Raw genomic sequence first — 57671 nt, forward strand, 5'->3', positions numbered from 1 at the left:
TGCACATAGGACGCAAAGTACCGTTTAGATGCTATATCCAAGTTCCCCGTTGTCTGCTCCGATTTCATCCACGTACGTAAAGAATTACTCTTCGATATGTTATCTCCATTACGAAAGAGATCGGATTTGCTAGATAATATTTCACCGGATCCGTTCATTAGAACCAATTGGCTATCTTCACCTAGATTTATATCACTATAGGCCATCTGTGAAAAAATATTTTCGTCGATACCCACAATTAAATAGCCAAGAGTCCCTTCTGCCCCATCTAAATTCGGAATCCGCCTCATCAGTGCGAGGCAAGATTCACCGCCTATCGTAGTTCCGTAAGTCCACGTATCAATTTGACTATTATTTTGTGCGCTCTCTTTTAATCTGCCTATATCTTGATCTTTTAAGGTGTTATACCCAAAATCATACAAAACGCGGCCGTCAGCTAATTGTATTTGTAAACTCTTAATAGTTGATAGAATCCAAAAATTGTTACCTACAAAACTTTGATCGATATAGACTTGCAGGCTGCTTCTCTCAATCTCACTCATTTTATCGAAATTGACTAGCCCGCCCTGAACTTCTTTATTAAGCATAATTTGATCGGCAAATGATTCATAATTGCGTACTTCATCACTGATGTTATTTTTGAGCAACTGTAAAATTTGGGAGGAGTAATTACTCGTTTTGGAACTTATGGCCTGATTCGATTTGTTATACGCAATGATRCCCGTAATCCCAAGTGGTAGTATAGAAATCAACAGAAATGACACGATCAGCCTTGTATGTATGCCTGATTTCCTTGATAGCTGAACAAGTCTATGCCAATAATTCATCGAATACTCCTTCTTTTTACAGATTGCAAATTTTCTTATAGACTACTTTATCTAATTATCTTACATATTCAACTATTTTCCTAGCCCTTAACTGAACCAACAGTTATGCCAGCAACGATTTTTTTCGAGACAAGCACATACAGGATAAAGGTTGGGATAAACACGATCATCGATGCCGCAAAAATACCCGAATAATTACCTGAATTGGTAAATCCTTGCACGATAGATTGAAGCGCAAGTGCAATGGTGTGTCTCTTAGGATCATTAGCGAAAATGAGTGCGTAAAAATAATCATTCCATATGCCAATAAAGTTAAAAATCGAAAGTGTTATTAGGCCCGGTTGAGCGATAGGTATAATGATCTTCAAAAAAGCTTTAATGGGACCACATCCATCAATAGCAGCAGATTCTTCTAATTCTTTCGGAATGGAACCGAAGAAACCGCTGAGTAAAAACACACCAAAAGGAACGTTTGTAAAAATATAAATGAGAATTAAGGTAAATATGGAGCCTGTTAGTTTTAGTTCAACAAATAATGAAAACAAGGGAATTGCTATCAGTAAACTAGGGATCGAAAGTGCAGATAGGAACATCAAATTAACCAATTTTTTCCCTCTGAACTCGACTCTTCCCAAGATATAGGCAGCAGGCGATGCAACGATTACAATTCCGATACAGGCGACACTTGTATACATCACACTGTTAATAAAATATCGTGCCATATGTTGATCCTTAAACAAACTTATATAATTGGAGAAATGCACTCCGCTGCTAAACAACGTATTCGAAAATATTTCTCTTGTCGTGCTTAATGAGGCTAATATCGCATATCCAAATAGGACAACCGTAAATAAAAGCCATGCATAGAGCGGTATATAACGAAGTTTACTTGCCATACTGGAATCAGACCTCCCTTAGTATTCTAAAGTCTCTTTTTTGAAAAATCTGTTAATCACTGCAGATAACAAAAGAATAGAAAGTACAATAATTACGCCGACGGTTGCTCCAGAACCAACATTGAAACTATCTTTTACATAAATAGTTCCACCACCGCCAAACACCTTTAAATACATATAATAACCAGGGGTCATCGTTTGTGGTGCACTCAATCCGAAAGTTGCAGACCAAACAAAAAAGTTAATGGCTGTAATCGTCCATAGAACTAAGGTTGTACGAAAAACGTCTCGCAGCAGCGGCAAAGTGATTTGGAAAAACTTCTGGATAGCTGTTGCCCCCTCGAGTAAGGCGGCCTCATAATAATCAGATGGGATCCTGTCTATTCCTGCATTAAGAATGATCATGAAATAACCAATTGAACCGAAACAGAAAGCTAATAACATGGAAATGAACAAATGTTGATCATCCGTCCATTGAATACTTGCTAGTGTATTAAGACCAATTTTATGTAAAACGGTTGTCAGAAAGCCAAAACTTGAATTGTAGATATACTGCAGCCATACAACCGATAAAACAACTGCTGAAACCGTATTGGGTAGAAAGATGAGCGATCTCCAGAAACTTTTCCCACGAACGCCCGAGGAAAGGATGACAGCAAAGAGAAAAGCAAAGAAAAATATGATCATTCCACCAAAAATCCATATTTTCAGTACGTTCCAAACAGAAGTTAGAAAGTAAGAGTTATGGAGAAGATCGGTGTAATTATCGATACCAACAAAATTCCACGTATTCATCTTGCTAGAAATAGATTGTATATTGTAAAAACTCATCATCACTGCTCTTATGGTGGGATAAAGAAAAATAGCAAGATAAATGATGACTGCTGGCAGTAGAAAAAGAGCGATAATTCGTTTTTTGATAAGCATGTCATACACCCCCATGAAATAATCAAATCTAATGAAAAAATTAAATCTATGTGCAGCATTCCATCGAACGCTGCACATAGATAATAGCTTTAAGATATTTAATTATTTACCGGCGTAGAATTTTTTCGCTTCAGCGCTCATTTTTGTCACATATTCATCTGCTTTAATTTTCCCTGTAACCAATTCCATGAATACTGGGATAATCGTATTAGCTGAGAAATCACCAGCATTATCAATCCCGAAACCCCATGGCATGTTAACCTTTGCATTAGCGAAGGCAACAGAAGCATCATTTAATTGTGCAGGCCATTTGGAGTCGATTGTAGCTGGAATCGCTAATGCTTGCGTAGCCATTCCTTCTTGTGCTTTCTTCCCTGCTAAGTATTTAACAAGTTCGAACGCAGCAGGAACATTCTTGCTGTTTTTATTCATAAGAAGCGCTTGTGCACCAAAAGATAATCCTTGTTGCCCACCTTTTCCATTCCCATTAGCAATCGTAGGGAACTGGAATGAACCCCATTTGAAGTCTGGACCCGAAGTTGCAGAAACTTCATTCGGCAACCACGTTCCATTTAAATACGTGGCAGATTTTCCAAGAACAAGGTCTTGTTGTGCCGCAGGATATTTACTTCCAGCAATTGTGGCTGAGAAATAACCCTTATCCTTCATCGTCACGACATCTTTAGCGAATTGAGCAATAATTGGATCCTTCCACATTTCGCCCGTTTTATCTTTGACGAGTTGATCAACCCAATCGCTGCCCATTGCACTGCTTAGGTATCCGCCGATAAACTGATCTCTGTAGGCGTCATCAAATGTAATTGGGGCTACACCCGACTTTTTAATCAACTCACAAGCCGCCATGAATTCATCCCAAGTTTTAGGTGCTGAAGTGACTCCTGCTTTGTCATACACAGCCTTGTTGTAGAAAAATAACACGGCATACGGTTGCTGTGGAATTGCGTAGTAGCCCTCAGCGATTCCCGCTGTTTTGGATAGCGATTTTGTCCAATCCATTAAGCTAGGCAATAGGGAGTCTTTAAAAGATTTTCCCGCCATACCAACGGCTGGTTGTGTAAGCAGATCATCAAACTTAAATACGTGATCTTTCAGAGTAGCAATTAACCCAGCTGGATCTCCTTCATAAATATCGACTTGCTGTCCGCCATCCAGAGCTGGTTTAATTAGCTTACCGAGATCACGACCCGTAAATTTCAAATCTACATTCACCTTAGGATTGGCAGCTTTAAATTCATCAACCGTAGTCTGAATAACTTTTGCTTGCGGCTCTGAATCTTTCCACATGGACCAGAATACGACTTTACCTTCCAAGGCAGAAGGTGCCGCAGTAGCCGCTGCTGCTGTAGTAGCTGCAGCAGTTGCCTTAGCTGCTTCGGAGGGTGCTGGTGTACTTGTTGTTTCAGATCCACAGCCCGCTAATAACGACAAAGGTAAAGCAGCTGTGAGTAAGGATGGGATTAATTTTAATTTTTTCATGGATAAAGACCTCCTCTAAATGTATGTGCGACTTCCAGGAATTGGCCGTGCAACAAGGGTTAAGGCTTTGTCTGCCATAAGATAATTGCTGCCTTCGACTTCCTATGAGTTAAGTATACATTTGGTGAAATCTTGTTTACATGCATAATCTTGAACAAAACCTGCACTATATTGGCGTATATGAAACTGTATTTTTATCTATCTTTGAAATGTACTTTTTGTTAAAAAAGAGTTGAATTGACTTGATATCTGTCAATGAAATTGATAAAAGTAACGCAAAAAAAGGTGGAAGTGTCCACCTCGGGGTCGAATCAAATGAAACTGCTCACGGCATTACATTGTTCGGTGTAATAACAACCATTTCGTTCGCATTTAACGATAACGTAAGCTCACGATTAGACAGAGCCACATTTGTTTGGTTAGAAATATAGCCTTCATTAGTAACTGTATAGATATTTACTTGAGCTGCGCTCCAATGAAGCGGCATCGTCCACGTTCTGCTTTGATAGCCAGTTAGACTGTATGCGATAATTTTCGGTGTGTTGCTCCAAGCGGCAGGCACAAAAATATTATTGTCCTGACGGATTTGAAAGCCATCCTTAGTTATCGTTTTTGTCTCCAGCGTCGCCACCAATTGATCGGAATAGGTCGCGATCCGACTACTACCGCTTCCTTGCAGCGACAAACGCGCGAACTGGTTTTGATACGCCCACGGCACTGTCTGTGTCGCAAACTGATGAAGGAATTCTACATCCCAATTCGGAGTCGGACCGACGATTTCAGAACTTGTCAGTAAGTCTTCTCCCCACATACTTCTCCCGAAAAGTATTTCAACATTCTCCCTGTCGTCGCCATAAGTGATCTCATTGATTCCACAGCCCGTAACCAGAGAAGCCGGACGCGACATGTAATTAGCATTACTTTGATTAAAGTGCCATGTCATTGGCATGACACCGATCAGTCCAGTATCGCATCCGTCGTTATTTGTTTCGGATGACCCGTTCGTCGCATATAAAAATTCACTTGTCACATCGATACCGTTGTCATACCAATACCGCATCATTTTAAGACGTGCTTCTTGCTCTTGCAGCAACGTGCTTTGCTGACTCGCACGTGCGAAGAAAGCGTCCATATGAATGGTGCCAGCAATGCGAAGCAGCGGGAGCATTTGAAGAAGTTGGTCAACGCGCTGCTTGTACTTGCCGCTTTCCCATTCGTTTTTGTAATTTACCTGATAAGCCACTTCGCCATTATAATTGCCTATTTCCATCAGGCTGCCATCGCCATTTTTCGAGATCAGATTTCCTGCAAGATATTCATTCCATAATGGGCTGTCTACATAAGCATCGGTCGAGTTGATATGTAAGCTGACCCTGGAATTATACTGAATAGCTTCTTGCATCAGCCAGGACAAGCTTTCCTCCGCCGTCGCATGACTGCACGATGTACATGTCAATGCATCGTTCACAACTGCCCAAGACGGATATTTGTCGTCATGACCCGTGAATTGCCAGCCTACCAAATAAAAAATTTTTGGGATGCCCGCAGTCAGATTATCGACTTGCCTGATCAACTCCAACGCCTCATCAAACTTAAGCCTCACATTGGAGGTGCCATTCGTACCAGGACTTGCCATAAATAACTTCATAGTCAACGTTTTAGTGTAGTCGTTGAAATAAGGCCGTTCTGCTTTCTTGGTTACGTCACCCTCAGCGAAATGACCCGGGATGTTACTCCAATCTCCAACGCTCACTATAAACGAGCTTTCACCCGACTGATTCACAATCGTATACGTCACTGATTCGCTGAAATTGTTGATCGTTACGCCGCTTTGCTGCACTACGCCATTCACCTTCACAACATCACCAGGTTGCTTAGTGGTAAATACCGCCTTAAGCGCGGTGCGATCCGCATTTTCCGGAAGCGTAACATAAACATTACCGTTATATACGACTCCGATGCCATGAAGAGGACTGTCCGCCGGCATTTCAATATCGAATGAAGCAAATTTCACCAAACTCTGTGCCAAATCGCTCAAATAAACATCTGGACTACTCACACTGGCTGTAGGCACATTAAATCCTTTCGGCGGCAACATAGCGAACCTCCTACTTTTAAATTCAAAATCGGGAATGGGATCAAAATCTTGTCATTGGGATTCGACAAGATCCTCTAAATGTAGGTGCGACTACCAGCAAATTGCTGCTTCCGACTTCCTATGAGTAAAGTATACAGTACGGAGGACCTTGTTTAACAGGCATAATCTTGAACAAAACCTGCACTATATTAGCGTATATTAAACTGTTTTTTATCATTGAGCTGTCTTTTAGCTTATTAAAAAAGAGGCCACAAAAAGCATTTCTGCTTCTTATGGCCTCTTACTTAATTAAATTGTTTTACCACGCTTTAATTACCGTATTCGCATCGGTAGTAAGTACTTGCTTCGCAACATTGGAAATGTTGCTCTCCAGAGCTGCATTTTCCATATGCTTAAGGAAATTCTGCAAATGTTTAACCGCCTGATCCTTATGACCTTTGGCAAAATGGTTCAGCGCTTGAGTCAAGCTGTTGGAAAGCTGGACCTGTAGCGGTCCGGACACATCGCCCGATGCAGCGAATGCATTCAGAAGAAGCTGCATCGAATTGCCGCTTGTCGTTACGGTTAGGTTCCCAGTCCATTGTGTAGAATTACCCGCTTGATCGGTTACGGTTACTTGAATGACATGGTCCCCGAGCTGCCCCGCCCAATTCAGTGCTGTTCCTGGCTCATAAGGAATCCCATCCACTGTTACGGTTTGAGAAACAACGCCGGATAAGTTATCCCCGCTTTGCAAATCAAACGTAACCGCTTGGCTATCCTCGAACACGTCGCCGTCAACCAGCGGATTCTCGTTCGCCAATACCGTGAATGTAGGTGCCGTATTATCGGACTTAAACGTAATGGATTTGACGTCTTCTACATTCCCCGCTTGATCCGTCGAGCGGAATTGCACTTCATAAATTCCATTGCCAAGAACAATGGACGAAGTGTATGGAACGAAGCCGCTTGTCGATTGCGTGCCATATACGCTTTGCACAACTGTCAGCGCATATTCGGTCGAAGCAACGCCGGATACGTCATCCGAAGCTTGAAGTGAAACTGTTACATCCGAAGTATACCAATCGTTTGCTCCGGCTGTTCCTGTTACTGTTGCAGAGGTGACTGGTGAAGCGGTGTCTGGTTTCTCAATTAGACCTTCTCTAGCATAAAATAGACTGCTATTTGCTCCGCTTATCTGAGCCTCTGTTGCATCAGCATTCTCAAGCACTTGTAACGCAGTTGCGAGTGCTGCCGCAAAAGCATCCCAAGTCGCGTCTGTATAATGGCCTGTTACTAATATGCTGTCAGCATACAGACTCTGCAAAATAGACTTATCTGCTACCATGGGTGCATATACTTGAACTTCAGCAAGAGCCAGTGAATTTTGACCGGTAAGCTGAATTTTGACATACCTGCCGCTGGCGCCGCCCGCATTGACAGTTGTACTTGGATTCGGCTGTGTTGTCTGATGGTTCGTCCAAACTACATTTTGGTTCTGATCCAGTAGCAGCACATTATAATCACTCAATCGATTGCCGCAGCAATCTGTTCTGTTGAAAATGTTAATATTGCCTACATTGTAGGAGTTGCCCAAGTCTACCATCCACCAAGCCCCGAGTTCGTCATTCGTGGACGAAACAGAATTCGCAGGCCAAGCACCATTCGTATTACCGTCGACCGCTCGGCTTGCGACTTGAGGAGCTCCACTTTGCGTATATGTTGAGCTCTGAGTTGCCGTTTTGTTCTGAGCTAAGTTCGCATTCGCAACAGACACACTTACTGCTTGGTCTACTCCGAACAACTTAAACTCGCTAATTTTTGGAAGTGCAGTTGCAGAGACAATAACCAATCTCATTTTCTGAGTTTCCACCGTTGGGAAATTAACCTCTAGGGATTCTCCAATTGATGTTCCGCTAGCAATATCAATCCATTGCGTTCCTTTATAGTTCTGGATTTTATAGTCGGTTACTGCATTGCCCGTTTCCTGAATGACTGCTCTGTTTACCCTAGACGGTCGTGAAAAATCCATTTGTAACCAAGCGTTTGCCGTTTTGGTGGATTTCCAATAGGTCTCAATTGCCCCGTCATTTGCACTAGCGCCACGAACATCAACTCTATAATTGACATTAACGCCCTTATCATCCGGGATCACGACAGTTTCCGTAGTTCCGGAATCTGCAGATGCTGTTGCTGTCATAGAGAGGTTAGCATCTGAAAATACGCTAAACTCTTTGATTTGAGGATTATTTAACGATTTGGTTATATAAAGCCTAATCTTATTACTTCTGATATTAGGGAACAATAGCTGTTTATTATCTCCAATTGTTGTTCCAGCTTTAATATCTACCCAAGCATCTCCTTGCAAATACTGTAACTTATATCCTGTGATTTTTTTACCCTGCTCCAGGATTTCCACACGGTTTACATCGGTTTCATGGTTAAATGTTACTTCCAACCATGAGTCGTTTCCGCCATTTGCTGACCAAACCGTGGCATTATTGCCATCAACTGCATTGGCTGCTACATCAGTTGCCAATTCGCTTGAAGCTGCCGCAGTGCTTCCTTTTGCAGTGTTGGCTGGACCTTCTTCAATCACTTGTGTTTCTGCTGGGACAAGGATATAGGCTACTTTTGCAGGTGTATTCAAATGAACTTTTCCACCMGCTACATCGATTCTGTCGATATAGGACTTGCCTGACTCTGTAAGTTCATATCTGTCTACTTTGGTAACTCCTGCCCAAGATGTCGGAAGCACCCAATCTCTATTGCTTCCCCCTAAGCTGTACACATGAATCTTCTGAGCAGGCTCATTCAGATCAGGAATAAATCTGTCGTTACCGTCCGCAATCACGACATTCCCTTGCGTTACCATAAATTTATTGCCTTGCGTCTTATCAAGCTTAGCAATGATGTCGTTACCCCATCTAACAGCAACCATTTGAGCATTGTCGATATATTCCATTGCAGGCTGCTGTTGCAAAAAAGCATTCAAATACGTATAGGTGTAGAAATCATCGACAACAACATTTGCAAACATATTAAAGGTCTGACCTAAATTCCCGGAACGGCTTGCAATTAGTCCGCTAAATAATTGCGCTTGATTAGTTGAACCAATGTGATAGGACACATGGCCGGCAGTAAGGAAATCATCGATTTTGGAGTTTGCATTGTTTCTGTATTTATTGCTGAATTGACCATTTCTCAGATGGGCAGGCTGATATCCCTCAGTGGCGATATTGATTCCGTAATCGGCGTAGGTTTTAATAATATTTGCCACAGCCCATGATTCGTGTACGCCGTACACACCGTTATAGGGGCTTGTGTTATCCCACATCTGGTCATTATAAAGGATCTTAGGGGCCGGCATGCCTTGCGTAGTAAAGAAGTTATTCATCCGTGCTGGCGTGTTTCCGGCCACCCAATCCAAAAAGTAGGATTTATTATAGAACGTATGTTGACCAAAAACAGCGCTATACCCATTTAAACCCCCGCTGCCATTACGCGAAATCACTTTTGGATCGTAGGAATTCGCTTGGTCAAGGGTGAGTTCTTGATTTAAGTGATAGGATACTTCTCCCCCATAATTACTCATATCATCTTTTGCTTTGAGCATGGCCTGAAGACCGCCTGCACCTGGGTTTACCGGCTGTGCCCAGTCTCCCCATCTCCAGTCATGTCCGTGCTGCTGCCATCCGGCCACGGCGAATTCCGTAGGCGAACCTTCTGTTTGGTAATAAATTTGTCTCATTTGAGGCGCAAAAATAGCATACGGCGACCTTACTTCCGAGTTTGTCGGGTTGTCCGGGAAAGTGCCATGAACTTGCTGCCATGCTCCTCCTGCTGCATAAATATCCGACATGCCTTGTAATGGTTGTGGCAATTGCTCTCTTACCCAAAGGGCTCCGTCCTGCCAATCAACTACGCTATTGGTATTTGTATCGCCGCCAATATAAGTTTTACTTTCAAGCATACGCCCTGTTAATACGCTAGTTTCAGCACCTAGAGTGGCTCCAGCTGAAGTATTAGGTTTATAGGCAAAACGATAATAGTATTCTCTCTCGTACAAGCCGGCGTGCTTTACGTTATTAAATGTTTGTACCTTTACCTGCAAGGGTGTATCAAATAAATTGTTGTATACGGAACCTACAATCTTATCCGTATATGTAAATGCCCATGAACTCCAATCCGTACGATTGGTTAGCGCACTAACAGCAGATACGGTATCACCGTTGACTTCACCTTGGTAGTTATTATACTGATCTGGATCATCTTCATATTCGTATGCAATATTCGCATTCGCCTGATCGCCCCTCGCCCTAATGGTAGGAACATCAAGTTTGAGGGACATCAGAAAGGGTTCTCCAGGTCCGGTTATACTTGTTATTTTCTTTACAAGTTCATTGCCTTCGAGTGAAAACTCATAAGCAATATTAACTCCACCATGAAAATCAGGCATACTCAGTGTATAGTTAACTTTCTGAACTCCTGGAGTAAATGATGTAACATTTGCAGGGTATGATTTTCCAACTGGGTTTACACTATCTGTGATATAGGCAACATGGTCTGTATTTGGATATCCCCCATAGAGAGATCCTCCAGTTGATTTCAACTGATAATTAAGTGCTTGAGGGAAGGTCTTGTCTAAAGTAACCTTAATTTTATCATTCTCCAATGTATAGCTATCTGCAGGTGCATTATCATCCGGAGCAGGCGGATTATCTATGACCAAATCATATACTTTAAGATTATCGATGTAGTTTTYAGATTGTGACCAGAGCATAAAGCCTACTAGACCCGCATGCGTAGTTCTTGTGCCTGGGAAGTTGGCGTCAGTTATCAGCTGATCATCAACATATACTCGATAATTTTCATTGTAATATTCGATTCGCCACTTCTGCCAGGTAGCTGTTTTAATCTTGCCATTATGAGAGGGCGTATTGTCAGCCGCAGCAAATCCGGGAGGCTTGGATCTTATTCTCATTACGCTAGAATCCTGATTGGCCAACCAGGTATATGTAGAGGGTTCAACATTGGTTGCCGTATAATTTACTCCGAAAACATATCCGGATTTCTGCGCTCCATAAGTAGGAGATGGCACTATTTTCATATCGAATTCTGCAATCGCATTTTTAGGAGCTACGGTAGAATTCGAATCTACTACAAAAATATTTGCGGCATTATCGGGAGCTTCGTTTCCATAGACTTTGAGTGCTGTTCTTCCATCTATTGTCGCTGTTGAAAATCCACCATTAAGCGGAGTGCCAAAGTTKATCTGAACTAAGCCGTTTGTAGTATCCAGATCATTGCTATACTTTAGCTCGCCTTTCTTATATCGATCCCCGATGGCTGCATTTGCTGTATTGACAGTAAAGGGGATAAAGGACAGAAGGATGGATGCCGATAACATTAAACTCATGCTTTGCTTCAGAAGTTTGTTACGTGACTTGCTTCCCATATAATTACCTCCATTAGTAGTGATATCAGGCCAAGCATTTTAAGGACGAATTCACAGTCTCCTACTCCAGGTATCCTCTTTCCTTTTAGTTCGGAATCATGGCATCCCCCCTCCTTTAAGACTACTCAAAAACGCTACTTTACGTACATGGATTATTTTCTTCGATGCATGCAGTATCTTGACTTTTTATATTAGTACTATCGTTTATTCTGATTCACCGCCACGACGAACATTAGTTCTTGCATTTAATTAAGTGATTCCAATATCAACAACACAATCACCTTGAAAACTCCAATAGCCCTACGATTTCTCGTAAGGCCCAGAATCAAATTATGTTTATCTTCGGTTATTTATTTTGAGCACCTTTCGAGTGTACACCACAATTAAATAACAACCGATTGACCATTAAATAGATCGATCCTGACTTTCAGATCATCAAGTTCTCCCGCCAGTTCAATTTTCTCTACTGGGCATATTTCTCCCATTGGGGTTGGGAATAACAGCGTAGCCACGCAAACGGGCCCTTTTGCCGTCAAATCATAAACAACGGTTGGAGCTGGTTTATACTCACCTTGCTTGTTAATAGGCGTATTTTTCCACCCTTGCCACTCAGGCTCCATTTGCCCCTTCACGATTTTGCCTGCCAAATTCCCTGTTTGGCTCTTAATGATCGTCAGATTCGGGCCTTTATCGTTCAAGGTAAAACTTTTCAGACCTTGGGTATCTGCAGATTCGCTTGCCAGATGYCACAAAAATTCATAGGCGTGTAATTCTTCATCCTGCGGCGTCAGCTTGTCGATGACCAAGAAGCAGGGAGATAGCAGCGGATGGTTTTTCAAGAACAGTACACTCCGGTTGTGCGTTACTTTGATTTGCACCTGATCGCCGTATCCCTCGTCGTACGTTCCTTGCGCATAATCAGAGTCATCGGAGGAACGCCATTCTGCGCTCGCTGGTACGTCGATGTCTTCTTCTTTCCACTGGTAGGCGCTTCTCCGATTTTGATCTGACCCATCTACACGAACAGTATTGTGAGCACGGGTAGACAGCACATAACGCCGCATCTCAGACTCATCGTAAGCGTAGTTGCCTCCTTCAGTCAGCAATAGCTCGCCATAGGCATGAATTAAGAGACTTAATTTATCCTCGTGCTGATGGGATTTCCCGAACGGTCCTGCGTCGAGTAAAGCCCATACGGCTTCCCTGTCCCAAYTGTTTCGCATAATATAGAATCCGCTATAAGGGAGTGCAATGGACGTTTCCGCCGGAGGCTGCCCTTCTTGCCCATCCGTGTAGGACCAAAGAAAATCCTTGCGGTACGGGTACAGCCGGGTTGCCTCGGACATCGAAGAAAACTCCGATGCTCTCATCCAACGTCCATCGTTTAGATCCGGTATTAGACCGCCTGGCATCATTAACTTCACATGGATGGCGCACGCGTCCTCGAGTCCGGTAACCAGCTCGGGAGCAAACGGAATCCCATACGCATCGTACAGTTGGAAAACTTGAAAATAATTGATGATCAGCACTTCATGGTAATTCGTGCTCAATTCGAAATGGAAGCCGTCCGGGTATAGCTGTTTGCTCAATTCCTGGATTAGCATTTCTATGGCATACAGGCGCCAATTATTCGATTCTTGGAATTCAGGACAAAGCACCGCGATGTGGGACAGCCCGTTCATCTCCATGATGAGCCAGTTACCGCTTTCCCGATGCCGGGATCGGAGCCGGTTCGCATGTTCCCACATAGACTTATACCAATCTACCAGCACATCGTCGGTAAAATGAGGAGAACGGTAACAGGCATGCAGGGCAAATGGCCAGGCATTGGCCATGCGTATTCCGCATTCGATGGTGCGCCACCCGTAAGTCGAGCCTGCAGGCTCATCCTTCGGTGCGATTACTTGCTGAACCCAACTCGTAAACAGGTCAACGAGTCCCTCTGCATATCTTTCATCTCCCATTTCCCGGTAGCGACTCGCCAGCACTTCCCATTCCCAATGGCGATTTAACTGCCAGGTCCATTCTTTATATTGATTGAAGGTAGGATTGGCAGACCAGTCCACTTTCCCTGAGAATTGATGTGGCGTGCCGGTCGAGACCAGATTTAAGGACAATATGCGCTCGCCCATTTCTACCTTAGACTCATCAGGCAAATAATACACATTCTGCATTTCATGATTGGGGATACTAAAATACAAATCAGGGCGCAAAGATTTCCGCACATGCTCCGCGAAGAACCGGCGCGCATTCTCGAAATCTTCGCTTTCAACTGCCTTCTTGAAATCTTCAAGCCCTGGCAAGTTCATATCGATTGCACTGGTGAAAAAATCATAATCGCTGACAAGCGGGCCAGTCAGTTGTAACTGGTTTTCCATTGAGAAATACCTCCATTGCGGGCTATGTGTATATTTTCAAATTAGAACAATCGTTGCCCAGGGAACAAAGCATAGAGCCGCTCCAACTCCTGGCGTGGGAGTCCTACCCCATCACAATAACTCGCATTCAATTGCAAAGAACGAATGGAGGTCGTTCCCATTAACGTAACTGCAATGTCAGGACAAGTCAAGCTGAAACGAAGTGATGGTTCAACCAACCCTTTCGGATCACTTTTACGCAAAAACTGCAGCTTTTCCATTCTTCTCTCCGCTTCTTCCAGCACCACTGCTCGGTTCAGCAGGAAGGGGGCAGGCTTATCCGCGAGTATCCCCATGGCCAAAGGGCTGCCGTGAATAACACCGATGTTCTTTTCCTTGGCGAGCGGCAGCAACTCATCCTTGGCTGTATAATCAACCAATGTATATTTAGCGAATGTCTGAATCGTATCTACCAAGTCTTCTTTAAGAAAAGGCATTAGCAGCTCGAGTGCACTCGCATTTACCCCTATGGCTCTAATCTTACCCTGTTCCTTTAACTTGTGAAAGGCAGGCAGTACCTCATTCACAGCCTGTTCATACGTCGTAAATTCTAACTCATGCAACTGAATGAGATCAATATAATCCGTTTGAAGTCTTTTCAAGCTCTCTTCCACTGACTTCATCGTATTTTCATAGGAGTACGGGTCCCCGCGCATAACTGCCTTTGTTGCCAGAATCACTTGGTCTCGTTTGCCCTTTAACGCCTGCCCAATTCTTCGCTCACTCTCACCTCTGCCATATAATGGAGCCGTATCGATAAAGTTGATACCTACATCTAAAGCTCCATCAATCACACGAGTCACGTCTTCATCAGTTGTCTCTCCGAAATCTCCTCCAAGTGGAGCACCGCCTAGTCCTATCCGCGATACCCTATAGCCTGTTTTACCTAAAATGGCGTATTCCATTATTTCTGATGCTCCTTTTTGCTAGAATCGTATCCGGCTGTCTTAGAAATCCAATAAAGAAAACGACTCATACGCCTCTTTTTCAATCTTCTCAATGTCAATATCATGGGAAATGCCAGGTTTCTTCGAAACATGAACAAATCCATCCGAATCCACTTCTGAAACTTCATTAATTGGATTATCCCACAAGAAAGCTTCGTAGAACGACGTATTGCGGAACGCAGCAATCAAATGCATGTGAATGTCACCGGGACCATGTACTTCAGCTCTAAGATTGAACGACTCTGCCATATGCGCAATCTTCATCGCTCCTGTTATTCCGCCTTTGTGACTTGAACTAATACGGACCATATCACCTTTGCCAAAATGAACGAAATCGGCAGAATTATAGAAGCTGCCTTGTGAGGTCTCTGCTACTAGCAAAGGTACTCGTAACTTGTCCGCAAGCTTGCGATATGCGTAAATGCTATGTTCACGCATGGGCTCTTCGTACCAGTAATAATCCGCTTCTTCCAGCGCTTTGCCCAGGTAAAAAGCATCGTGGAAATCAAAGCCTGCTGAACCATCGTACATCAGATATATATCTTTACCCACCTTCGCTCTTAACGCCTGACAGAGCTCAGCATCTTTACGGGCATCTCCCCATGCATGCAGCTTAATGCCTTTATATCCTCTTGCTAAACACTGATCAGCAATATCCATAAATTCTTCCATCGTATTGTAAGTGGCGGTACTTGCGTAAGCCAACACTTTTTCGCGGAAACCGCCGAGCATTTGATAGAGCGGGATTTGCGCTTTTTTGGAAGCAATATCCCATAACGCTACGTCAACAACACCATAAAATTGCAGCGGAAAATGATCCATGCGATCAATCTCCCAAATTTTGTGATAAATTAGTTCTTTTTGAAGAGGATCCGCACCAATTAAGAGTTCTTTAAAGTACTTTTTTGCTATATAAGCCAAATAATCTGCATTGGCAAATGTTGCGTAGCCCTCAATACCTTCATCCGTAATAATCCGGAGGACGGCATTGCTTGTATTGCCATATACTTCAGGTCCCTTAAGTCCTTCTCTCCACTTGAATCTCCGACTATCCTTCTCGTGTTTACACAAGTACACTTTAACATCGATGATTTTCATTGTAATTTCTCCTCGAATTATAAGAGTTGTCTTTTCGATAATTTCATTATCAGGTTAAACCTGTTCTAATAACTACTGTAATAAATGAAAAACACTCTACTTTTCCCAAGTACACATGTCAACTTTCGTACCTGACCGCCAACTCGTCGGCAGAGCTTTATGTGATCTCAAAACAGAATTTACATTCGATTGTTTCACTCATTTCTTTACGGGTTAGCAGCAGACGATAAAACATTCTTTCTGTGGCAGGATGCGCAACTGTCAATTGTTCTTCCACTTCAACCTGCCACTCGCTTGCTTCAAACGTCATCAATACTGCACCAATCGAAATTTGGCCCGGTCCCTTCTGCTGCGGCTCGACACCGCAAATGAATACTTCTTGGAAAGAGGAAGTCGGTTCATTCATCGCCACTTGATCTGTCAGAATAAGCTGCGAGTTTTCGTTCATCGGGCGTCGCCACAGGAACTGGCGCGTAAATCGTTGTAACGAGGGACACTCGTAAGCTTTCGTTAGATCCAGCTCAAACAGCAGCTCGTCTTCGGTTATGTCTTGATTTACGATCTCTGCCCTGTACKTTTGGCCAAAGCCCTGCCTGCAACCGTTAATAGTCGGCACAGAATGTCCATGAGAACCTGGTTGAATCATTTCATACCGATGTTCTGACTGAAAATACTGCCTTGTATACACACCAATTCCAATATCAGCGAGCACATTCATACCGCCAGCATGCAAAATGAAATGCCCCAAATCGTTATGGTTGTGCGGTTCTTCGTTATACCCGCCCTTCGCTGCGAATGCGGCTAAACTCCCATCCGTCTGTCGAACCTTCGAGATCAGCCACTGATTTCCAGTGAAAATCCTCTCTTCCACCCTGTCTTGCCCATCGGAAGCATGAGTTGCGTCAGCAGCCGGTTGATCCGATGACCAAAGCATTAGTCTGGACGCATCGACCCAATAGACCCGAAATTGGTTGGCTTGGAACGCTCCGGGCGGTAATGATAGGGAAGGAAACGTGTGACGCAAACGGTGGAAAAGCCCGGTTTGGAAACGAATTTCTTCCGCAGCGTCCGAGAAATTGACCACCTTGCTGTTCGATAACATACAGTAATGTGGGAATTTCGCAATTTTCTCTATTTTCGGTTCAGCAAGGAGGTTGATGCGTCCGCCAGTGCGCTCCTTCAGCAATTCGGAAAAGTATACAAGGTGCGAAAAACCAAACTGCCAGTATACCGGACCCTCTGGGGTCGCTCCATCCGCGTCAAAGCCCGACAAGTATTGGCGCAAAGCGCCAATAACCCGCCAAAGCATGCCCGCCAGCCGTTCGCTGTCCTGCGTTAAATAAATCGCTGCAGCGCCGATGCCGCTTGAGCAAACTGCCGGCCAGTTATTCATTTTCAACTCCCAGTTTTGCGGAACAGGATCATAGAAGTAAACCTGAAAGATGCGGCGCTCGATCTCCTCCTTGGCGCGGAAGACTACCCAAGGATGCAATCGGTGACCTAGATGGTAGATGATTTCAGCCAGTGCAAATCCGATTGCAGATGCCTGCAGATCAACCGTTTCACGAGGCGGAACCGGCTGATCCCAAATTCCTTTCGGATATGTATTCACATACAGCCCAGCATGTACAGGAGGTACCCAGGAATATTCATTGCACACGGCCCATATCGCATTTTCAAGCCCCTTCTTCCATTCTGGACGGTCGTCCGTCATGGCAAGCAAGCTGAAAGTGTGCAGCCCCGCATACAGCTGGTTACGTATATTCTCAAAGTTAATGTTGTCTCCGGTCTCACCGAATACGATATAATCGGAAAATTGAGGTAGATAGGCTGGATTTTCCTGAATGCGTACTGCCTGTTCCTCAAGCCCTTCCCAGAACGACGAATAGCGTATATCCTTTCTAATTTGCATCCACCGTTCAGCGGATGCAGCTTCAGGAAACATCTTGCGCGAATCAGGCTGCGTTTGCTCCAGAGCATTCTTCAATTCACGGAGCGTTAATGTGCTTAGCATGCAATCATCCCTTTGCTTTTTGGTATGCAAATTATATTGTTCTGAATAACCATGATCTGTTTTCAACCTTATAGATGAAACATGCGCACAGCCACTTATTAAGTCGCTGTACGCATGTAGAATGAATTACTTCGTTTTCTTCCACTCGTCAAGTTGCTTCTGAGCTTCTGCAATGACTTTATCAGCGCCAGCTTGCTTCAACTTGTCTTGGAATTCTTTTAGTTTTTCGCTTGCAGGTACTGTACCAGTTGCAAGACCTGGGTTATATTGATCAATAACTGTCACAATGTTAGCAATTTCTGCGGCAACTGGCGCCGTTACAAACTTAAAGCCCATAAGCGGAGACGGTTTGGCCGTTTCGTTTTCTTTTTTCGTATTAGCTACAACATTTGGATCTTGACCTTCAGGTAGGAACGCATTGAATGTGTTACCGAATACCCAGCTTGCGTTAGGCACGTAACCAGCATCCTTGTTAATTTTGACTACGTTATCGGAAACTTTCGTGTAATGCTTGCCTTCAACACCAAAGCTGATTGTGTTATACAGCTCTTTGTCTGTGTTCAGCAAGTTAATGAGCATCATCGCGCGATCAGGGTTTTTGGAGGTTTTGCTGATTGCTGACATCGTTGTAATGATGGAGCCTGTACCTGCCCATGCTTCAGTAACTGGAATAGCAATCACATCGTTACCGCCATTAGCAATCTTGTACGCATCTTCAACGCCTGGCTTCAATACGTTATGGACTTGAACAACCGCGTTGCCTGTTTTCTCAATGTCCGCTTTGTTTTTCAATGTAGCGGCATTATCGTTGATTAAGCCTTTGTCATGCCAACTCTTCATCAAATCCAAATATTTAGCAAACTGCGGAGTCTCGTAAACATTGATGACTTTGTCCGGATTTGTAAGATCGATTCCAGCAATGCTTGTGATTAATTCCAGTCCGTTCATGCGGTACATATTTCCGAATCTTCCGGCGCGATCTACCAAGAACGGAACGACATCTTTGGATTCGCCGGCTTTTACTTTGGCCAAGAATGGTTCTAGATCTTCAAGCTTTTTGATGGACTTAACGTCCAAATTGTATTTGTCCGCATATTTCTTTTGGATTAAGAAGCCTTCTTTATTTGTAACAGTTTGATAGTTCGGAACACCATAAATTTTGCCACCAATTTTAGTAGCATTCCATACGAAATCCGGCATGGACTTCGTCACTGTTGGCGCATACTTCGTGATCAGATCGTCCAGTGGAATGAAAGCCCCCTTCGACTGGTTGGTTACATAGTCAAAATTCCAGTTAGACGTCCATAAAATGTCGAAGTTTTCGCCGGCTGCAACAGTCGTGTTCATCTTTTGTGTGTAGTCAGCGAATATTTGCGGTTGCAATTTAACTGTCGCGTTGATTTTAGCTTTTGTGATTTTATTAACAGCATCTTGTACGGTTGCCATATCTGCCGGAATTGCACTTAGCGGGAAGTTCCAGATCAATTCTACTGGCGCCAGTTGCTCAACCTTAGCAGCAGCAGTAGCAGCTGCACTTGCCGCTGGACTAGCTGTTGAAGTGCTCTCTGATTTACTTCCGCACGCCGACAATAAGACAGCGATACTCACTGCACCTGTTACAACTTTAAACATTTGTTTTTTCATAGAATTTCCCCCTGCGAATTTTGATTTTTTAGATTGCATATATATCAACTGCAGCTGCATGATTAACTGCAGTTCGATAACGAAAGTCCACTTAACCTTTGATGGAGCCAACGGTAAGACCGCTGATGAAAAACCTTTGAAACATCGGGAAAATAAACATCATCGGTCCGGCTGCAAGTACAGCCATAGCCATTCTAGCCGATAAGCTTGGGAAGTCAGCGAGACTAAAATCGACATTCACCGTCGCGATGTTGTTCGATAAAAATTCAATGGTGCTCATGATGCGATAAAGCAACAGTTGAAGCGGTATTAGCTTCTGATTATCGATAAACAATAACCCTAGCCACCAATCATTCCAATATTGGAATGAAATGAACAGCCCGATTGTGACAAGCGCAGGCACTGATAATGGAATAACCATCGTGAAAAATATGCGCCACTCATTCGCACCGTCAATTTTCGTCGACTCGATGATTTCAAATGGAAGTTTATCCATAAAACCCTTCATGATGAGAATAAAGAAAGGACTAAGCAAATACGGAACGATAAGCGCCCAAATCGTATCCTTCAAGTGCAAATACTGCGATACCAGAATGTAAAACGGAACAAGTCCTCCACTGAACAAGCTTGTAAAGAAAACGTACAGCGTCATCATTTTGCGGTAACGATAATCGCGTCTTGAGATCGTATAAGCCGTCAAACTCGTAAAGAGTAAGCCGATAAATGTCCCTACGAGTGTTACGAATATGGTAACCCCGTATGCACGGAACAGAGCCTTGGGAGCATCCAAAATGATATCGTAAGCTTTCGTGCTGAATTGCAAAGGAATCAGATGATAGCCATGTTGCAATAACGATTTTTCATCCGTCAACGAAATGGATATAACTAGAACAAGAGGCACTAACAGCGCCAGTGACAGTATGCAGAAGAATAGGTTAATGATGTTGCCAGACCAGTTCATTCTGTTACTTACAGTTTGCATGAATACATCCTCCTTACCAAAGCGCATTATCTTCGTTAATTTTTTTGACGATCCAGTTGGACACCAACACCAGAACAAATCCAACGACAGCCTGGTAGAGTCCGATCGCGGTCGACATCCCGATATCTCCTACCACTCGCAGCGATCTGTATACATACGTATCGATAACATCAGTAGCGTTATACAAGAAACTAGTATCATTCGGAATAAAGTAGAACAATCCGAAATCCGCGCGGAATATACTGCCGATTGCGACAATTAATAAGATTACGATAAGCGGTGTAAGGAGCGGAATTGTAATCCTTCGGATCATTTGCAATTTGGAAGCGCCATCAATCTTGGCGGCTTCATAGTAGCTCGTATCAATGGAAAGAATACCTGCGTAATAGATAAGCGTTGAAAAGCCTACCCCTTTCCATATGTGTGTAAGTACGATAATAAACGGCCAATACTTTGCTTGTTCATACCATTTGATCGGCTGTTCGCCGAACGCTTGCAGCATGACGTTCATGAACCCATTTTTATGATCCAAGAACCCGAATACGACATATCCGACAACAACCCATGATAAGAAATAAGGTAAAAACAAGATCGTCTGATGCACTTTAATCCATCTTCGAGAAATCTCATTCAGCAGAATGGCTAATGTTAGCGCAATCACTAAGGTCAAGATAATAAAAGAAAGATTATATAGAATCGTGTTGCGTGTTACCGTGAAAGCTTTGTCTGATTTGAAAAAAAATTCAAAATTTTTAAATCCGATCCATTGGCTTCCCCAAATCCCCAGATCGTATCGGTATTGTTTAAATGCAAGGACAAGACCGATCAAGGGCAAATAATTGAAAATTAATTTATACAGGATCGCTGGCAATGACATGACGAACAATTCCCGATTACGTTTGAAGTGCTTCCACTCCCGTTGTAGCATTTGCTTCCCTCCCTGCGGTGTAAACCGTCGTTGTATGCCCTTATTATTAGGGGAAAACAGCACAAATAACTACTGTAATAAATGAAAAACACTCCACTTTTCTCCTGCAATATCCCGTAATCACTGTATTTTCAACTATTTAAGAATAAAAAAAAGCTTTCCAGGCACTATCGTGCCCAAAAAGCTTACAATGACTTACTTCGCTTTTTTCCAATCGTCCAGTTGCTTCTGCATTTCGGCAATTACTTTTTCGCTACCAGCCTGTTTTAACTTATCTTGAAACACTTTTAGTTTTTCGTTTGCATCGATCGTACCTGTCACCAAAGTCGGTAGGTATTGGTCGAGTACAGAAGCAATATTTGCAATTTCTGCTGTTACCGGGGTGTTGTCGAATTTATAGCCCATAATCGGAGATGGCTTGGCTGTTTCGTTTTCTTTCTTCGTTTGATCCACAACATTGGCTTCCGTACCCTCCACCAGCAAAGCATTAAACGTGTTACCAAATACCCAGCTAGTATTAGGAATATAACCAGCATCTTTGTTTATTCTTATTACGTTATCGGACACCTTCGAATAGTGCTTGCCTTCCACACCATAACTTAATGTGTTATAAAGCTCTTTGTCTGTATTCAACAGACTGATAAACATCATAGCACGATCCGCATTCTTCGAATTCTTATTGATTGACTGCATCGTAGTGATGATGGAACCTGATGTGGCGAAGGTCTCTGTTAGAGGTACATAAATGATATCTAACCCTCCGTTTGCCACTTTTTCCGCTATTTCTCCCCCTGGTTTGAGAACATTGTGATATTGGACAACAGCATTGCCCGTTTTAATTATGTCTGCTCTGTTTTTGAGCGTAGCTGCATTCTCATTGATTAAGCCTTTAGAATACCAGCTTCTCATTAAATCCAGGTACTGCTTAAACTGTGGCGTATCAAAAACATTAACCACTTTGTTGGGTTTCTTAAGATCGATTCCGCCAATACTGGTAATTCCTTCTAACCCGTAAGTATGCATCATGTTTCCAAATCTTCCATAACGATCATTAAGGAATGGCACAACTTCTTTGGACTCGCCAGCCTTAATTTTCTGAAGAAATGGTTCAATGTCTTCAAGTTTTCTGATAGAAGAGACGTCCAAGTTGTACTTATCTGCATACCTCTTTTGGATAACAAATCCTTCTTTGTTCGTAACTGTTTGATAGTTCGGAACGCCATAAATTTTACCTTGAATTTTGGTTGCATCCCAGACAAATTGCGGCATTGACTTGGGAAGGGCAGGGGCATATTTAGTGATTAGGTCATCCAAAGTAAGCAATGCTCCTTTGGATTGATTTTGCACATAATCCCAATTCCAATTGGAGGTCCAAGCAATGTCCCAATTTTCACCGGAGGCTACTACCGTATTCATCTTTTGATTGTAGTCTGCGAATGTCTGCGGCACTAACTTGACCGTGGCATTAATTTTCGCCTTTGTTATTTTGTTAACGGCATCTTGTATCGTTTGCAAATCCTGTGGAATAGCGTTTAACGGAAAATCCCAAGTTAGCTCGACAGGAGCCAATCCTGCCTTTGCTGCGGCCGTAGGACTCGTTGTTGTAGTTCCTGTACTCTTATTTGCGCTACATGCCGTCAAAACCATAGCGATACTCATAACGCCAGCAAGTACTTTAACCATTTCCTTTTTCAATACAATTCCCCCCACATAGAAGTCCCTTATAACAAAAACACTGTATTTCATATTAATAAGCGAATAAAAAAGCTTTCAAGGTACTTTCGTACCCCGAAAGCTTATTCTTGAACTGCTCTTTTGAAACGATACTCTTTGGGTGTTGTACCAAATTTCTTCTTAAAGAGCTTAAAGAAATAACTTTCATTATTATAACCGACCATTTCCATGATGCGAGTAATGCTGTAATCTTTGGTCTCAAGCAGAATGAGTGCCTTCCGCAAACGAACATCATTGATGTATTCGCTAATGGAAAGGGATTCATAAATTTTAAATTGTTTGCTTACATGAGCGGAGGATAACTTCATTGCAGAAGCGAGGCTTTGAAGGCTTAAATTCAAATCCTCATACTGTTCTTCAATCATTTCTTTAATGGTATCGATCAATATTTGATTCGACTGTTCCTTAACATCCTGTAAACGCTGATTCTGAATTTCTTGAAAGATCTCTTGAAAAACTGCAAAAGTTGGTTCTAGCGTCTCTAGCTTCAGTACTTGCTGAAATTGCCTTTTAAAGTCCAAATTCACTTGTCTGACGGTTCGACTATTCATTTCCCTCACCGCGTTAGCGACGAGAGCAAGTAGATGTAAGATTGAATACATGACATTGTTATAATGCATGCCTCTAAATTGTAAGAATAATAGTTCCAATTGTTCCTTGTAATCCTTTTCTTGTCCAGACATAATGGCTTCCGTAATTTTCTTCTCTGCTTCACTTGAAAATTGAAAATTAATATTTTCCCCATTATTATGTACCAGTTCTGGCGTAATGATACTGCTCTTTCCGAAAATCAAACGATACGATGAGTTTTCCAAAACTTGACCATATTGCTGTGAAATCTGCTGGTATTGATCCACCTGATCTCCAATAGAAATCGTAAGGGAAATCCGGTAATACTGAAAAAGGGTTTCCTGAAGATCACTGAGCAACTTCTGTAAATCTACTTGTCCTTCGTATTGATGTTGTTGTGTACCGATGAGTAATACAAAATGGTCATTTCGCATGGATACTACTTCACATCTGAAGCTCTTGGAAACAAGCTCCTTGGTAATATTGGAAATTGCAAATTTATAGAGCCTCTTTTCGGAATCGCTCTTCCAATCGAATTCGTGAAAATCATCGATAAGGAGCACGCAAGCTCGGAGCTGTTGCTGCAAATCAATGTCCCATTCCACCTGCTTCAATTCCTCCAAAGTGGGCAAGCTCGCATCTGATATTAATCTCCGTAAAGCGAAGGTTTTAAGCGCATCTTTGTTGGTATTCTCTTCGTTTTCGAACTTCACTAGTTTGTGCATGGCATCTTGAAACTCGTTCGAAATGAATTTCAATTCATCCAAATCGGTTCGGGTTTCTGTTGGGTTACGTCGGTTATCAGAAATTTGCGTCAGCAGATTTCCAATCGGACGATACAACCGATAAGCGACGATTAATGAAAATAAGATGGATAAGATTAAGAATCCGACGATAATCGCCAGAGAAATCGTACGCATATTGCTCAACTTTCCAAGAACGACGCTATATGGCTGAACGCTTGCAATGATCCAGTTGTTTTTGCTTGAYGAAATGAAGCTTAGAATAGATTTATCAGCTCCTATTCCTTGCACAGAATAGTCTTGTGTAACGCCAGTTTTAACTTTTTCCCGAATCACCTGCTCGAAGGCTGCAGAGGAAGTATGAATACCCGTTGGCTGTGTCATCAACGGTATTCCCTCCATATCCGTAATAAAGATAGCACCTCGCTGCTCAACCGAAAGTTTGTTGATACTATCAATATTATCAAACAGCCAAGACTGATTAACCGTCAAAATTAGCTTACTCCCTGACATACTGTCATAAAGAAACATGGCGAAAATTGGTGTTGCAGCTTTATCTTTAGCAATCGGAATAAAAGTAAGCTTTGGAATGATTGTCTGTGAATGTACATAGGTATCGATCAAGCCATTCATACCATCATCTTGACAATTCAGACTGCTCACGGTGGAATAGTAACACCCGGTTTTGGCGTTATAGATCGTTATACTTTGCAGAAACGATGAATTTGAAACCGTTTTCCAAAGTCTGTTCAGTTTATCAGCCAGCTCACCCTTGTCCATAACAGCGATATTCGACAAATAGATAACGTCCGGGTCAAAGTACGTTGAGACGGCTAAATTTTTAACTGTTTCATTCATATAGTCAATATTATATTTGATTTGCGTCAATACCTTTAAATCTGCTTGCTGCTGCATTTGAAGCATCGTTTTATCCGAATTGTAATAGATGAGAGTTGTGCTTACCGATAAAAACACGACCATCAGCGCGGTAATTGATAGGAGTAGCTGAATCAAATATTTTCTTGATTTATACATGCGTAGTATATTCAATGTGTGCCCTCCTGATTAGCATGGATCAAAATCTACAAGTTCGTATATGGCTATAACCACGCCAAGACAGACCCTTCTTTAAGACTATACTTGGAAGGAGCGATTATTTCAATTCATTTTAGAAAAAGATAAATTATCGATTCCCCAGGCAATACCTAATAGTCCAAACAGAACTCCTCCAAAAATACTTGCGATTACAGACAGCATGATGGGGTTTTTACGCTGATCGACAGACGGGAACACGAGTCACATGAAAAATAGCAGGGATACCGCTTTCGAAACTGTAAATGGTCATAGTTGCTCTCCATCCGTATAAGTAAAATATTCGAAGTCTGCATATGTTTTTCTATACAGCATATCGTTACAACACATACCCACCATTGTTCCAGTATAAGCGCCTTGTACGCAATACGTGTTCAAGCGTGAGTACATCCAAAACTCTTTTACATTGATAATTGCACGTAACTCGTAAATAACAAAGATCATCCGTATCATAGATATAAATCAATCCCGCCAATTGTCTCTCATTGGTCGCGCCTGGAAACCATTCAAAGGTAGATGTGGCTGATTACGGGCCCGAGTCCAGGCTACTGATCCTACTTTACTTAAAGCACCATAGGCTGTAAATCTGCAATAATTTAATAAGCATGCAATTTTCAATTTCGTTAAATCACCGTTCATACGAGTCTTAAAATTCTTTCATTTATTGAAGGTATTCATTTTTCATMTTTAATCTCCAATTTTTTAATTCATGAATCTACGATGGTACGGGAGAAATACACGAAAAATGAACAAAGGAGATAAGCAACTTTCATGTGCTTATCTCCTTTGATTTCCAAAAAAATTCTCTCCTAGTGCCTCCAGATTGTCTAGCAGTCGTTAGCCATCAAACCCGACGTCGATACGCGCAGATCAGCCTTATGAAGATGCGTAACTTGGCCAAGGCCAATGCAACGTGGAACGGCCCACTGCTTACTTCTTTCCTCGAATAGAATGGTCGTAATTGAGCTTGGCGCGAGCCAGAAACTGGACCAGACAAGCGGAAATGGAAGCTCTAACAAATGTGACAACCATGTAAGTCCGAAGCCCATGTGACAAAATACGGCGATCGTCTCCTTACTCGATGCGTCGATCCGGTAGCGTCCATCTTCCCTTGTATAGCCATGCCGCTGTATAAAATCGTCGGAATCCGTTTTAATTGTATTGTAAAGATTAACATAATCCTTGTATGGCGCTTGCCCTGGCCAAAATCCGTGATCGGGATAGGGCTGGCTGGCACGCACCTTTTCGCCGGGGATGTTCCACGCCGCTTTAAGATCTCCTTGTTCGTCAGGAGCCTGCCAGCTCAATTCGCTGGTCCATGTCTCGATGACAGGCTCAATGCCAAGCAAATCAGCCGTATATTGCATGGTATGGACAGCACGGTTAATCGGCGAAGAGTAGATGCGATCGATGCCCGCATGCTGTAAAAAATCTGCAAGTGCCTGAGCTTCCAAATGCCCAGCCGCCGTAATCGTATTATTGGGATAATCGGGCTCAGCATGACGAATTAAATAAATTTTCATTGATTTTCTCCTCGTAACGAAATGACATAATTAAGTAAATCATATCGCACTTTAGCTAAACAGGAAATATCACGAAGTAGTCTATTTTTGGTATTTCGTAGTCTATTCGATATATTAGGAGACGAATTAGGACATGCAGGAAACACCAGTGGAATTTTCCGATCTCATTCCCGTGGCCCAAGACATTTCAAAAAACACTGCCTTTTATAGAGGCAATGTTTCTTGAAATCCACGGAATAATCAGTGTTAATCATTACAAATTATTCCTAATCTTGCTCTAATTGCGTCTTGAAGGACTTCGTGGTCAGCCCAGGCAGCTTGAGTATGATGTCCACCTTAGGGTTAATTTCGATTTGGCTGAATTCCTTCTGCCAATTAGGGCTAAGCTGTTTCCATTCTTTCGGGTACTTTCGATGGATGAGATCGGCGAAGCCTATCACATCCGTCTTAAGCTCCTTGACAGCTTGCCATGATTCCTTGATTGTTTCCGAGACTTCGTTCTCCAGCTGCTTCTCCATCTCGTGCTCTATGTCCATCGTATTAAAGTCGACCTGGCAATTTGTCTCCAGAAGCACTCCTTTCCCTTTTACCTCGATATCTATCACGTAATGGCCTCCTGCCTTGTGCGGAGTTAGATGAGTTTGACTGCGAGTCATCCGAAATGTCGAGTCCTTCTCACGCGATGTCTCTGTGCAGGAAAAGGGGATTGTCGTTTTATGCACCTCGTTGCGTATGAAGCTTACTCCTAACGCTTTGTTGTTGGGTAACCAACCTACAAGCTTGTCTTGACTCAGTACGGCTAATCTTCTGAGTTTAAGCCTAGAGCTGAGCTTTGACTTGCTCAAGTCGTCCCGATTTGTCACGGGTGGCGATTCGGAGATGAGGATCTCTGGCAGAATTGCGCTTTTGGCGGTCCCCAGCAGCGATAACCCAAGCTTGTACATGTTGATATTAGGGAGAACAGACATTTCCTTTTCTTCACCTGAAATCATGTCTTCGATGGCTTCGCCTGGTAATATCTCAAGCTGCATTAACTGATACAATATCCTCTTGGCTTCCCCAGCGGCAATAAGCACACTTACCGTCTCACGAGAATCAAGATTTCGGAAGTAAACATCAATGAGCTGCGATAGACCCTGCTTTGCTGCCGCTTCACTGACAACAATTGTCCGCGTATGCGAAAAGTACAACTGCCTTGTACTTCCAAGCCGGCTTTGCCAAACTGCTTCGCGAATCGTTTTACCTTGCGTCGTAAAGACGTTAATCGGCAACTTCCCCTCCCCGCCTGGCGCAGATTTAGAAATTGCCACTGGATTGACCACTTGATAGGTGACATTCCACATGTCGTCTTTATAATCTATCGCCGTTGCCGCCGTAAAAGATAACCGATCTAACTCCCTACTATCCCAGCAGCCCGTTAACAGAAGACAAGAGACCATCATGCACAAGATTAATCGCAATACGCATAATTGACTAAGAACGAATTTCAATTCCTTCTCTCTCCTATCCATTCGACTCTGGCATCGGGTCTTGCTCGTGGCCTGGCGTTGGCGGTACCTTTGGACCCTGATTGCTAGCTTGCCTTATCCGATTATCGCCGGAGGACACATCGAGTGGCCTCTTCTTCATGGACCAACGAGGCAAACGAAGGAATACGTCCTTCCAGTCTGACCAGGTAAACGGCGAGAAAGGCGTTAGATATGCGATACCGAACGATCGCAAACTCGCCAAGTGAACAAGAATTATCGTCAATCCGCACAGAATGCCGAACAGTCCGAGCGTAGCGGCGAGTATCATCATAACGAAGCGAATCAATCTTGCGGCGTTTCCCATTTCAATCGCCGGGATAACGAAGTTGGTGATCGCTGTGAAGGATACGACAATGACCAAGGCTGCAGATACGATGCCTGCTTGCACGGCCGCCTGCCCGAGAACAAGCGCACCGACGATTGAGATCGCAGGACCAATTGCCCGCGGCATCCGAACACCCGCTTCTCGAAGCAACTCGAACGTAACTTCCATTAGCAGCGCTTCAACGATCGCCGGGAATGGTACGCCTTCGCGTTGTGCGGCCAAGCTGATCATGAGAATCGAAGGAAGCATCTCCTGATGTACTGTCGTCAACGCTATGAATAGTGATGGAAGTATCATCGAGATGAAGAATGCTAAATAGCGGAGGATTCGCAGGAATGTCGCGATATCAAACTGCTGATAATAATCTTCACTCGATTGGAAGAAGCGGTTGAACGTAACCGGAGCAATCAGAACGAACGGGGATCCATCCACGACAACTACGAACTGTCCTTCAAGTAGACTCGCTGAAGCAGCATCGGGTCGCTCTGTGTTTAGAATCGTTGGGAACGGTGTAAAGGTAGCGTCTTGAATATATTCTTCAATATACTCGCTGTCCAGAATACTGTCCGTATCGATACGATCTATCCGGGTCATTACTTCTTTCACTACGCCGTCTTTAGCTATACCTTTCAAATACAAGACCGCGATTCGCGTCTTCGTTTGCCGGCCAATTTGCCGAAATTCAATTCTTAGCAGCGGGGATTTTATTCGGCGTCGAATCAGTGATAGGTTCGTGTCGATGTTTTCCGTAAAACAATCCTTCGGGCCGCGGATAACAGTCTGTGAGGACGGCTCCTCTACAGGCCGCTTCTCTCCTCCAGCCGAACTAGCTGATATGGCTACCTGGTAGCCTTGAAGAAATATAACCGTGTTACCATCCAGAAGCTGTGTAATAGCTTCGTCTAGCGTCTGAACATCTTTAATCCTGCCTACGGATATTGCTTTATTCTTCAGCAATTCCATCCAGTCCGATTGGCTCAAGTTTGAATTCGCTCCAATTTCGGAGAGTATTGGCTGGACGATCATATGGTTGACCGTCTGTTGGTCTACCATATGATCGATATAGATTATTACCCCCTCCATTCTGGATGCCGTGTCTATGAATGTTCGTACGACGACATCCGAACTATTACCGAGTTCGTTATTGAGCCACTCCACGTTGGACGTCAAATTCACAGATATCGGTTGCTTCGTCTCCGCCTTAGGCGTGTTCACAACCGTCTGACCTTGGTTCGGAGCTTCCTTACGATTATTCGCACTTTGGCCAGCTTTGTTCGTCTTTTTTCGTTTCGAGAGTATTCTCATCCTCATATCCTCACCAGTTTGGTATCGTTAAGATTGCTTATGCCCATTTTCCCGTAAGCGGCTCCGGATTAACATCACGATAAGTAGTAAAACGGGCAAATAGATTTGAAAGATGGGAAAATGGTATTTTAAGTTCATGATTCCAATTCGCATATGTTGAATGTAGCTTCGGAATAAGAGCGAACCGATGAACAGTACAACGCCAATGGTAATCACTATGTACCGTTTGTCCACTTTAAGGAGATGCTTTCCGACAAATGCTGCGCCTAAGTAGTAGGCCGTTAATTTGATGAAGACGAGAAAGTACAATAACGCCATAACAATCGGATCAAACCGTTCGAGGAATGAAGCGAAATGCACTAGACTCATCATCTGAATAAAGGGAACTACGCTCATCTGTGAAATCGGGCCTAAGACAGTCACAATGATAAAGTTGAACAGTGCCATGAATATACCTGAGCTTGCATAGCAACAGACGGTTTTTCGGAACACCTTATTTTGTGGCGTGACGAATTTCCAGAACATTAGGAACAGCACCATCTCTCCAAAAGGGAACGATACCAACTCGGGAAAGGAAGCGTCTATGACTTTCTTCCATCCATTATCCAGAATGGGCTCAATTCGGTGAAGATCAATTAGATTATTGTTATAGATTAAAATAATAAATACGCCGAGTACCAAAATGATAATTGGAAGGATAATCTGAGTAATTCTCCCGAACACTTCGATGCCATGCCAGACTGTATAACCCGCGATGAGAACTATACAGCCAATCAAGACATATAGCGGTGTATTCGGTAGCAAATACAGGTTTATTAGATCCCCTAACTCCCTAATGTTTCTAACCGACTGGTAAGAGAAATATACGAAATACGCAATCGCGATTAAATAACCTATATATTTACCGACGTATGCGTTGCAAATTTCAATAAGATCTTTGTCGGGTTCAAGGCGGTGAATATGAAAAGTGAGTAATAAGAGCAATAATCCGACTACCATGGCTATTAATATCGCGATCCATGAATCCGTTCCAGCCTCCTTGCCGAGTAGGAACAATGGCGAGCTTCCTACCTGAATCATAATAATAAGCGTCACAAGCTGTGAATGACTGACTTTCTCCATCGTCCCCACCTCTATTGGAAAGAAATAACAACCCTGCTTACTTTGACCACATTGGCCACATTTCATGCACGATGCAGCTACAGATCCGCCCTTTTATTCTTTTTGCTAGCTTTGTTCAGGGTTTTATTTCATAATTTTTGAGAAAAAAGTGATTGTAACTTGTTTTGTCGTTTTTATTGCACTAATTTTATGTTCGTTTCTGCGCAAAAAAACACGATGCCATATTGGCTCGTGTTAAAATTTCCAAATATTTCGTATGATTTCCTTAGGAAAGAATGTTTTTCCAATTCCGATGTAACCATCAACAAACAAGCAATTAGCTGTTATCCAACCATTCATCTCCTAAAAGTAAAATGTTCTATTTAATGGGGAAAATAATGTTAACGCTTGTACCTATACCTTGCTCACTTTCTATATACATAGTACCTTTATGCGCTTCTATAATGTTGTAACACACCATTAATCCCAAGCCTGTCCCCTTCTCCTTAGTGGTAAAGAAAGGTTGACCAAGCTTAACAATCTGTTCTTCGGGAATACCATCCCCCTGATCGATGAAACGAATTAAAACTTTTTCACTACTTACTTTACTCTGAATAATTAAATTCCCTCCGTTAGGCATTGCTTCAATTGCATTTCTCATAATGTTAATAAATACCTGTTTTAGTTGATTCTCATCACAGAAGACTAGAGGAATGTTTTCTTCAAGTTCATAAATTAATTGTACATTGTTAAAAATTGCTTGTGCTTCTAAAAGAAAGATTACGTTATCCATTAGTATTTTTAAATTATTTTGTTGCATATTTGAAATCTGAGGTTTTGACAGCAACATGAACTCATTTACAATTAAGTTTATGCGATCCAGTTCCTCCAGCATGATTGTAAAATAGGGGTCACTATACTTACTTTTTAGTAATTGTGTAAATCCTTTAAGAGTAGTTAATGGATTACGTATTTCATGGGCAACTCCTGCAGCTAATTGTCCAATAGTAGTAAGTTTGTCTGTTCTTTCTAAAAATTCTTCATTTCTTTTCCTAGCAGAGGTATCTCTTATCACACTTTGTATAACTGCCCTCCCCAAGAAATTAAACGCCTCAACACTAGAAATTTCGGTTTCAATGTTTTCTCCATCGATACGAATTAATTCAATAGGTATGAATTCAAGGTAGTTATCTTCATCTCCTACTTCGAGAAGACGACGTCTTACTATTGCATGGTAATCAAATTGAATAAAGTCAAAAATAGATCTTCCGATCATTTCCTCTTGAGAATTCGCACCAATCAATTTTATAGCTGCTCTATTTAAGAAGATAAGAATTCCCTCGCTATGTACAATTATTGGTTCTGGAGAGATCTCAACCATGCGTCGATAACGGTGTTCACTAACATGCAGCATAGATTGTTTCGCAGTAAAATTGAGACTCCTTCTAATATGCTGGTTTCGATGTCTAGGATTGATTCTCATAGCTCATTTCCTTTTTAATCATTCATTTTTAGTAATTAGAGGTCAAAAGGTAGCATAGATACTACATTATTATATAATAAATTTATGTTTGCTGTTAGTATTAAACCCATTATCCTAGCATAATGAGGCTGCCACTCGTTTTCGCAGCGGCAGCCTCATTTTGTAGTTTATTGGAGTAATGTTCTTCTTTCAATAGTTGTAAATATTATACATTAATTGCGCCGCTTCCGCCCTTACACAATCCACTTTCTAACCATGCCCGCCATCTCCTCCAGCTGTTGAACCTCCAACCGGTGATTGGGCTTGAGCAGGCCTGCGTCCTTCACCCTGCTGTGAATCGTAAGCGGAATGCCCTCCAAGCTGAGATGATACTTAGCGTTCACAGGATAATACTGCAACTCAATCAGCGAGGCTGAGCCAAGGAAGCTTTGCAACGCATTAGCCTGCCCCGGGTCCTTCTCATAGATGCCGAACAGCTTGGCGTACAGATCGGGATGAAAGTTAGCCATGACGCCGCTGAATCCGGCCGCTCCAAGTTGCAGCGATTCGAGCAGCGTCGTCGCGTTCGCATTGAAGACCTTCAGGCGTGTTCCACGGACGGCTTCGATCTTCACGCGCAGCTGATCGACATTGCAGCACGTGTCCTTCAGGAAGTAGAAGCGCCCAGTGTCAGCGCACCACTTCAACAGCTCTGGCGACAGCAGCCGCTTGTACGGATAGGGACACTCGTACACGCCGAACGCCACATCCGGAACACGGCTGAGCAGAACTTCCGCATTCCTGCGCCACACCTCGTCGTCTTCATGCTCGGCTGCCAGCCGATTGCTGACCAACACGAACGCATCAACCCCGGTGGAGGAGATCCGCTGGATCTCCTCAATTTGCTCCTCCATGCTGTCCGATATATGTCCCGAGGCAATGACAGGGACACGGCCAGCCGCATGCGCCTTCACAAAGCGTGCCAGCTCCACCCTCTCCTCCAGCGACAGCGCGAACATCTCGCTCGATTGGCACACGGCGAACAAACCGTGAACGCCGTTCGCAATATACCAATCAATCATACTTGCAAGTCCGTTATAATCGATTTCATTATCGGTAGTAAAGGGGGTGACCATTGTAGGCCATACGCCATCTGGAACAGGATGCAGTAAGTTCAATGTGGTGTCTCTTCCTTTCGTCCGTATTATTTGGCCTCATCGTAACGCTTCATGGCTGCGTCATAGATGCTGTTGATTTGATCTATGCCCATCTTCTTCGCTTGATCAGCAAAGGCGTTCCATTCGGTCATCGGCTTGCGGCCCAAAATGAAAGAGATCACATTCTCGTCGACGAACGTCTGCAGTGGTGTCAAGACTGCTGCCAGTGTCTTGTTCTCATCTGGCGTGAACACAAGCACAGGGGCAGCCTTCTCTACGAACCCGGCGTCGTAGTACTTCTTCTCATCGGCCTTAATCTGCTTGTCGAATTCAGGCTTCGTGTTCGTCGGCGGGAACAAGGACGGGTATCGGTTGTTCTGAATCCCGTAAGTGGTGTACTTGTTCTTCTCTTCGTCCGGAAGCTGATCGTTGTTGCCGTATAGCTTGACTTTCCAGCGGAACTCACCGTTAACCTTCTCCCAAGTAACGCCTTCCTTACCGTTGTTAATTACGCTAGCGCCTTCGTCGGTGTACAAGTAGTCGATATAACGGAGTGCAGCGTCCAAATTTTTGCTATTCTTGTTTATGACCTTAACCGTTGAGTTGCTGTCGATCGCGCTCTTCAGCACAACCTTTGACTGTTTACCGTTCACCACAGGCAAAGACCAAGGTCTCCAGCGAGCGGTATCGGCCACCTTCAGCTTAGTGAAGTCGACTTCGATGTTCGTCAGGCCAAGTGTCATGGTTGACGGGAAGAAACCAGCCTTGCCGCTTGCGATCAGGTTGTAAGCTACTTCGCCGTCCTGGGTGGCAAAATCTGGATGAACTAGACCGCCCTTGTAAGCCTTCGCCATGAATTCCACCATGGACTTGTAGTTCTCCTCAAGCGGTCCGAAGCTCCACTTCTTATCGTTGTAGTTGTACCACATGCCGCCTGACGTTCCGAACACCGGAGGCATGACGCTGTTCATGTTCTTAACGCCGCCACGGAATACAATCGGAGGCACGCCAAGCTCTTTCTTAAGCGCTTCCATCGCGCGGTAATAATCATCTACTGTTTTCAACCCCATAGGATCGATCCCGTTCTTGAGCAGCAAGTCCGTCCGCCCTTGCGGGACGTTGCCTAGCAGCACTTCCTGATTAATGCTTGGAAAATGATACAGATGGCCGTCTGTCGCATAACTGATTTTGCGAATTTCAGGATATTTATCGATATATTTTTTCAAATTAGGTAATTTGTCGAAATATTGATCCAACGCTACGAACAATTTGGCGCCATATTGCTTCGAGACGATGTTGGCGACATTCGGAATGCTAAGAATATCAGGCATGTCGCCGCTTGCGATGGTGAGGTTGATTTTCTCGGCGAACTGTGCGGATGGCACTGGAATCGGCGTAATATGTACATTGGCGGCTGCGGCCGTCTCTTTGATGACGTGCAGCTGATCATCGAGCTTGTTGACGCCCGTATCAGCAAACAACATCTTCAATTCAGCTGGAGGCCCAGAAGGGCTTGAGCTTGGAGCTGCCGTAGATCCCTTCGTGGCTTCGGGCAATTTCGTCGGTTCTTCGGAACCACTGCTGCAGCCTGCCAGCAAACCTCCGAACATAGCGAGTGCTGTAATGAGTACGCCTACCTTTCGAGCTTTCATTTTCAACCAACCTCCCATTTTTTGTTTTGCTATGTGCAGGAGTAGCCGGACCCAAGGAATGTCCATCTATGTTGTAGATTCTTGCTGCGAGCCGGGATCCGGTAATCTCGGGCAACCTGAAATTCATGTTTAGCCTTTGACGGAACCTACGAGCATGCCTTGAATAAAGTATTTCTGGACAAAGGGGTAAATCAGCACGATAGGTCCGATCGTAATGACCATGGCAGCATTTTTAAGCGTCTCTAGAAACCCGGCTTCCTTGAACTCTTCCGCCATCGCGCCGCCGGCATTAATAACCGCGTTGCCTCCTTCCCCCCCTGTCAACAAGCGTCTAAGAATAATTTGCAATGGGTAAAGCTTAGGATCCTGCAAAAAAATTAACGGAGCGAAGAAGCTGTTCCACATGCCAACCATACTGAACAAGCCGACCGTAGCAAGCATAGGTTTTATTAACGGCATTACAATCTGCGCATAGATTCGGAACTCGCCAGCCCCGTCAATATGAGCCGATTCGCGCAATCCGTCCGGCAGCGTCTCCATCATCGTGCGGAGCAGAATGATATACCAGGCGGAGAAGCAGGCCGGCAGCACGAACGCCCAGAACGTGTTGTACAGGTTCAGCCACTTGATCACCAAGAACATCGGGATAAGGCCGCCGCTTACGAACATAGGGATGACGAACAGAATGACGAACAGCTTCTTGAAGGAGAAGGTATGTACTGACAACGTATAAGCTGCCATAGATGAGATGAGCAAGGTCATAACGACCGTCAATGCACAATACAGAATCGTGTTGCCGTAGGATCGAATCACATCGTTGGAATGCAACAACGCCTGATAGGCGTTCAACCGAGCGTCCTTGGGGAATAGCGTAATCTCACCGAGCGCAACATGCGAGGGCATGCTGAATGAGATCGCAATCATATTAAGGAACGGGTATAAAATCGAACAGGCAAAGAGGACCATAACCGTCACGTTAACCGCATTGAACATTTTGGAGCGTTTGCTTACTTGGTGCTTCACTAGGTTCACTCCCTGCATGAATTTACCACAAGCTGGTGCTAGATAGACGCTTGCTCAAGTAGTTAGTCGTCACAATCAGAATGAGCGCAATCACGGAATTGAATAACCCAATAGCTGCCGCATAGCTGAAATCTCCCCCGACAATGCCTCGCCGGTATACATAAGTCTGCAGAACGTCAGCTGTCGAGTACGTCGCCGGACTGTACAGTAAGTACACCTTCTCGAATTCCACCCCGACCAGATGACCCACGGCAAATATTAACAAGATGATAATGGTTGGCCGGATTCCCGGCAGCGTTATGTGCCACATTTTCTGAAACCGGTTGGCCCCATCCATATCGACTGCTTCATATAAATCGGAGCTTATGCTGGACATCGCCGCCAAGTAAATGATCGAGTCCCATCCCGTCTGCTGCCAAACGGCCGAAGAAATGTACATCGGACGGAACCAAGACGGATCGACCAAGAAGTTAATGTTTGAGCCGCCGAGCCAGTGGATAAGGGCATTGATCGGTCCGTTCGAGCCGAACAGCGTTTGAATCAACCCAACCACCACGACCATCGACAAGAAGTGAGGCAAGTACGAGATGCTCTGGATCGTCCGCTTCACAATGCGGGATCGCAGCTCGTTCAGGAACAAGGCAAAGACGATCGGAAAGGCGAACGCCCACAGCAGCTTGTAGAAACTGAGCAGAATGGTATTGCGGATAATCCGTCCAAAGTAAGGATCATTGAAGAAGTTGATAAAGTGCTTGAAGCCCACCCAATCGCTATCGAAGAAACCAAAGACCGGATCATAGTCTTGGAAAGCAATAATGACGCCATAGATGGGAAAGTATGAAAACAGTAAGAATCCGATAACAGCAGGCATAATCATCAGGAGGAGCGACTTTTCCCGTCTCAATCGGGTAAGTAAGGACATCTTACGGCTTGTCTTCACTTCACTGGGCAGAACAACGGGATGGGCCATTATTGCATCCCGCCTTCCATCCATTGAGGATACGTCTGACGCACGAAGCTGCCGAATTTCTCGGTCGTTTCCCTGGATAATCCTTTATAGGGAGACAGCATACGCGTAGGAAACTCTGGATCAGTGATACAGTAGCGGGCTTTGTCAAACGCACCGTTGATATACCCAGGCCCCGCCAGTGCGTGTAGCTTCTTATCCATGGCGCGAAGCTCGCTTATCATTGGCATCACGGCTTGTATATTTTGGGCTTGGCCGGCTTCGTGAATAAGTCGAACATTGGCCAGGTTCGTTGCGCCGGAGGATACGAGCAGCCCGCACTCGCCCAACATGGACGCATATGCATATCCGAATTCGCCTAGGAAAAACTGGATCGGCGACGGCGTCTCGACGATATCGTGGATCGTCGCCAAATCGTGGGATGGGAATTTGGAAGCAACTAGATTCGGCACGAGCTCCGCTAGTTTGACGTACAAAGCCGGGCTTACGACTTTGTTCGATTTTGGCGTGTTGTAGTGCATGAACCTGCAATCCGGATATGGCTCGCACAGCTCTTGTACAAAGGATACAGTCTCATCGTCGGTGAGCGGGCTCCAACTGGGCAGAGCGAATTGGAAATCGCGGATCCCCATCGCGTAAGCGGTTGCAAGACGCTCTTGCAGCAACTGCATCGAGAGGCTGATCACACCTACCATAGGGTACAGCTCTGGCCCGCTCATCTCTTCACCGAAGGCCCGGACAATCGCTTCATACTGCTCTTGGTTGACAGCGAAGCCTTCTCCAGCTGTACCGAACAAGTAAATATGTGTCATGCCGTTCTCGATCAAGCGGCGGACTTGGCGGCGAAACCTCGGTTCGTCAAACTGATATTGTTCATCCCAGGGGATGCACGCTGTAGCGATGATTGTCGCAGGATACCGTTTCATGCTGGTCATAGCGTTCTCTCCTCTGTGCATAAATGATCACCTTGTCTTCACTACTGAAATTTTCGAGTTGAGAGTTGTAAAGGGATGATAATGCCGCAGACCTTTCAAATAGACTTCCGAATCCGCCAGCAGTTGCTGCCCATAGTCGGGAACGGTGGACATTCGAGCGGCTTGAAACGCATCCAGATAGGCTTTGACACTCGCGAGCAGCACTTCCGGCTCCGCCTTCTCTTGCTGCGCCTCATATCGGTTGCCCAGCATTAAATCCCATCCGCCGCCTAGCAGCGCAGCCCCTGCTTTAACGTAAGCCTGAATCCGCTCTGTAGACGCGCCTCCTGTATAGAACACCGGAAGCAGCTTGAATGTCGCTTCACTGTTGATCTGACCGATCCGTTCCGGGCTGACCGCACAAAATTTAACGAAGTGCGCTCCATATCGGATTGCCTCCGTTGCCTCCTTAATCGTCTCTACCCCCGGAATCATGATATGGGAGTTCGAGTAGCGAAGCAGCGCTTCGTTGCTGAAGCAGAACTGGGCTACGAATCCGTCGACGCCGCAAGCCACAAGCTCTTCCATCGTAGGATAGTCGTCGCGCTGTTGCCTGAGGTACTTGAGCAGCTTCGGCTCCTCCACCACACTGCCCGTTAATACCAGCAGCTTGGGGTATCGCAATTTGATTTGGCGAATCTCTTCCAGAACCCCTCTCCGCCTGCAAGTTATCTCAATAGCGCTTACTCCGGCCTTGACGCATGCATCCGCAAGATCCAGCGCGTTTAAGCGATCGCCAACCATGATCGGAAGCCAGCCTTGTCTATGAATTCGAATATATTTATCCTGAAGCTGCATACCAGGCACCTCCGCTTATCTTAGGTCATCATTTTAAGTAACCGGGATACTTCTCCTTCAATTCCTCGCTCCTTACTAGCACGAACAACTTCAAATGGTTGCGGATTGCCTGCTCCAGCAGATCCTTATCCTTCTCCCGGATAAGCTCATAGATGCTTTGATGCTGCTCGATAATGAGGTCCCAGCGCAGGTTGACCGATAGCAGGAGCTGGCGGAGCCGTTTGTAGTGCGTCTGCATCTGTTGGACGAGCAGCCAGGTGCGATGCTTGCCGCATTTCTCGAACAACGTTCGGTGAAATTCTTCGTCGAGCTCGATCAGCTTGTCGTAATTTTTCCGGTTGTTGTACGTTGTCTGTTTGATTATAATGGCATGTATGTCTTCTAGATCGTCTTCTGTGAAAATGTCGCAGGCCAGCTTACTAATCTCGACCTCCATCGTCTCCCTGACGAACCTCGCTTCTGCGATTTGCTGCAAATCGATGCGCGAGACGAAGGAGCCGCGCTGCGGATAGATCTCAATTAATTCTTCCTCCGACAGCTTCACGAACGCCTCCCGAATCGGGGTCCGGCTGACCTTGAGCAGCTCCGACACGTCATTCTCTGCGATGCTCGAGCCGGGCGGCAGCTTCAAGCTGATGATGTTAGTCCGCAAGGTTTCGTATACGTAATCTCTGGATGACATCTTTATGTTCCGTTCGAGAATTTCCAGCTTCAAGCGCTCACCTCATCATACTTGTATACATGTCATACTAGTGTTACTTGTTAGCCTAATTCTACCACGCATCCCGCCCATGTCAACCGGTTTTTGCGTGCATCTATTGGTTTCGGATGATCCAGATTTCCGCAATATCCTGACCTCTATCTCCGTCCAAATTATCGAACGAGAACACGAACCGACCCCCTTGTCCAGCCTCCTTTGGAATAGGAGCCTCTACCGTGCGTACGGCTTGCACATCAAGTCCTTCGTGAACGACGAAGCGTTCGTTCACTCGCAGCTTGACGGTGAAGGAAGCGCTAGCGCGGCTCGTATACGTTACCCGAATGGAGTAGCTCGCCTGAGGATCGATGCTGTCGTATGTGATCGTCAACGGAACCTGATACAAGGCGGAGATGCTCCCGAGCCATGCCCTTGGAATGCCGCCAAGCACTTTCTTCCGACTATCGTCCATATGCAGCAGCGACGGCTCGAAATGGGTGCGCGGCGTTGCCAAATGACCGGGATCCTCCTGCCATCCCGTACCGAAATCAACCAGTTTGAGCGATTGACTGTTCGAAACAAAGCTATCGTAGAAGCCCCCAGGACCAGGATCGGTGCGGTTCAGCAAGGCGGAAATCGCCTGGAGCCGCTCCACCTCTGCGGGCAGCCGTCGAATGGAGTCGATCTGCTCCAGATAATATTCGGCATCGTTCAACGCGGTGTCGATCGTGCTCATAAATGCCCCGCGTTCCCACTGGATTGCGTGATGCTTCTCCACAGAAGTCTGGGCTCCGATGAGGTGGAACAGCGAGTCTGCCAATTCCTCGCACCTCTGTCTGATGTCCACGGCAATTCGTTGCTCGATTGTCCGCTTAAGGATGCGCTCCGCTGCGTCCAGTGCCTCTCCTGGTCCTGTCCGGCCCGCTTGCCCGAGACATTCGACCGCTTGCCGCTCCAGCTCCATCTCATACACCAGTCTTCGGCGCTGATAGACGTCATAGTACGCCCGCAGCAGCCCCATCTGCAGCCGATAGTTACCGGCGAGCAAGCCTTCGCCCTCCGCCTTCTCTTCGATGGCGCGCCATTGTTTGAATGTCGTCTCCACTTGGCCGTTCGTCAGCAGCGGCCCTTCCCAATTTCGCTCCAGTGCCAGCATGCCTTGCGCCACCTGCTCCGTGTAGTCTGGCCCGGCGAACAGACGCCCGTAATCTCTGAGTGTGTGAATCACAGGTATATCCGGATTCCAGTCCTGGTCTAGGAAGACGAATTTGTTCACATCGTCGCCGATCCCTTCGGAGTAGGTGATGTTGCCGATCGATTCGCTCAATCTTAAGTTATGAATATGCTTGAACGCAGTCGGACGCGGATTGATGCTCTCGCGCGTGTAGGTCAAAGCGTAGGCCTGATCCCAATAATGAACCGGGTATTGGCAGCGGTAATTGTGGCAGATGTCCTCATAGCGGCGGATCGGGTAGCGTTCCGGCACGAGGCGCCGCAGCTCATTCAGGGGCGTGCGCACCCAAGCGCCGAATACGATCCCGCCCAGCCACTCCGGTTCCATCCGTACTTGGGCGTAGAATTCATCCAGCCAACGCTTGGCTACACCGCTGTCCATAACCTGCGGGGAAATCCACAGTGTGGCTTCGGGGTGATGCTTGCGCAGCACTTCAGCTACTCGACTGCACCAGACGAAGAGCGTATCGACCTCCATATATCCTGGGTCACCGCCGGGAATCAGGACAGCCTTAATATTAGGCAGCCTGGCGAATACGTCTTCCCGCTCCGCCAACTCTTCCCTTACTGTATCCGGATCGGAGTAGTCCTCGCCAACATTCGGATACCAAATCCATGTATCCATGCCGTACGAATCTATGATTTCACCTATCCGGACCATCATGGTCATAGGATCTTCCTGCATGACCGGACTGAGCAGATCATCATCGGTCCGCGGAGGCAGGATCTCAATGCTGTTCGCTCCGAACAGCGCCAGCTCCCGGATGTATTGATCGAATTGGGCCACTGTCCACGCATCGTAAGAATGGTTCTTGGGCCGATAGGCAAGCTGTGTGCCCCGCAGCGGGAATCTCGGCGTCTCCGACAGACTGAGCGCGGTATCCAACACGATGCTGCCGAGATTCATCGTCAGCAATCGCAGGAATCGGCCGACGCCGTACAGCACGCCCCGCTCATCCGCTCCGGCGATCCACACCTGCAGCATGGCTGCCTCGGAGTCGGCGATGCTCCATAGCTTGTAGCCTTCGTCTCCAAGTGTCCCCTGTGGAGGCGTTTCGCTGCTGCGCAACAGGTGAGGTTCGAGCTCAGTTAACTTGCCGAGGGCAATTACCGGGCGGCCGGTTCCATAGGGCCATACACTTGATTGTTCGAGCTCGACGCCAGTGCGCTTCTGTATTTCTTCAACCAATATGGCGACCGCACGGCTCTCCAATGCTGAACTTGCGCCCGGACAGAACACGACGGCCTTCGTTAAATCCATCATCCTGATAACCTCCAATTTATAGCGATTGCTCCAAGAAGCTCATGACCCGCTGAAAAATAGGCTCAAGCTCTTCCGGACTCATTTTCTTGTCAAATGTATGCAGAGCTCCAGGTAACACGATCAGTTCGTACCTTACACCAGCTTGCTCCAGCGCCGCTGCGAACAACTGCGACTGCTCTATAGGCACATCGGTATCCGCATCGCCATGCAACAACATGACTGGAGGATAATCGCCCCGAAGACGAACGATCGGGCAATAAGGCTTCAACTTTTCCGGCTCCAGCTGAGGATCGAAGCCGGTCATTACTTGGGGCCAGCGGCCCTGTTGGCGACAGTACAAGTAGAACGAGCGTCGACCTGGATCGTCCGTCACGACAGTATGCACTTCCCTGCCTATGCCAGCGAATGCTTCTTCCTTGCTGACGAGAGGTCTAGTCGTACTATAAAACGGATCGGGCTTCGTATACCATTCACCCGTGATATCGCCATAGCCATAAAACGATAGGATCGCGCGCGGTGCAGGCTCGAGCTGGTCACCGACGCTGAGCGCCAAGTAGCCGCCCGCTGAGTGGCCAACAAGTGCCGTCCGCTTAGGATCGGCGCCATAGAGGCCGGGCGCTTCGCGCACCAGCCAGGCGTACGCATCTTTAACGTCCTGAATAATCGCATCGAGCTGCGCTTCCGGCCCCAGCCTATAATCAATTGACGCAACCATATATCCAGCGTTCGTATACCGCTCGAGCTGTTCCGGTCTGACTCCCATCCGGCTGCCCATGATCAGGGCGCCGCCGTGAATCCAGACGAGCATGGGATGCGGTCCGGCTGTCTCCGGGATATAGAAATCCACATATAGCTTCGTTTCTTCCACTTGCTTGAATAGGCAGGTTTCCATTCTCATCGTTTTGGACAAGCTCCCTTCTATGGTTTGGCTGGCGTTCCATCCGGTAGTCGTGCGAGCGTCCACTCCGGTAGATCGTTGCGGCATGGAAAGCGCGCCGCCAGCTGTTCGTCGATGTCGACGCCTAGACCCGGCCGTTCGTTCGGGTAGATGTAGCCGTTCACAACTTGTGGAATACCGGAGAACACTTCCTCCAGGCGCGGCGAAATAATATTATGCCACTCCTGAACGCCGAAGTTCGGACAGGCCACGTCCAGATGCACATTGGCAGCGTGGCCGACCGGACTGACATCGCCCGGGCCATGCCATGCCGTGCGAACACCGAACGCCTCGCACAGGCGGGCGAGCTTCACCGCTGGGGTAATGCCGCCGATATTGCTCACATGCACGCGAATAAAATCGATCAGCCGGTTCGCAATGAGCGGTGTCCATTCGCCGGGATGCCCGAACAGCTCTCCGATCGCAATCGGCGTCGCGCATTGCTGGCGCAGAGTGCTCATCCAACCAAGCTGCTCTGGGGGCAACGGGTCCTCCAGGAAGAACAGGCGGTATGGCTCAAGCTGCTTAGCCAGCCGGACGGCATCGATCGGTGCCAGACGCTCGTGAACGTCGTGCAGCAGCTCCAGCGTATCGCCGAACTTGCTGCGGATGCGCTCGAACAGCTTAGGGATGCTGCGAGCGTAGGCTTGAGGATCGTAATAAGCCCCAGGCAGCGAGTGCTTAGGTGATACGATCGTATGCCCCGTGCCCCCGTACAACCCCATCTGGCAGCGGATATAACGATAACCCTCCTCGAGAAAGCGCTGCACGTTCTCTTCCACCTCGGCCTCATCCCGACCGTCCGCATGCCGGTACGCCGCAGCAGCCTCTCGGCATTTGCCCCCAAGCAGCTGATAGAGCGGCATGTTTGCCAGCTTGCCCTTGATGTCCCACAACGCCATGTCGATGCCCGACAACGCGTTGTTCAGCACCGGGCCGTTGCGCCAATACGCGCTGACCGAGGCCGTCTGCCAGATATCCTCGATCCGTTCGGCATCCTTGCCGATCAGGAACGGCTTCAAGTACTGCTCAATCGCCTCCGCCACGGCCAAATATCGCTGCGTGAAGGTGGCGCAGCCGAGTCCGTACAAGCCGGGCTCTGACGTCTCCACCTTGACCACAACCAGATTGATGCCGTCAGGTGCAGTTAGAATCGTCTTAACGTCGCGTATGGTAACCCTTGGCGCTACTTGCTCCATTGGTACTCCTCCATTCTTAAGCACCCGGCCGAACGGCCGGCAGCTTCAGTTCCAGCATAAGCAACAAATTCCGCATGATGTGATACGGATCCTTGACCGGAAGCCCCACGAAAGCGTTCAGCGGCTCTCCTTTGCGTGCATGAATTTGAATCCATTCCCCCGTCTGATGGTCCGGATTCGGGAATGTAGCGAACGTATAGGCCTTGAATTGCTCGTACAGCTCCCGCAGCTCTTCATCCCCAGTCAGGGTATATGCAAACAGAAAACCGTATATCGACTCCGAATGCGGCCACCAAATCTTCGTATCCCAAGTGCGTGTGATAACTTCCTCCAAAGCACCTCCGACCAAGCTTCCCGCTGGAGCTCCACCGTCTCGGTCAACATAGCGGTATAGACCTCCGTATTCGGGGTCCCAGCCCAGCTCGACCGCCTTCTTCATCGCGATTGCCGCCTTGTCAATTATCGCTCCGTCCCCGATTTTGGCCGCCTCCGTCATCACGAACCACATCGCCTCGATCGTGTGGCCCGGACAGCGATGTCGGCCGATTAGCGTGTCGGCCGAAGCATTATCAGAGACCGGCAGCAGCTCGTGCAGGACATATGCCTCATCCAGGAACACGTCCATCAACTCGCGCATTTCCCCGACGGCCTCCTCGCGAACACCCGCATAGCGCGGGTCTCCTAACTCCTCCAGCGCATCAGCCAGCTCCTGTTTGACGTTCAGCATGATCATGGGGAACGTCTGCGGCCGGTAGCCTAACGGCACGTCGATAGGCACAGTCGGCACAAACGCCTCCTTCAGCCTCTGTCCGACATGCGACGTGAGCTGCAGCGCCCGCTCCAGAAGCGCACTGTCCCGCGTGGCGCGGGCTAGCTCCGTGAACCCTAGAATCACGAAGCAATCGGCGAAGATGCTTGATGCATAGCCACGTCCAGGCTTATCCTCCAACGGCTCCCCCGTACGGGACAGCACATAGCAGCACTCCCCGTCCGGCAAGAACACGTTCGCTTCGAGGAACTTTCTGGTTTTCTGCGCATGCTCCAAATAAGGCTCGGGATCTTCCGGTAAAATGCCTTGTGCGCAGAGCCGGGCAACTCTCGACCAGAGCCATAGGAACCGCCCCTGCGACCAAATGTATTTATTCGTCGAAACCAGCTTGGTTCCGGTATTATCAATACAGTTCAGAACACCTCCGTATTCGGTGTCGATCTGCTTTTTCCAATAGGGCAGAATGGTATCGAGGATGTGAGCTTGATAGAATTCTACTTCATCTTGCAACCACTGCTCGGTCGTAGACATTGCGTATCCCTCCTATAGTGAACGCTCCGATTTGGCAAGCACCTAACCTGCATAAACAATCGCTCCTGCCGCTGCCTATAGCCAGCCGATCTGGAACGAGTACAACGCAGCTTTCCGAAGTTGGAATCGGATCCGGAACGGCTTACCGGCAATAGCCGACAAATCAGTCCGCCCGGACCAGCTCACCTCATAACGGATGGCATCGCCCGTAAGCGGCAAGCAAATATCGGCGGTATAACCTGGCAATACCTGACCCGCTTCGTCGACCAGTTCAACCGTGACGGAGCCGCCTCCAGTAGCGTCGGCATTGATCACAAGCCGCCGATCCTCTCCGGAGCCGCTGCAGTTTAGCAGCCGGGTCAGCACTTCTCCGCCGTCTTCGCCGGCATCCAGAGAGACGAAGCCGTCAAGACGAAGCCGGCCGATCCCAATTGCGCCCTTGTTCGGCTCGCGTCCGTGCTGGGCGTGAAGATGCTTGGACGAGCGCCCGCAATAGTACACCCGAAGCTCATCCCCTACGCGGATTGGTGCATTGCTCCCGACGTTCTGGCTCGTGCAGTCCCAATCGATCTCCATCCGACCGGCCTCGACGATCGGGGAACGGTCGCCCACCCGGCTCCAGTGAATGCCATCGCGGCTCGAGATCAGCTGCACGTCCAGATAATTGCCGACTTCCCGATGCCATACGGTCATGAACCCGAGGTACATATCCTCATAGTTGAAGCCCGAGTTGTGATAAAGCTCCAGATCCTCTGGATCGTGCTCGTCAGCGGCCAACATCGGTTGCGGGTTCGACCAGTGGATGAAATCGTCGCTCTCGCACAGAAAGCGGGCACGCTTACCATCCACCATCTGCTTGACATACGCCACATGCTTGCGTCGGTTCGTATCATACATGATAGCGAGCGTATCACCGATTGGCTTGACCATGACCGGCTCCTTGTGCTCTCTCCAGCGGATGCCGTCGGCTGAGAACAGTACATAATTGCCAATCGGCCGCTCTCCTTCATAAATGCCGGAGTAAGGAAGCTTCCCGGACAGAACGTCGCCCTTCTCGGTAGATGGCTTCTCCACCTTCTTGGAGACGTCCCAGGTCTGGCGACGGATCATCATCTTGTATCGGCGAGACGGATCGGGGTCGTGCGGGTCCTTAACCACGGTACAGTTGTCGAGGTGCGCCGCATATTGAAGCGCTTCGTTCGTTTCTCCGGTAAGCACGATGTTGTTCTCCTTGGTACCGCGATAATCGACGACGCCCAGACGAGGCTTCTTCCATTTCACTCCGTCATCCGAGACGGCGTAGCAGATATGGCTGATTTCCGGAATTATGCCAGCCATGTAACGAAAGTGATCGTATGTGAAGTACCACATTTTCCAAATGCCTTCTTCATCGTCTCTCAACACGGTACCGAACAACAGCACCTGATGTCCCTCCCAAGGAAGCTCTGGATTCATAACGGGATTGTTGGGATCTTTATTAACGGCATGAATGTTCCGCTCGACTCCCGACATACGCTCAACCAAATAGTCGTCTATAAAAAGCTGGCGCTTGTCCGTTAGCTCTATCGTTGCTTTTGTTCCCGTAGTCATCTTCACATCACGCTCCCTTTTATTTAAACGCCTGGCCACGCTTGTAAGCTTGTCGTACGTGAATGCCTCCGTCGATCGAATGATCGAACACAACGAGATCAGCAGGCGCTCCCGGAGAGAGCGCAGCCCTCTCGGCCATCCCCATCATCGCTGCGGGACGGTCGGAGCCCATGCTCCAGGCCGTAGGCAGATCGCATAAATCGGCGCGAAGCAGAAACTCAATGCATTCGTCAAGCAGCTTGCCTGCTCCGGCCATGTAACGGGGATTGGCAGCGTTGCAGAGCCGGCCGTCCTCGGTAAGCAGCACCTGGCCGAAGTAGGTGTCATAAGTTCCGGGAGCAAGCCCTCCGATATGCAGCGCATCGCTGACGGCGATCGTCTTGTTGCCCTTCAGCTTCATAATGACACGAAGCACCGCCGGCGGGAGGTGGAAGCCATCTGGTATGACAGTCGCCGGTAGCCGTTCCTCTGCCATCTGCTCCCAGAGACTATTGGGATGCCGGGGCAGCTGCTGCGGCAGCGCGTTGCCCAAGTGCGTAGACATACTGGCGCCGGCATCCACGACTCGGCAGATCTGATCCGCATCCGCAGCGGTATGGCCAATGGCCACCTGCACGCCGCTAGCGACGCATCGGCGAGTGAGCTCGGCCGCCTCTTCCCACTCTGGAGATAGGGTGAGAATGGCGATTTTCCCTTTGGCAGCCGCCTGCCAGCGTTGGAACAGATCCCAGTCCGGCGGACGCACGTTGCGTTCCGGATGGGCTCCACGGTAGCCTTCCAGCGGTGAGATGAATGGCCCCTCCAGATGGAAGCCCGGCACACAGCTGTTGAATAATGGGCTTTCTTCACATACTTGGACAATGGCTCGAAACGACTGTTCGATGGATTCCACCGTATTCGTATAGACGGTGGGGAAGAAGGAGGTCATGCCCCGCTCAATCATTCGTCTAGTAAGTGCTTCCGTGTCAGCCGTATGAAGCGTATTGGCATTAAAATCGATTCCAGCGTAGCCGTTCAGCTGCAAATCGATCAGACCGGGCCCGATCCACGGCAGCTCCCGCTGCGAGTCGACTTCATCAAGCATTAGCGGCTCCACTGATTCGATTGTCTCGCCTTGAAAGGTGACGCGAATGGGTTGTTGAGTAATCGTATAGATTCCATCCACTACCTGTTTCGTCGTCATGGGCGATTCTCCGGCGGGCAGGACAGAACATCGACATACAGCGTGCAATTGGCGTGGGTTCGGATAATCGATGCCGGACATTCCGTCGAGATCGGGCCGTTCAATGCCTGCTTGACTGCCTTAGTCTTGGTGGGTCCCGGAACAACGCTGTACAGATATTTTCCGCTCGTCATCGGCGGAATCGTAATCGTAATCGCATGTGTAGGGACGGAGGTTAAGTCTGGGAAGCATTTATCGTTCACTTGCTGCTGCCGACAGACCGAGTCGAGTTCCACGATCTTCACGACCTCCGGATCATTGAAATCGGCTACCGGCGGGTCATTGAAGGCAATATGGCCGTTCTCGCCCATTCCGAGACATACGATATCGAACACCGCCTCAGCGATGAGGCTTCCATAGCGCTTGCACTCCTCTTCCGGCGGCTTAGACGAGTCTATGAAGTGGACAACTCCCGGCTTCACATGGTCGAAGAGCCCATCGCGAAGAAATTTCCCGAATGTTTCGGGTGCATTCGCAGGCAAGCCGATGTATTCGTCCATATGGAACGCGACAACCTTGTCCCAGCGTAAGCCTTCTTCCCCACGCAAAGTGGCGAGAAATTCGTTTGCCGACGGCGCAGCGCCGAACAGCATTCGGATCGTGTCCTGATGCTCCTGCAGCTCTCTCATCTTGGCGGCAACTGCAAGTCCGGCCGCTCGACCTAGAAGCTGGCGATCATTGTATAAATTCACTTGCAGCCGATCCACTTGAAACGTTTCCTTCGGAATAACATAAGTTGTCATTTGTTTTCCTCATCCTTTCTCTTATTTAATCCGGTTATCGCAATCCTCAGCCTCATTAAACATATCCGTTTGCCAGCCAGCCTCCGTCAACCTTCAGCACGGTGCCTGTCACATAATCCGCATCCGCGGACGATAAGAATAAGGCAGGTCCTACAATGTCCTGCGCTCGTCCGAGTCTGCCAGCTGGTATGCGGACAGTCATTCGCTCGGGCTTATGAACGCCTCGATCGATTAGGGTCTGCAGGCTTTCAGTCCAAATGAATCCGGGCGTTATCGCGTTCACTTGAATGTTGTGCTTGCCCCACTCCACCGCGAGCGTCTGCGTCAGCTGCATCACTCCGCCCTTACTTGCTCCATAGGCGGCACGCTCAGGCAGGCCAGCATGAGCAGCAATGGACGTAATGTTAACAATCTTACCGCCCCGTCCACTCTCCATCATCTGTCTGCCGATGCGCTGAGAGCAAAAGAACGCGGAATCGAGGTTGACCTTCAAGCAGGTATGCCATTGCTCCTCGGTCAGCTCGAACGACGGGGCCACCATAGCCATGCCGGCGCAGTTGATCAGCACATCGATCGTACCGAATTCCTCGATCACCCGTTGTGTCATCCGTTCGACCTTCTCCAGGTCCGCGACGTCGGCCTTAACCTCCAACACCGGCACACCGTACGTGTCGCGTATGTAACGAGCTTGATCCGCCAACTGCTCGGCGGTACGGCTGACCAGCACCATCCGGCCTCCCTCGCGCGCAAAGCCTTTCGCGATTTCGGCTCCAATACCTCTTCCACTTCCCGTTACGACTATGGTCTTGTCCTTGAACCTCATGCTTCACCGCCTTCTCGCGTTATACAGGCCGTCGTTCTCTCGCCCTCCGCCGGTTGGCGGGATCGGCCAATCGTCCATCCGCCGTTCAGTAGCGCGTCTCTTACACTCTGTACGATTGAGACTGCACCGGGAGTATCACTGTGCACACAGACAGTATCGGGCCGCGTCGTAGGTAGGCTTCCGTCATCGGGATTGCCAAGCATGCGCATCACTCGTTCCGAAGCTTCAGCCGGTGTTCCAATGTCCTTCAGCGACCACCCGAACATGATAACTCCCTCGGGTCCGTACGGCCTGTCGGCGAATAACTCTTGAACAACGCTCAGCTTCGCTTCCTGAGCCAAGCGGGCTAAGCTAGAGCCAGGGAGCGTGTAAATGTCCAATGCGGGATTGAAAGCGTTTACAGCTTCAACCGTTGCTTGTGCCAAATCAGCACGTTCGGCAGCCATCATATACAACGCTCCATGCAGCTTGAGATGTGACATCGCTAACCCAACGGGCCGAAGGAAAGCATCCAGCGCACCCAACTGATACATGATGTAGTCGTACATTTCCGCCGACGAGACCTGCATGATGCGTCTGCCGAAGCCGATCCGGTCAGGCAAGCCCACGTGCGCGCCGATACGGACACCGTAGGCCGTTGCCATCTCGACGGTTCTCTTCATAATATGAGGATCGCCCGCATGGAAGCCGCAGGCGATATTGACCGAGCTGACGTGCGGAAACAGTTCGTTATCCGCCCCGTAACGGTAAACGCCATAACTTTCACCCAAATCGCAGTTAATATCGATTTCTTTCTTCATCCAATTGGCCACCCCGCTCTTCTAGAAGTTCCGGTGCTATTTCTCCAATCCACTCTTAATGACATTAAAGGTGTATTTCAGATGCTTGAGGGTCAACTGTAACAGCTCTTTCAGCTTTCGCTCCTGGATGTAACCGAGAAGTTCATGGTGCTCGGCCATAGCTTGGTGCAGCGAACTGACGGAGGAGGTATAAATGTTCATATAAGGCTCGACAGTGTCCCAAACATTGCGGATCAGTTGAATCAGATGGGGCGAGTCGGAGCATGTGTAGAACTGTAGATGGAACTGCCGATTAAGCAGCAGCCATTCAGCGTGATTGATGTCTGCTGCATCCATCCGCACCAGAATAGACATTAATTGCTCAATATCGCTCTGATTGATCTTCGGAAGCGCCCTCTCGGTAGCCAACGTTTCTAGTGATATCCGGATTTCGAATACCTCCTCCACTTCGGCCAATGTCAGCTGCCTCACCACTACGCTGCGATTCTCATAGCGAATAAATCCTTCGGCCTGCAGCTGTCTCAACGCCTCCCGGACTGGCATAGTACTGACGCCGAAGGCGGCGGCGATCTGACGAAGTGAGATCCGCTCGCCGGGGACGATCATAGCTTGCGTGATTTGTTTGCGAAGTCGGTCGTACACTTCCTTGTTCACGGCCGAAATCTCGATTACTTCCTGCTTCATTTTCCCTCTTTCCGTGATATGTGATCACACTTTATCTAGATGTTTCCAATATAATCCACTGACTGCATGGGTGTCAATTGTTTTTGAGCGGCTTCCTCATGGAAGCAAGAGTATCTCTTCCAGAACACCACCCATCGAGGTTCGTGTACCAATGATTGGGAATAAACTCCAGGCGGTCCCCGATTGCAAAATCAAAAGAACGCCCTGCAGCAATAGATAAAACCTGGTTTCAATCGTTTTCATTAAGATGCTTAGCACAGTTAAATAATTCACAAATCCATTGATCACCTACAAACTTTAAACTGGTAACGGATGTGTTATGCAATGAGCTAATCATCTGCTCGTGAGGTACCAGGTGCTGCAACAGTGATTTGATCCATCCCTTATGACTGAAGACCAAAACACGATCGTTTGGATGTCTCTGTATCATGTCATACACAAATGACATTCCACGAGCTCGCAACACAATTGGATCCTCCCTGCCCGGGAGATCGCGGTCCTTCCAGTCAGGACCCCATCTCGACAATCGTTCCTCTTCCGTAGTTCCCTCTTTTTGCCCGTAATTCACTTCGCGCAGCCGCTCGTCGAGAATCACAGGAACACCGCCTAAAGCAGTAGCCACGATATTGGCAGTTTCCGCTGCACGTGACAAATCGCTGGAATAAATTACGTCCCATTTCTCATTGTTTAGACGGTCCGCCAAAAGCCGCCCTTGCGCTCTCCCCTCGGCATTAAGAGGAATATCGGTCTGCCCCTGCACTCTTTTCTCCAAATTCCAATTCGTACTCCCGTGACGAACAAGTCCGAGCCATGTCATTCAAATCGCCCCTTTAAACTCCTACATTTATCATAATACCCTCTCCAAAACCAGCTCTAGAATTCCGTTGTGCATAACTCATTTCATCTGGGGTACCTTGTAAATCGCCTTGTTTAAAAGGCTTCCGTCCGGATTGAGATAGTCCTTTTGCAACCGCTTACGTATTCTTCCGCATTCCATGTAGTCAGCTTTCCTTTCTAGTCGAAAGTGCCTCGTACAAAACATCGGGATTATTAATCGTCATCCCCATCACGCCGCAGTTCAAAGCGAAATGCATGAACTCTTCAGAATCTTTAATTCCGCAAGCTCTTACTTCTAAGCCATGTGATTGAGCCAATTGCACGTCTTCCACCGTCAATTGCTGGACTTTCGGACAAATTTGCTGAGCCCCGATTTCCCTCAGCAAGGCGATGGCATCTTCATCAATTTTTTTAACAATTTGGCCTAGTTTTATCGAAGCATCCTTGGCTCGAACAGCTTGGAGATTATCATAGATGGACGAGGTGATCGTTACCCGCTCTTTGATCCTGAATCGTGTAATCTGCTCCAGCACTTGTTCTTCAATGTTGCGATCCTTAAGCTCTAAGACAAGAAAAAGCGGTTTGCGGCCGAACAGATGTAGAAATTGTTCTAGCGAAATTAGTCTCTCCCCCGTGTAAAGCTGAGAAAACCAGCTGCCAGCGTCCAACTCCTGCAATTCACTCCAAGTATAGTCCGCTGGAGCCCCCGTACCGTTCGTCGTCCGAGCGAGATCCTTATCGTGATGAAGGAAGACGACGCCGTCCTTGGATATTTTCAAGTCCGTTTCGAGCCCGTTCGCCCCCATCTCAATACCTTTATAGAAGGCTGCAAGCGTATTTTCAGGAGCATAATGTGAAGCTCCCCGGTGTGCTAGGTTTAAGAACATAGTGACCCCTCCTTATTAATTTCCGTCCAATTGATTCTGGGAAAGCTCGTTAATCAAACGCTTACCTTCAACGTAGCGTCTGACATTTTCTACAAAAAAGTTCATAAGCCTTTTGTGTCTACTCCGGTCTGATTGTTCTCTCGTTACCTGGTACCGTCCCGTGTACATAACGTGTCCCGTTAACTTGAGCTACACATAATCCTATGCTGTTCTCGCTTCGAATAATCAACTTTTCCCCTTCAAACGGGAAATCCTTTGATCCCTTCAATCCCTCGAGAAGAACCCTGCCATCAAAACCCGTTTCCTCCGGAATGCCGACAAGATGGCAAATTGTAGGCGCTATATCGACAATCCCGCTGGGGATATCTGATATGCAGCCTTCTCTAAAGCTCGGACCGTAACCGAGACAGAAAGCGTGCAGGTCGAACGGAGAGGTCGATCCGTGCGTGGATTTCTTGTTGGACGACTTGTTGGTCAGTGTGCTAACTATGCCAGGAACCCCAAATTCGTTGACATCATCAGACCATTTGGGGCTGATGGTAAGCAAAGGAACCCGATTGTGCCGAATGGGGCCGGTTAGAGTCTCCATGCTCATGACACCAGAAAGATTCATAAGCTCTGAGGAGCTGGTGAATACAGCGTCGCACCACTCTTGCTGAAGCAACCACTTCACCAATTGGGCCGCATCGGCTTGTTGCACAGTTGTATCCATGTCCCCATAAATATTATTGCTCGTTACGATAAACCTAGAAGTTAGTCCGAGTTCGTGAACCGCCCGCTGTAGATGCACTTCCAGTGATCCAATAGCATTAATGCTCGAATGTCCGTGATCGCTCATTAGCAATATATCAAGCTGCTCTACTAACCCCAAACGGTCTATGGCTTCCAATACCTGCGCGACACAGCGGTCTACTACCTGCAGTGCTTCACAGGCTTCCGGCGAGCCGATTCCATAATTATGCAGGGCCGTATCAGGCTCGGCCAGCCACAGCACCATCACCTTGTTATCTGGATTCGGCAGATGTACATCAATAAGGGCGCGAGTGGCCCACTGAGCACGCTGTTCTTTCACACCGCCGGATTCGGCTGGCACTTCGCCAAGCAGCTGCTGCAGAGCAGCAATCGCGGTTTCGCCATAATCGGAAGAAGGATTAATCACTAATTCTGGGTGGTTCAAATTCCACAGAAGTGAAGCGCCCGGCGACCCTGATCCGGCTACCGACAGTCGGCTACCCCTAGCATGCAGTCTGTCGCCTAAAGTAGGACATAGAAGAAACGGCTCTCCCATAAGGCTACCATATTCAAGAAGATGCTGATCGTTTCCTGTCTGCAGCAACCCGTCCTTATGAAAGCCAGGGATATACATTAGGTTGTTTATGACACCGTGCCGGCCAGGGTAGACTCCCGTTGTGAAAGTGGTCATACTGACGCGGGTATGAGGGGGATATGCAGCATAAAATTCAGTGAACAGAGTTCCTTTTTCAATAAGTTTGGCGTATGTCGGCATCAATTGTGGGTCCACTGTATCCGGCCGCATTCCGTCGGCGCCGATGACCAGCACGCGCCGGTTGTGGTCGGTTGTATTTTCTTCAGCCCTCATTTAACCTTCCTCCATCTCAATGACAAATTAATTTCCGATTTTCCTGAACTGCCATATTTCATCCGCGCCTTGTTCCGCTTTCAACACAAAGTTGAATCTATTCAGATCGAGGCACAAATCGAAATCCTTTTCCGGGGCAGACTCTCTGCTTGTCATATCCAAAAACCTGCCAGTCGTGCTTTCATCACTTAAAAACTTAACGATCCGGTCGAAATCGTTGATTCTCCCCTCCAATGCGTTCTTAAGATATTCCGCCAATAAAGTATCTTCATCGGCATGCTCAGTGCCATTCCAGCCCATGCATACCAGCGAAACTTGCTGAGGTTGTTTCTTTTTGATATATCTTACGATAGCCTCGGCATTTACAAAGCTTCCAGTGATGATTTCATCCGCATGAATAGCGTTCACAATCCCTTGTGTACCAGCGCTGGTTGTATGAACGATCGTTTTCCCAGTGAAATCAGTATGCTCGATATGGGTTGGCGAATTCCCATAATCAAAACCAGGCTGTATTTCTCCGTGGCGCTCTCCCATCAAAATATAATCTGGATTTTCCCTCTTCAAACGATATGCTGTTTCGATATCGCCAACTGGAATAATCTTTTTGGCTCCGTTCTTTGAAGCATAGCAGGCAGTGGAGAATGCTCTGAATACATCGATAATAACAGCCAGCCCTTTGGCTGCTCTAGCACCTTCTATTAATTGCAATATGTTAATCTCCAGTTCTCATTTCTCCTTTCAAGAAGTTTCTTCCATCTTAATGCAATAGTTATTTTTTGGATAGATTTTTTATACAACACAAAAAGACAACAAACTTTTCAAGCATATACAAAGGTCAACCGCAGCCTTACAGCTTCCAAAGTGCATAAATCTTACAACATAATTTTGGACAACTGCAACCTATTCGAACAAACCTCCGTCTGATGGATTGTCAATATGATTAACCATAAATTTCAAACATCGGAAGGAGCACTATGACTATGAAGAAGAAACTAACTGTCATATTAACTTTGGCTGGGATACTCGGCACAACGGCCGCAGTCGGAGCTGAGGATTTGGTAGAAAAGGTTACAGGTTACTTACAAAAAGATGTAAAGATTCTTGTTAACGGACAAGACAGCAAGCTAACGCCTGTCTACATTGATGGAAAAGCTTACCTCCCAGTACGCGACGCTGCGACTCAGCTTGGATATACGGTAAATTACGATGAAGCGAACAAAGAGATCGAGCTGGACGACGCGGTTGACCTGATGGATGCATCCGGTGTGATCGTAAGTGTACAGGCTAAGGAAGACGGTAATACTCGCATCGAGCTGCTTGGCAGCACATGGGTCATTTTAACCGTAGACAAATCGACTGCCATCAAGAGCCTAGACGGTAAAACACTAACTGCAGCCGATCTTAAAGCCGGTACTCAAATCGACGCCGAGTTCGGACCAGCAATGGCGATGAGCTATCCGGGCCAAGCCCATGCTGTAAGCATTAATGTTCACGCAGACCGCTCGGTCAAAGAAGATACAATCAAAGATGTGAAACATACGGATGATGGCTGGCAAGTTCAATTAGGCGACAATTTGGTACTTAACGGCGGTAAAGAAACTCGCGTCATGACGTCTCAAGGCGAATCCTTGAAATGGGAGGACCTGAAAGCCGGCACGAAAGTAAAAGCCTACTACGGTCCATTTGAAACGAAAAGCCTACCTCCGCAAAGCCCTGTGTACCTTCTCGTTGTTCAGGCTCAAGCGCCTGTAACAGGCACTCCGAAACTGTCGCCAGAAACAGCGCAGGAATTCCGCAACTTGGCATGGGCGCAAGTGAAGGATCAAGCATCCCATATTGCAACGAAGCAAGACGAAGCAGCCGTTCAAATCGTCGCCTCTAAAGAGGTAGGCGTATTGGCTTCCACAGACGAGCAGAAGAAATTGCTCACAGACGTTCAAGCTGCGAACGGTAATTTCGTGACGGTTACTTACAATACAGACCAAGATGAGCTGCTTGGACCGTTGACAGTCGTGTTCGATTTCAACACAAAAACTTTTGTTGGCTTCACTGCTAGAAGATAAACGATTTCTACAAAGCCATGAAATTCAACCTCCATTGAATTTCATGGCTTTTTTATTCTTCAGGTGCAGATATTTACTGCCTTTCCCCTACAATGGAGTTAGTCAAAGGACTCCGTGCACTAGTT

The 57671-nt window shown here is 46.8% G+C and carries 43 protein-coding genes; 1 reads left to right on the top strand and 42 read right to left on the bottom strand.

All coding sequences use genetic code 11. From position 1 onward, the window contains the following. From AC1DVJ_RS20160 to AC1DVJ_RS20365, 42 genes are all read right to left on the bottom strand, one after another. The coding region (locus tag AC1DVJ_RS20160) for a cache domain-containing protein (protein ID WP_477593012.1) at positions 1 to 827 on the bottom strand (827 nt) is incomplete at its 3' end. Positions 828 to 907: 80 nt separating this feature from the next. Next, entirely contained in the window at positions 908 to 1723 is an 816-nt protein-coding gene (locus AC1DVJ_RS20165; RefSeq protein WP_477593013.1) for a carbohydrate ABC transporter permease, read from the bottom strand. A gap of 18 nt (positions 1724 to 1741) precedes the next feature. Then, entirely contained in the window at positions 1742 to 2650 is a 909-nt protein-coding gene (locus AC1DVJ_RS20170; RefSeq protein WP_477593014.1) for a carbohydrate ABC transporter permease, read from the bottom strand. Between the two features lie 102 nt (positions 2651 to 2752). Then, a complete protein-coding gene (locus tag AC1DVJ_RS20175; protein WP_477593015.1) occupies positions 2753 to 4147 on the bottom strand; it encodes an ABC transporter substrate-binding protein in 1395 nt (464 codons plus the stop codon). 325 nt (positions 4148 to 4472) lie between these two features. Next, positions 4473 to 6245 carry an endo-alpha-N-acetylgalactosaminidase family protein gene (locus tag AC1DVJ_RS20180; protein WP_477593016.1) on the bottom strand — a complete coding sequence of 591 codons (1773 nt, stop codon included), beginning with the start codon at positions 6243 to 6245 and terminating at the stop codon, positions 4473 to 4475. 298 nt (positions 6246 to 6543) lie between these two features. Continuing rightward, positions 6544 to 11682, bottom strand: a complete 5139-nt coding sequence (locus AC1DVJ_RS20185) for a galactose-binding domain-containing protein (RefSeq protein WP_477593017.1) — start codon at positions 11680 to 11682, stop codon at positions 6544 to 6546. Between the two features lie 383 nt (positions 11683 to 12065). Next, positions 12066 to 14060: an alginate lyase family protein gene (locus AC1DVJ_RS20190; protein WP_477593018.1), complete on the bottom strand. Its 1995-nt coding sequence runs from the start codon at positions 14058 to 14060 to the stop codon at positions 12066 to 12068. Between the two features lie 41 nt (positions 14061 to 14101). Next, a complete protein-coding gene (locus AC1DVJ_RS20195; protein WP_477593019.1) occupies positions 14102 to 15004 on the bottom strand; it encodes an aldo/keto reductase in 903 nt (300 codons plus the stop codon). A gap of 42 nt (positions 15005 to 15046) precedes the next feature. Next, a complete protein-coding gene (locus AC1DVJ_RS20200) occupies positions 15047 to 16144 on the bottom strand; it encodes an enolase C-terminal domain-like protein (RefSeq protein WP_477593020.1) in 1098 nt (365 codons plus the stop codon). Between the two features lie 157 nt (positions 16145 to 16301). Then, positions 16302 to 18158 carry a heparinase II/III domain-containing protein gene (locus tag AC1DVJ_RS20205; RefSeq protein WP_477593021.1) on the bottom strand — a complete coding sequence of 619 codons (1857 nt, stop codon included), beginning with the start codon at positions 18156 to 18158 and terminating at the stop codon, positions 16302 to 16304. 126 nt (positions 18159 to 18284) lie between these two features. Further along, the gene (locus AC1DVJ_RS20210; RefSeq protein WP_477593022.1) at positions 18285 to 19802 is read right to left on the bottom strand and encodes an ABC transporter substrate-binding protein; all 1518 of its coding nucleotides are present in this window, start codon (positions 19800 to 19802) and stop codon (positions 18285 to 18287) included. 91 nt (positions 19803 to 19893) lie between these two features. Further along, complete coding sequence (locus AC1DVJ_RS20215) at positions 19894 to 20784, bottom strand: carbohydrate ABC transporter permease (RefSeq protein ID WP_477593023.1); 891 nt, start codon at positions 20782 to 20784, stop codon at positions 19894 to 19896. Between the two features lie 13 nt (positions 20785 to 20797). Then, positions 20798 to 21712 carry an ABC transporter permease gene (locus AC1DVJ_RS20220; RefSeq protein ID WP_477593024.1) on the bottom strand — a complete coding sequence of 305 codons (915 nt, stop codon included), beginning with the start codon at positions 21710 to 21712 and terminating at the stop codon, positions 20798 to 20800. Between the two features lie 195 nt (positions 21713 to 21907). Beyond that, on the bottom strand, positions 21908 to 23407 hold the full coding sequence (locus AC1DVJ_RS20225; RefSeq protein WP_477593025.1) for an ABC transporter substrate-binding protein: 1500 nt from the start codon (positions 23405 to 23407) through the stop codon (positions 21908 to 21910). Positions 23408 to 23508: 101 nt separating this feature from the next. After that, entirely contained in the window at positions 23509 to 25809 is a 2301-nt protein-coding gene (locus tag AC1DVJ_RS20230) for a helix-turn-helix domain-containing protein (protein ID WP_477593026.1), read from the bottom strand. Positions 25810 to 26100: 291 nt separating this feature from the next. Further along, positions 26101 to 26304 carry a beta-xylosidase family glycoside hydrolase gene (locus tag AC1DVJ_RS20235; protein WP_477593027.1) on the bottom strand — a complete coding sequence of 68 codons (204 nt, stop codon included), beginning with the start codon at positions 26302 to 26304 and terminating at the stop codon, positions 26101 to 26103. A 374-nt stretch (positions 26305 to 26678) separates the two neighbouring features. Then, entirely contained in the window at positions 26679 to 27374 is a 696-nt protein-coding gene (locus AC1DVJ_RS20240; protein WP_477593028.1) for a histidine phosphatase family protein, read from the bottom strand. 266 nt (positions 27375 to 27640) lie between these two features. Further along, entirely contained in the window at positions 27641 to 28864 is a 1224-nt protein-coding gene (locus AC1DVJ_RS20245) for a Ger(x)C family spore germination protein (protein WP_477593029.1), read from the bottom strand. A gap of 13 nt (positions 28865 to 28877) precedes the next feature. After that, on the bottom strand, positions 28878 to 30533 hold the full coding sequence (locus AC1DVJ_RS20250) for a spore germination protein (RefSeq protein WP_477593030.1): 1656 nt from the start codon (positions 30531 to 30533) through the stop codon (positions 28878 to 28880). A gap of 27 nt (positions 30534 to 30560) precedes the next feature. Beyond that, positions 30561 to 31655, bottom strand: a complete 1095-nt coding sequence (locus AC1DVJ_RS20255; RefSeq protein ID WP_477593031.1) for a GerAB/ArcD/ProY family transporter — start codon at positions 31653 to 31655, stop codon at positions 30561 to 30563. A 358-nt stretch (positions 31656 to 32013) separates the two neighbouring features. Beyond that, positions 32014 to 33048 carry an ATP-binding protein gene (locus AC1DVJ_RS20260; protein WP_477593032.1) on the bottom strand — a complete coding sequence of 345 codons (1035 nt, stop codon included), beginning with the start codon at positions 33046 to 33048 and terminating at the stop codon, positions 32014 to 32016. Between the two features lie 302 nt (positions 33049 to 33350). Beyond that, positions 33351 to 34274, bottom strand: coding sequence for a dihydrodipicolinate synthase family protein (locus AC1DVJ_RS20265; protein ID WP_477593033.1), 924 nt, complete (start codon positions 34272 to 34274; stop codon positions 33351 to 33353). A 26-nt stretch (positions 34275 to 34300) separates the two neighbouring features. Then, positions 34301 to 35905, bottom strand: a complete 1605-nt coding sequence (locus AC1DVJ_RS20270) for an extracellular solute-binding protein (protein ID WP_477593034.1) — start codon at positions 35903 to 35905, stop codon at positions 34301 to 34303. Between the two features lie 129 nt (positions 35906 to 36034). Beyond that, positions 36035 to 36928 (bottom strand): carbohydrate ABC transporter permease, encoded by an 894-nt coding sequence (locus AC1DVJ_RS20275; protein ID WP_477593035.1) that lies wholly within the window; start codon positions 36926 to 36928, stop codon positions 36035 to 36037. A gap of 22 nt (positions 36929 to 36950) precedes the next feature. Further along, a complete protein-coding gene (locus tag AC1DVJ_RS20280; protein ID WP_477593036.1) occupies positions 36951 to 37898 on the bottom strand; it encodes an ABC transporter permease in 948 nt (315 codons plus the stop codon). Further along, entirely contained in the window at positions 37898 to 38830 is a 933-nt protein-coding gene (locus tag AC1DVJ_RS20285; RefSeq protein ID WP_477593037.1) for a dihydrodipicolinate synthase family protein, read from the bottom strand. Before AC1DVJ_RS20285 ends, AC1DVJ_RS20280 begins: the two co-directional genes overlap by 1 nt. A 27-nt stretch (positions 38831 to 38857) precedes the next feature. Then, the gene (locus AC1DVJ_RS20290) at positions 38858 to 39667 is read right to left on the bottom strand and encodes a hypothetical protein (RefSeq protein ID WP_477593038.1); all 810 of its coding nucleotides are present in this window, start codon (positions 39665 to 39667) and stop codon (positions 38858 to 38860) included. A 28-nt stretch (positions 39668 to 39695) separates the two neighbouring features. Continuing rightward, positions 39696 to 40349, bottom strand: coding sequence for a GntR family transcriptional regulator (locus AC1DVJ_RS20295; protein WP_477593039.1), 654 nt, complete (start codon positions 40347 to 40349; stop codon positions 39696 to 39698). 133 nt (positions 40350 to 40482) lie between these two features. Beyond that, a complete protein-coding gene (locus AC1DVJ_RS20300; RefSeq protein ID WP_477593040.1) occupies positions 40483 to 42861 on the bottom strand; it encodes a beta-N-acetylhexosaminidase family protein in 2379 nt (792 codons plus the stop codon). A 16-nt stretch (positions 42862 to 42877) separates the two neighbouring features. Continuing rightward, a complete protein-coding gene (locus tag AC1DVJ_RS20305) occupies positions 42878 to 43846 on the bottom strand; it encodes an alpha/beta hydrolase (RefSeq protein WP_477593041.1) in 969 nt (322 codons plus the stop codon). Then, positions 43780 to 44997, bottom strand: a complete 1218-nt coding sequence (locus AC1DVJ_RS20310) for an enolase C-terminal domain-like protein (RefSeq protein WP_477593042.1) — start codon at positions 44995 to 44997, stop codon at positions 43780 to 43782. Before AC1DVJ_RS20310 ends, AC1DVJ_RS20305 begins: the two co-directional genes overlap by 67 nt. A gap of 16 nt (positions 44998 to 45013) precedes the next feature. Then, positions 45014 to 46297: an AGE family epimerase/isomerase gene (locus AC1DVJ_RS20315; protein WP_477593043.1), complete on the bottom strand. Its 1284-nt coding sequence runs from the start codon at positions 46295 to 46297 to the stop codon at positions 45014 to 45016. Positions 46298 to 46372: 75 nt separating this feature from the next. After that, the gene (locus AC1DVJ_RS20320; RefSeq protein WP_477593044.1) at positions 46373 to 47887 is read right to left on the bottom strand and encodes a hypothetical protein; all 1515 of its coding nucleotides are present in this window, start codon (positions 47885 to 47887) and stop codon (positions 46373 to 46375) included. 19 nt (positions 47888 to 47906) lie between these two features. Further along, positions 47907 to 49070, bottom strand: a complete 1164-nt coding sequence (locus AC1DVJ_RS20325; RefSeq protein WP_477593045.1) for an N-acetylglucosamine-6-phosphate deacetylase — start codon at positions 49068 to 49070, stop codon at positions 47907 to 47909. Beyond that, positions 49067 to 49852: a 6-phosphogluconolactonase gene (locus AC1DVJ_RS20330; protein ID WP_477593046.1), complete on the bottom strand. Its 786-nt coding sequence runs from the start codon at positions 49850 to 49852 to the stop codon at positions 49067 to 49069. The genes AC1DVJ_RS20325 and AC1DVJ_RS20330 overlap by 4 nt, the downstream gene beginning before the upstream one ends. 55 nt (positions 49853 to 49907) lie before the next feature. Further along, a complete protein-coding gene (locus tag AC1DVJ_RS20335) occupies positions 49908 to 50675 on the bottom strand; it encodes an SDR family NAD(P)-dependent oxidoreductase (protein ID WP_477593047.1) in 768 nt (255 codons plus the stop codon). Further along, on the bottom strand, positions 50672 to 51475 hold the full coding sequence (locus AC1DVJ_RS20340; protein ID WP_477593048.1) for a LamB/YcsF family protein: 804 nt from the start codon (positions 51473 to 51475) through the stop codon (positions 50672 to 50674). The genes AC1DVJ_RS20335 and AC1DVJ_RS20340 overlap by 4 nt, the downstream gene beginning before the upstream one ends. A 36-nt stretch (positions 51476 to 51511) precedes the next feature. After that, entirely contained in the window at positions 51512 to 52159 is a 648-nt protein-coding gene (locus AC1DVJ_RS20345) for a GntR family transcriptional regulator (RefSeq protein ID WP_477593049.1), read from the bottom strand. A 229-nt stretch (positions 52160 to 52388) separates the two neighbouring features. Next, positions 52389 to 52976 (bottom strand): histidine phosphatase family protein, encoded by a 588-nt coding sequence (locus AC1DVJ_RS20350; RefSeq protein ID WP_477593050.1) that lies wholly within the window; start codon positions 52974 to 52976, stop codon positions 52389 to 52391. Between the two features lie 184 nt (positions 52977 to 53160). Then, entirely contained in the window at positions 53161 to 53883 is a 723-nt protein-coding gene (locus AC1DVJ_RS20355) for a glycerophosphodiester phosphodiesterase (RefSeq protein ID WP_477593051.1), read from the bottom strand. A gap of 118 nt (positions 53884 to 54001) precedes the next feature. Continuing rightward, a complete protein-coding gene (locus AC1DVJ_RS20360) occupies positions 54002 to 55444 on the bottom strand; it encodes an alkaline phosphatase family protein (RefSeq protein WP_477593052.1) in 1443 nt (480 codons plus the stop codon). Between the two features lie 66 nt (positions 55445 to 55510). Beyond that, the gene (locus AC1DVJ_RS20365; RefSeq protein ID WP_477593053.1) at positions 55511 to 56191 is read right to left on the bottom strand and encodes a 2-phosphosulfolactate phosphatase; all 681 of its coding nucleotides are present in this window, start codon (positions 56189 to 56191) and stop codon (positions 55511 to 55513) included. 272 nt (positions 56192 to 56463) lie between these two features. Between AC1DVJ_RS20365 and AC1DVJ_RS20370 the strand changes: the two genes are divergently transcribed. Next, positions 56464 to 57546: a stalk domain-containing protein gene (locus AC1DVJ_RS20370; RefSeq protein WP_477593054.1), complete on the top strand. Its 1083-nt coding sequence runs from the start codon at positions 56464 to 56466 to the stop codon at positions 57544 to 57546. The last annotated feature ends 125 nt before the right edge of the window (positions 57547 to 57671 follow it).

The sequence above is a fragment of the Paenibacillus sp. P4_A9 genome, from assembly GCF_056402415.1.

Excerpts from the sequence above, each read along its gene's own strand:
- AC1DVJ_RS20260 (WP_477593032.1), bottom strand. The coding sequence starts at position 33,048 with ATGCTGCATGTTAGTGAACACCGTTATCGACGCATGGTTGAGATCTCT.
- AC1DVJ_RS20175 (WP_477593015.1), bottom strand. The coding sequence starts at position 4,147 with ATGAAAAAATTAAAATTAATCCCATCCTTACTCACAGCTGCTTTACCT.
- AC1DVJ_RS20340 (WP_477593048.1), bottom strand. The coding sequence starts at position 51,475 with ATGAAGAAAGAAATCGATATTAACTGCGATTTGGGTGAAAGTTATGGC.
- AC1DVJ_RS20180 (WP_477593016.1), bottom strand. The coding sequence starts at position 6,245 with ATGTTGCCGCCGAAAGGATTTAATGTGCCTACAGCCAGTGTGAGTAGT.
- AC1DVJ_RS20220 (WP_477593024.1), bottom strand. The coding sequence starts at position 21,712 with ATGCTACAACGGGAGTGGAAGCACTTCAAACGTAATCGGGAATTGTTC.
- AC1DVJ_RS20350 (WP_477593050.1), bottom strand. The coding sequence starts at position 52,976 with ATGACATGGCTCGGACTTGTTCGTCACGGGAGTACGAATTGGAATTTG.
- AC1DVJ_RS20355 (WP_477593051.1), bottom strand. The coding sequence starts at position 53,883 with ATGTTCTTAAACCTAGCACACCGGGGAGCTTCACATTATGCTCCTGAA.
- AC1DVJ_RS20290 (WP_477593038.1), bottom strand. The coding sequence starts at position 39,667 with ATGCAGCTTCAGGATAAATATATTCGAATTCATAGACAAGGCTGGCTT.
- AC1DVJ_RS20370 (WP_477593054.1), top strand. The coding sequence starts at position 56,464 with ATGAAGAAGAAACTAACTGTCATATTAACTTTGGCTGGGATACTCGGC.
- AC1DVJ_RS20280 (WP_477593036.1), bottom strand. The coding sequence starts at position 37,898 with ATGGCCCATCCCGTTGTTCTGCCCAGTGAAGTGAAGACAAGCCGTAAG.
- AC1DVJ_RS20335 (WP_477593047.1), bottom strand. The coding sequence starts at position 50,675 with ATGAGGTTCAAGGACAAGACCATAGTCGTAACGGGAAGTGGAAGAGGT.
- AC1DVJ_RS20235 (WP_477593027.1), bottom strand. The coding sequence starts at position 26,304 with ATGATACGGATGATCTTTGTTATTTACGAGTTACGTGCAATTATCAAT.
- AC1DVJ_RS20195 (WP_477593019.1), bottom strand. The coding sequence starts at position 15,004 with ATGGAATACGCCATTTTAGGTAAAACAGGCTATAGGGTATCGCGGATA.
- AC1DVJ_RS20240 (WP_477593028.1), bottom strand. The coding sequence starts at position 27,374 with ATGAAAATTTATTTAATTCGTCATGCTGAGCCCGATTATCCCAATAAT.
- AC1DVJ_RS20200 (WP_477593020.1), bottom strand. The coding sequence starts at position 16,144 with ATGAAAATCATCGATGTTAAAGTGTACTTGTGTAAACACGAGAAGGAT.
- AC1DVJ_RS20165 (WP_477593013.1), bottom strand. The coding sequence starts at position 1,723 with ATGGCAAGTAAACTTCGTTATATACCGCTCTATGCATGGCTTTTATTT.
- AC1DVJ_RS20330 (WP_477593046.1), bottom strand. The coding sequence starts at position 49,852 with ATGACAACTTATGTTATTCCGAAGGAAACGTTTCAAGTGGATCGGCTG.
- AC1DVJ_RS20310 (WP_477593042.1), bottom strand. The coding sequence starts at position 44,997 with ATGGAGCAAGTAGCGCCAAGGGTTACCATACGCGACGTTAAGACGATT.
- AC1DVJ_RS20285 (WP_477593037.1), bottom strand. The coding sequence starts at position 38,830 with ATGACCAGCATGAAACGGTATCCTGCGACAATCATCGCTACAGCGTGC.
- AC1DVJ_RS20305 (WP_477593041.1), bottom strand. The coding sequence starts at position 43,846 with ATGCCGCAACGATCTACCGGAGTGGACGCTCGCACGACTACCGGATGG.
- AC1DVJ_RS20300 (WP_477593040.1), bottom strand. The coding sequence starts at position 42,861 with ATGATGGATTTAACGAAGGCCGTCGTGTTCTGTCCGGGCGCAAGTTCA.
- AC1DVJ_RS20345 (WP_477593049.1), bottom strand. The coding sequence starts at position 52,159 with ATGAAGCAGGAAGTAATCGAGATTTCGGCCGTGAACAAGGAAGTGTAC.
- AC1DVJ_RS20320 (WP_477593044.1), bottom strand. The coding sequence starts at position 47,887 with ATGACTACGGGAACAAAAGCAACGATAGAGCTAACGGACAAGCGCCAG.
- AC1DVJ_RS20210 (WP_477593022.1), bottom strand. The coding sequence starts at position 19,802 with ATGAAAAAACAAATGTTTAAAGTTGTAACAGGTGCAGTGAGTATCGCT.
- AC1DVJ_RS20270 (WP_477593034.1), bottom strand. The coding sequence starts at position 35,905 with ATGAAAGCTCGAAAGGTAGGCGTACTCATTACAGCACTCGCTATGTTC.
- AC1DVJ_RS20295 (WP_477593039.1), bottom strand. The coding sequence starts at position 40,349 with ATGTCATCCAGAGATTACGTATACGAAACCTTGCGGACTAACATCATC.
- AC1DVJ_RS20215 (WP_477593023.1), bottom strand. The coding sequence starts at position 20,784 with ATGCAAACTGTAAGTAACAGAATGAACTGGTCTGGCAACATCATTAAC.
- AC1DVJ_RS20315 (WP_477593043.1), bottom strand. The coding sequence starts at position 46,297 with ATGTCTACGACCGAGCAGTGGTTGCAAGATGAAGTAGAATTCTATCAA.
- AC1DVJ_RS20170 (WP_477593014.1), bottom strand. The coding sequence starts at position 2,650 with ATGCTTATCAAAAAACGAATTATCGCTCTTTTTCTACTGCCAGCAGTC.
- AC1DVJ_RS20325 (WP_477593045.1), bottom strand. The coding sequence starts at position 49,070 with ATGACGACGAAACAGGTAGTGGATGGAATCTATACGATTACTCAACAA.
- AC1DVJ_RS20255 (WP_477593031.1), bottom strand. The coding sequence starts at position 31,655 with ATGGAGAAAGTCAGTCATTCACAGCTTGTGACGCTTATTATTATGATT.
- AC1DVJ_RS20250 (WP_477593030.1), bottom strand. The coding sequence starts at position 30,533 with ATGAGAATACTCTCGAAACGAAAAAAGACGAACAAAGCTGGCCAAAGT.